This window comes from Clostridium sp. 16K-1-R1, assembly GCF_023921145.1.
Classification (GTDB): Bacteria; Bacillota; Clostridia; order Clostridiales; family Clostridiaceae; genus Sarcina; species Sarcina perfringens.
In genome coordinates this window covers 1,095,756-1,153,426 of record NZ_CP046515.1, presented here as the reverse complement: position 1 = coordinate 1,153,426, position 57,671 = coordinate 1,095,756, and the positions used below count along the sequence as shown (strand labels likewise).

The window sequence follows — 57,671 nt, the reverse complement described above, 5'->3', positions numbered from 1 at the left end:
TAAAATAATTTAAAACTAAATTCTATATTTTAATAATATTTGAATATAATGTTAAATAATGTTAAAATATTTCATATAAAAGAATTCAAAGGAGGGATTTTGTGACTTTATCTAAAAATAAAACACTAGAACTTACGAAAAGTATTTTCTCATTAATATTTATTTATATAGGAATAGAATTTTTAGCTACTATTATTCTTATTCCATTTGCCATAGTATTAAATCTAATATTTAAAGTAAATTTGTTGGGAAATCAGTATGATAGTATTTTAGATCTTATAGTAAATTGCACCGATCAAGTTTTAGGAATATATTTCTTTACTAAAATCTATAGAAAAAAGGAATTCAATGTACCAAAGATTAATAATCATATGTCCTTAAAAACCCTTGGAAAATATGCTTTAATTTCTCTCGGTGTTAGTGGAATATCAAATTTATGGATTTTTCTTATGCAATTTCTATCAACCTACTCCCCTACTATTAAAAGCAGCTTAGAAAGTTTTATTGAGCATGATGAAATATTTAACGCTAATCCTATTCTTGCTTTTATATCAGTGGCAATACTTGCTCCAATTGTTGAGGAAATTATTTTTAGGGGAATAATCTTTAATGAAGCTGCTAAATATAAAGGTGGTTCCTTTCCAATAATTATATCTGCATTATTATTTGGACTAGCTCATATGCAACCAATACAAATTGTATATGCTTTTATAGTTGGACTTATTTTTGGATTTGTATATAGTAAAACTCATTCACTTCCTATTGTAATGTTTTTACATATGCTAAATAATTTACTTACCCTTTTCCCTGAACCATTTTCAACATTTATTTCTATAATACAAATACTTTCAATAATTCCAATGATATATTTATTAAGAAAACTCTACAAAGAAAGTAAAGTCTAAGCCCCTAAAAGACACTATTAATAGATAAATTTTAAATTATTAAAAATCAAAACTACATTCTAAATTATCTTCAAAACAAAATATTCATAAAGATAAGTTTTTATAGGTTAGATTTTTGTAATAATCTCTTACCTATAAAAACCCTTAACTTCCCTAACCTTATATCTTCTTACTATCTACATAAAAATATTTTATTTACTACTATATTTTAAAACCATTAATTAAAAGAAACCCACTCTACCTCAACGTTCATTGACTCATATTTATAAAAAAAGTGATTTAATATAAAATTAAACCACTTCTTTTCTTCATAAACTATATTATAAAATTCCTATTAAATTAATAACTTTCTTCTAAAGAAATTATATGTAATATATCTCTACTTCATATAATTATCTATTAAATAATAGCATCTTTCCTTACTTTCCTTTGCCACCTCTGAATTTACCATAAGAGGAGTAACTGAACCACCTTCATATTGTTTCTTTATTTCAGCTATATTACTTTCTTTTTCTTTAATCCAAGCCATTTCACTCTTTTCAAGTTCCTTAGATTTTTCTTTGCTTAAATTTTGTTTTAAGTAATCATAAATTTGATTTAACTCATTATCATATAATTTAGCTTGTTCACCACTTATACCATTCATTCCTGCTTGTGTTGATCCTCTATTACTATCATACTCTTTATCTAACTTCTCAGACTCACTATCTATCTTTTTCATCTTTTGAAGATACTCTGATTTTGCTTTTGCTAAGCTACTTTCATCCTTTGAATTCTCCTTTTTAGAAGCACTCTTACTCTCTTCCTTCTTAGAAGAATTACTTGATCCTTTACTTTCCTTTTTATTAGAATTATCTACTTTAGCAGTCTCCTTAGTGCTGCTATCATTCTTACTATCCTCTTCTTTCTTTTCACCCTCATCTTTATTTGTAGCTTCTTTATCCTTAGGATCAGCATCCTTAGCCTGTGCTTTATCTGCTTCCCCCTTATCCTTTACCACATCAGCAGAATCTTTTGAACTAGCAGCCTCACTATTTTCTGAGCTATTTACAGAAGCCCACTCATTAGAAGTGTTTGTCTTATCTCCACAGCCAACTAAAACTCCTAAACTAAGTACCACAGCCAATAAACTAATTAAAAAATTTCTCTTCTTCATATCATAACTCCTTTTAAAATGTATTTATTCCTTTTACTTTTTCAATTATATACCAATGACAAAGATTAATTTCTTCCTTTAATTTTCTATTTAACCTTAAATCCCATGTATTTTTTTCTAATTTATAACAATAATTAACATTTACTTAAAAATAGTTATTTTTTATTTATATTTCTTACAATATATTAAAATCCAACTTTACAATAACTGTAATATTAAATATAAAAAGGAATCTTCATAGTTTCTTAGAATTATAATAGCTATAAAGTAGAAATATTCTAGTTTATGAAAAGGGGCAATCTATGGATAATCTAATACTTAAGCATCAATTTTATAAAACTCTCCAATTGCTCTTTTTACGCAATCTATGGATAATCTAATACTTAAGAGATGTAAATACTGTGACAAAACATATGAAGGAACAAGTGAAATCTGTTGCTGCTCTGAGCCTTGCAATATTAAATACCAAAAATATATGAAACAAAGAGAAAAAACTGAAACTCCAGTAAAGATTTTTTCTATAATACTATTATTAATTTTCTTTATTAATATAATGTTTTTACCTAATAATCCTATATCAAAATATTTATTCATAGCTATTTCATTAATAGCACCTACTTTACATGTAATATTTCCCTTTGGAGAAGATAAGGGTTTGCAAAAAAGAGGTGTAAAAAAGACTAAAATACTTTTCAGAACTATTGGTATAGCTATTCTAATTTATATATTAACTTACTACTTTTTAGAACAATTGTAAGTTAATATATTTATATGGAATAAAAGGTTAGGAGAGTGGTAAAATGTCAAAAGTTAAATTTAATAAACTTCCTTTAGTTTATCCTATACCATCAGTATTAATAGGAACAGTTATAAATGATAAGCCTAATTTTGCAACTATAGGAAACTGCGGAATAATAAGCGTTAACCCTGCTGTTATCTATATATCAATGGAAAAGAATCATTATACAAATAAAAGCATAAGAGAAAATCAAGTGTTTAGTATTAATATACCTTCAGCAGATTTAGTTGAAAAAGTTGATTATTGCGGACTTGTTTCAGGAAATAATATTGATAAATCACAGATTTTTAAGTGTTTTTATGAAAGTAATAATAAAATTCCAATGATTGAGGAATATCCAATAAATATGGAATGTAAAGTAACAAAGATAATTGAAATTTATGATATGGAAGTATTTATTGGTGAAATAATAGAAACTTATGTTAACCAAGACCTGCTTACAAATAGTTTTCCAGATACAAAGAAGATAAATCCACTTATTTACTCTATGGACAATAATTATTGGGAAATAGGTAACTTTATTGGCAATGCTTTTAATATAGGAAAAAATATTAAATAGTAATTTACAAAGTTTTTATATAAAAAATTATAGGTGGACAATCCACCTATAATTTCTTTAATGAATCAGGACTAATCAATAAATAAAAAACTACACATTTTTTCTATTGCCATACTTATCAAAATTCTTCCTTAAAGCTCTCTCTGTAGGAAATATTGAGGCAACTAAAACTACACACTGAATCATACAAAGTGCTCCACCTAAGGTTCCTATAGCCTGTTCACCTCTTCCAAGGACAAATAACATAATAATAAAAGTTATAGCAAACATAATCCATCCTATTTTAAGCCATAGCCTTCCACAATATTTATGTGCAAACTCCCAAGTGTCCTTATTTTTCATTGACATTGAGGTTCTGTAACCATAAAAATGATTAATTTCCTTTGGTGCCTTTTTGCTAAATTGCTTACCCAAAATAATCATTATAAGTGGTATTAATAATTCCATAACCATCATAAAAATCCAAAATCCCATTTTCTATCTCCCCTTTTAATCTAATTTATTCTTCAACATACTTTCTAACTATTTTATCTAAGGATTTTAAAGTTTCTTTCTCATTTTCAAGGTTTACTGCATAAACTCTAAGCCTTTTATGCTGATCATCCTCTAAATACCAAGACTCTAAATATTCTCCATCTTCCCCCTCTATTCTTTCATTATAAGGATAAAGAAGTATAACTGTACTTGCATTCTTATATCTAGTAAGATAAGCATACATTTGATAAAGGTCTTCTCTCTTAACTCCATGCCTATTAAACTTACTCTCTACACTCTTCCACTTTGTATCTATTATTACCCTCTCTATTCCATTCTTTTCAATTACTATATCAGGAATAAGTTTAAACACTCCTCTATTGCTTTCTTCCTTTATTAAAAGCTTGTATTTTGAATGCTGAATATGAACAGTTTCTTTATAAAGAAGTTCCTTTAAAAGCTTTCCTATATAAATTTCAAAGATTTCATTCATCTTAAAAAGTATAGAATAAACCTTATTTTCTCCTAAGTTTCCAAGGGCTGACTCTCCTAAAACAATCATCTTTCCTAAGGTAAAAGCATCCTCAAAGGGTTTATTTAACCTGTTAAAACTAAAATTATTCACCTCATTTAAGGTGATACTTCTTTCATCAACTTCTCCTAAAATCATCTCTGAAATTCTTAAAAGCTTTAAAGTTTCTCTGTTTTTTATATTCTTCATGACTTCTTTCACAAAGAAGCTCAATATCTTATTTAATTTATTATCTCTAGAAAACTCCTCAAATCTACAAAAAGCCTTTAAGCTATGAGAAGCCATGTTCTTAATCTGCTCCTGAACCCTTAAGCTTCCCTTTAAGGAATTTATATTCTCCTCAATATAAACATACTCCCCATATACTCCTTTTCTAAGCTCTTTTTGAAGTTTTTTACTAAATAAATATGCCAGTATCTCATTTAGACTTTGCTTATATAACTTTAATGAACTGATTTCTGAATAATTAACTTTCAAAATTCCACACTTAGAAAGCATATTTAACAGGGCTTTTCTTTCAAGCTCTACACTACCATTTAGGCTTATTTTAGGAAGTATTTCTATAGAAACTGTTGAAAGTCTTATATACCCAACATAGTTTATGAATCTTAAGGTATCTCTTTCCCAAAGGATATTATCCATATCTAACTTTTCAGACATAGCATAATTATAAAGTTCATTAGCCTCTCTTCTGCTTATTATCTTTTCACAGCCATAATTCCCATAAAAATCTTCTCCTTCATAATCATAAAAATCCTCTTCTTTATCTCTATAAAAATCATTTTCTCTTTGAAAACTTTTCTCTTTAACCCTCTTCTTAAAATTCTCACCTAAAGACCGTTTCTCTTGAAATTCTTTCTTAAAGTTATCCTTTAAAGAACTTTGCTCTCTAAAAAACTCTCCAACCTTACTAAAACTACCCTTGTTGTTAGTAAAATTTTTGTCAAAATTATTATCAAGAAAGTCACCTTTATTTGTTAAACTCTCTTTTTCATAATTCTTCCCTCTATGATTATAGAAGTCATTAGAATTTTCATCACCTAAATTTAGCCTTTCCAAGTGATCACTATCTTTTTCAGAACCTTTTCTACTCCCTAAATCCCCTTGTTCTCTTATTGTATCTAATATAAAGTCATCTACAATCCTAAGTGATTCATAGCTTTCCTTAATAATTATATACCTCATTGTCTATTCCTCATCTTCATAGATATTTAGAAAGGCCTCTTTTTCTGGATTTTCCACTACGGAATACTTATACTCTTCTCCATAAGAATCCACCCTCATTCCCTTAAAAAGTTTTCTTGTGTCAATTCTACTCTTTTCTATGAATCTATTAGCTCTTCCCTTTTTGCAAGCACCTCCAAGGACTAGCTCTACCTTTTCCCAATCTCCATAGAAATACTCCTGCACTAAAGGAATAATCTTATTTTTCATTATAGAAACAAGCTCCTCAAAAGTAAGGTCTTCTTTTAAAAAGTAAGAATGTCCAATTGTATGTTCCCTATCAAATAAATACTCTATCCTCTCATTAATCACCCTTAAAAACTCTCTTAAATTAATCCCACAAGCATCTTCAGGTAAAAGTTCTTCCTTAGGCATGTATTCAAAAAACTCAAATCTTCTTCTTAAGGCTGTGTCTAGTAAGGCTATGGATCTATCTGCTGTATTCATAGTTCCTAATATGTACAAGTTTTTTGGCACTCCAAAGCTTTCATTTGAATATGGAAGAGTAACCTTAAGCTGATTTTTCTCCCCAAGTCTCTTATCATCCTCTATTAAGGTTATCAGTTCTCCAAAGATTTTAGAAATATTTCCTCTGTTAATTTCATCTATAATAAGCACATGGTTTTTAGGACTTTTTGAAGCTTTTCTACAAAGTTTTTTAAAAATCCCATCCTTAGGAACAAATCCAGCTCCACTTTCATTGCTTCTTAATCCTTCCACAAAATCCTCATATCCATAGCTTTGATGAAATGTACAAAAGGCTATTTGTCCTTCATCTAAAAGTTCATTAAAAACCTTAATTGCCTCTCCTCTCTTCCCTTCATTCCCTATTAACTCTTTATACTTTTTAAAATCAATAATCTCTAAAGCTCTATTTATGGCATTATAAGTTTTCCCTGTTCCTGGCGGACCATATAGAATTTGATTTTTCACCTTAAGAATCTTTGGTTCTTCTAAATACTCTTCTCCATCCTCATTAATTCCTAGCTCTTCCTCACTTGATAAGAAATACTCTCCTTCAACAGCTAAGTCATAATAAGGCTTAAGCTCTCTAACTGCCTCTTCAAAAAACTCTCTTATTTCCTCTTTGCTAATTCTCTTAACCTCTTCATAATATAATGTTCTTCCTATTTGAAGTTTTAACTCTTTTCTTTCCTTAACATCCTGTATTAAAGCCCTTATATCACTTGTTTTTCCTCTCTCTAAATAACTATAATCACTATAATTATCCCAGTACTCAAATTTATCCTCATAAGGATCTAACTCCTCTAAAAATCTAAAATGTCTAACATAGTCACCTTCATCGCTTTTTAAATCTTTAGTTTCTAAAACCACCCTGAATCTAAGCTTATTTCCCTCCTCAATCTTATCTGCAAATATGGATATGCTAGTTGAAAATCCTATCTTCTCTGGCTCCTTAAGCTCAATCCAAAGATAGTTTCTAACCCTTGTAACCCTTGCAGCAACTAACCACTTTGAAGCTCCCTTTTTTTCATAAACTAAGCCCTCTTCTTTAAATAAATCCCCAATAGCTCTAAATTTACTTAAAGTCTCCTGTGCCTCTTCTCTCAAAGCTATATATTTATTCTTTTCCTCAATATTTTCCTCATTTTCAGGGTTACTATATTCTTCCCCTGCATGATTCTTTAAAAATTCCAATATGCTTAAATAATCCTCTTTTGTAAGGTCCTTAACTTCCTTAGTAACTTCATTCTTTATCTTATCCATATAAAAACACCTTCTATATAATTTTCAATTTGTAAATAATCCACCTATGCAACATTCTATCTATGTGTTCCATAATTTTATATCCTATATTTATCTTATAAATAATTTACCCCAAATAAAAATTCTTATCTTATAAATAAATATAACAAAAGAGAATGAAAAATTCAATTCTCTTTTAAAATTATTTTCTGTTTTTAGTACATTCCCTTACCTTGCATTATTAAAATAATAACCAGTATTAAACTATACATTGATTTATCTGAAAAGAAAAAGAATATTAACCTTATTATGGTATATCTTAAAGCCAATTTCTTATTATACTTAAAATAAATTATACTAAGTATAAATATAATTACATTTAAAATCATTAAACAATCTATTATTAAGTTCAAATTCTCATAAAGTGTTGTAAAGTTAAAAAATATAAATGCTGTACAAATAAATTCTATTATTAAGCCTATAAATATTACTCTATCAATATTTATTTCAATGCTACCTTTTCCCATTACTAATTTCTCCATAATAAATATAATTATTTTTCTTTATTTTCAATAAATACAGCTATAACCCCACAAAAAATAGCACCGACTATTGAAATCCAAAGAGCAGTATTCATTTGAAATCCCCCCCATCTATATATTTAATCATATTCTTAAGACAATTTAACCTTTCTATTAATAACCTTCATTCTGTGCGAAACCTCCCACCCTAACTCTATGCTTCCTATTTGCTCTAGAGTATTTTCATCATATATAAATATCTTTGAATCCCTAGTTAATATAAATAAGTAACCATCCAAACTCTCTATATAACTTATATCCTTTACATCATCAACTAATTTTTCAAACTCAAGTGTCTCCTTATTAAAAATAAGAAAACCATTATTCTTATTATGAATTTTTCCATTTAATACATACTCATATTTCTCATTGCCATAAAAGCTACCATTCATATCATAAGGAATCTCTTTTCTCTCCTTGATCTCCCCATGACTGTCCATAACAATAATTTCATTTTTATTTAAATCTCCACTTTCTTTTAAAGTTATATTGGTAAATATTACATTATTCCCTTTAGAATCTCCACATAGAGCATTAACAACATTGCATATTGGTTCTTTACTAATTACTCTTCCTTCTAAAGTTTCTCTATTTATGGCATATAAACTTCTGTCCTGTGCATCTAAAAAACCTAACTTCTTAGCCCCTTCTAGGCTTAGAACTATTTCTTTTTCTCCCACATAATAATCTCTAATATATCCCTTTAAATAAAGTTCTTTAATTACTTCCTTGCTATTTGTATCAATCACCTTTAGCTTTAATCCTTGAGAATCTTCATGTTGAACAGTAATATTCTGCTCAAGGAAAATCCTATTATTTTCCCTATCACTTATTACAGTCTGTGGATTTCTTATATCATCAAACTCTATTTCATCCTCTAACTTTCCCTCATTAAAAATTAAGAGTCTATTTGCATTCTTGGGATTTTCTATATCAGAGGAATAAGGAACATATATCTTTCCACTAGAGTCCTTCTCAATAAATAAAAAGTTAGCTGAATCATACTTTACATTAATATTATCTATCTTCGAGTAATTTATATTTCCCTTCTCAATATTACTAATTTGAATTAATCCTAATCCCTTACCATGAGCTATATAAATATCATATAATGAATCTTTAGAATAACTCTTCTCAATATTTTTACCTTTTGTATAAATCCCCACTTGCTTCTTAATACTTGGTCCTATAGCTATTAAAAACACTATTATAAGCGCAGCTATAAACACTTCTTTTTTATGTTTCATAATTCCCCCTTACTTAAAACATTTTTTAATAATCCCAAACTCTTCTCCCTACAAATATTCCATTAAGTCTATATAAAAGTTTTAAGAAAGTATTTTAAAAATAATTAAGCTTTCTTAATTTCATTTAGCACACCTTCTTATGTATATTCTACCATTTTTTTATAAATTCACCACTCACTTTATCAATACAAATTTTTTATACTAAATAAAAAGCTTCTATCAAAATTTAAATTATAAAACCTCTAAAAACATATTAATAAAGTCTTATACTTACTAAATTTTGATACAAGCTCTTTGATATATTAATCAAATATTCTATTTAATTATGCTAAAAAATACTTCTTCCTTCTTTACCTGCTAGTAGTGTTCCTTGATGAAAAGACATCTTCCACTTTCCATTTTCCTCTGTCCACAAAGAACTACGAAGGGAATATCTTTTTCTCTCATCTAACTCATCATGTTTTATTACCCTGTAAGTGGCTAAAATACAATTCTCTGCAACCTTCTTCACCTTAAAATTTAATATTTCCCAATCTAATGTTCTCTCATCCTCTTCATCTTGAAAAACATCTCCACATTTATAATGATATTCACTTCCTGAACTACTAAATTCAACAAAATCATTTGATAATATTTCATTTATTTTCTCTGCTGACTTTCTCACTTCAGACTTTATTAAATCATTCTCTAGCTGAAATATTTGTTCCTTAATAGAATCCATACTACCACCTCATCTTAAGATCTAATTACTCATAATTATTTTAAAAGCCAATCCCTTTTTATTACTGTTATTAATTAAAAAAACAATTTATCCCTCTAAATATATCTCTATTAATATTTTAGATAGAAAATATTACAAAATTAAGACAACGAAAAAATATAAGCAGTTATAAGAGGAACTTTTAATTCATCCTATAACTGCTTAATTCTCTTTCTGAAAATATTAACTTTTAGTTAGCTCATAAAATTATTATGTCGAGTAATAATTTTGTATGTATTAGGCAGATAATATTAAGCTACCTAAAAATTAAATCTCTCAATAAAATTTACTACTCTTACATTATATACCATAAAACTTTATTTTAAAATAGTAATTATCAATAAATATAAATTATTACAAGTTTTTTCTTCTGAAACAACCATTTTCTTATAACATATTATCAATAAATATATTATAAACAGTAATTATCTTTTCTCTCTAAACCTCCTTGTAAAATCCATTATTCCTAATACCATAAAAATTTTAGCTTTTATAAATAATATGTAACCCTCTTGGTACTATCAGTTATTTCCTAATTAATTCTATAAATAGCTAAGCTATTTTTCCCTAAACATTATGCATATAATTAGTTTATATTCCATATATTATCTCATCTAGGTTCTTTCCCAAGCTAAAAATTATGGAACTTATAGCACTAATCAAAATTTAAATTGAGTATTTATTATAAGAACTTATTAAACTTATTTTCCTACACTTAATATATTAGCATCATTTAAAAGGAAATTTATCATAATATCTTCTTAACATTACTAAATTGATTAGGTATAAGCTTGATTCTCACAAGGAAATTTATCATAATATCTTCTTAACCCTTGCTATGTAAGTTTCTTTAATAAGAAAATTTAAGGAAAGATTTATCACAAAAGCTCATTAGACTATTTTTTATAAATTGAGGTGAATCATGAAAAAAATCATTAAACTATTTCAAGCCATACTAAACATATTTATTTTTTTAGCTCTATATTACATTTTATCCTTTATAGGATCTCTTTTATTTTTATTATTCTGCTGCTTTATAACAAAGACTTCCTTAAGACTATTACCTCCTAATTTTATTGACTCAAATTTCTTTATGATTGATGGATTTGCTTGTTTTTTAACCATGTTAGTTTATCTTCTTATATATAAATGTAAGAAATACAACAAGAACAAAATTATTAATAAACTTCCAAGAAAAGATATTCCTAAATACGCCTTAATTTCAATGGGTATGGGAGGCCTCTCTGCTCTATGGCTCATATTTGCAGACAAAATATTATCCTCTATTACCCTTGTAAAAAATAGCTTACAAAATTTTTCTCAAATATCTGAAAGCTTAAGTAATGAAGCCTATATATTTATATTTTTATCTGTAATTTTATTTGGCCCAATTGTTGAGGAGTTACTTTTTAGAGGATTAATCTTTAACGAAATAGATAAGATAAAAGGAGGAGCAGCACCTATAATTCTCTCTGGTCTTTTATTTGGATTATTCCATAGGGAGCCTGTACAAGTTGTTTATGCCTCTATATTAGGAATTATTTTAGGATTTGTATACAGTAAAACTCGGTCTCTTCCTTTAGTTATATTCATGCATATGCTAAATAACCTAGTTGCAACCCTTCCCCCTCCACTAGCTAAGCATGAAATACTCCAGTTTGTTAATGGCTTTCAAATAATAAGCATAGTTCCAATGGCCTATCTATTGTACAAGCTATACAAAAAAGGCTCTTTAACAAGCTAAGCTTAATCTTAATTTAAGGTTATTTATAATTATAAATTTAAGGATATTTATGATTATTACTTTTAAGATGTTTTTCAAATGTGCATAAAAACATCTTAATTTAATGCTCAATTAAAATTCCTCGATTAATAATAAAAACTTTTTAAATAACATTAATTCTTAAAAGTATAACTCTTAAAAACTTTAAGCACTAGTAATAAAATAATAAGACTTATATATGGCTTCTTAAATTAACACAATAATATATTTACAATAATTCTTTAAGTCCAAACATATTTAAAAGAAATTCCACCTCTAACCCCAAAAGTTTATTTTAGTAAATATTATTAAATACTATTAATTATTAGTTTATAATATATTTATAGTACTTAATTTTGGAGGATAAGAAATGAAATATTTTATTGTTGAAGGTATATTAAAAAATTCAGATAAGATTAATGAAGATATAATGAAAGAACATATGGCCTATACTCAAAAGGCAATGGATGAAGGAATGATATTAGTCTCTGGCCTTAAATCAGACATGAGTGGAGTCATATTTGTTATTAAATCAGAATCTGTAGAAAAATTAGAATCCTATTTATCAAAGGAACCATTTAAACTTTATGGAATACAGGATTATAAATTTGTAGAGTTTAACGCTCACTATTTTAATCCATCACCAAGTGAATGGTTTAAATAACATTTTAAGCAAAACTAAAAATAAAAAGAGTGTTTTAAATTACATAAATATATAACTTAAAATACTCTTTTTTATTATTTAACCTTATATATAGCCACTATTTTAATTTCTCTTTAATTTTTTAGCCCTTTAAAATATCCCAAAACCTTATACAAGATTACAACTTATTAAATAAGTTAAAACTTAAGCAAATTATATTATATGAAATCATTAATAAATTTAAAAAGCCTAAGTTTTTAAAAGCTTAATTTATTTATACCCAAAATTAACTCATTAAACCTGTAGCACTTTTTCAATTAATCATTTTATTAAATATCCTCTTTAATAGAAAAATCATTAAGATTTAAATTGTAACTATTTATAGGTAAGTCAAAAAAACTTTCTTAATTACCTATAGTATTCTTTCCATAAATAATCTAATTGTTATTATCTAAACTTAGAAGTCATTCATTAACATAGGTAGTATTTCATCAACTTCAAATATTTCTTCTGTCTCAAATATTTCTTGTAAATTTTCTATATTTTCATCTGAATGTTCAATATCTTTAGAGTAAATACGGCTAACCTCTACCATATCTTCCTCTGTAAATTCATTATTATTCTCTATAAATCTTACTACAGCAAGTTCTTTAATCATTAATGTACTGATTATAGCTAACTTTATCTTAGCAGAGACATCATAGTCAAAAATAGCTTTCATGAAATATCTAAATATAAAATATACAAGTATGTTTTTAAACTTATATAAATTTTCTTTGTAATACTCATTAAATTCCTTGTGCTTTCTTAAATAAAACTCTTCATTTCCTTCAAAACACTTTAATGCTTTCTCTAGCCCTAAAGGATCATTTGAATTTATATGTTTTATACTCTTATAAACATTTAAATATTCACATAGATTTTTATGTTTTATGCTTTCTTTTCCTTTAAAATCTTCTAGTTCCTCTATAAGTGTATTTATGAAATTTTCATCCCTATACTCTTCCATAAGCTCTGGGATTTCATCCATATCACCTAAATCTATCTTGTTTTGAACCTCTTTAACAAATTCAAGAGCTAAGGCCGCCTTTGTTCCTAAATCTAAATCATTACGCTCTATAATATTAAAAACAATATTCCTACACTCTAAAAACTCTGAAAGAACCTCTTCATCAATGCCTTCATCAAAGTAGTCTTCATCCTCAGTAAAGCTCTCCACTTCACTATTATTACATTCACTATTTTTCAAATGAAAGCACTCTCTATTTTCACTTTCACTTAAGTTAAAAAACTTATTATTTTCACTATCCCTTAAGTTAGAAGATTTACATAAATCACAGTTTGAGGAATTTATATTTTCACAGGATAAACTTAAATCATCTTCCACCTCTTCTTTAATCTCATTTTCACAATTATCCTCTTCACTTAAATTAAAAGTAGTGTTTTCAGCCTTTCTTAAAATAATTCTTGCAGCCTCTGGACATGATAAAGATAGTCCTACTTCTTTTAAATCTAAAAATTCTTCAGTATATCTAGGAAATTGCTGACAAGTATAACAAAGATGATCCTCTCCAAGATTAATATAAATCTCACACATCTTTTTTTCATTTAAGAAGGAACAGTTCCCATTATTTAAAAGGAAAATATTTTCCCCATCACTTTTAACTATCTTACTTCTTAGGATTTCTCTAAATTCACCCTCCACATTTTCATAACGCTTATAGGTTTCATCATCAATAACGATTTCCCATCCAGCACAACAAGTATCTTCGCACTCTGATGCTATACATTTAAACTCATTAAAATAATTTGGTACTCTTACTTTCATCTTTTTCCTCACAGTTTATAATAATTCTAAGTCTCACCTTTTAATTATATCAAAAAATATAATTCCTTTGTTTAATACCTTATATTTTAAAACTTTTAGAGTTCAATCCTTCTACATCATCCTAACTGTTAAAGAAGGCTAATTATCTTTAATAACTTCTCTAGAAATTATTACTTTATTAAAACTTCTCTGAAATATAAAGTTTTTTTACTCCCATTTCCTTTCTTTAAAAACTATTGTTTTATTAAAATCTCCTTAAATTAAAGCTATTAAGCTTAAACCTTCTTAAAGTTATAAAAACTAAAATTTTATAGAAAACTCCAAAAAGAATTATATTTACATTATTCCATAGTAAAGAATTTCAAATACTGTTATAATTTATTTGAAAAACTTCTATATTTTTCAAGATAGGAGTTTTTAATAATTAGGTTTCTACACCTATTTATAAGAAAAATAACTTTTAAATTAATGGGTAAATATGAATTTATGGAGGAGATTATATTTATGTGTAACAAAAACAATACCTTTGAAAAGAATCTAGATATAAGCCATAAACCAGAACCACTAATATTATTTAACAAGGATAATAACATATGGAATTCAAAGTATTTTAGAATTCCTAATATACAATTATTAAATGATGGTACAATTTTAACTTTTTCAGATATTCGTTATAATGGTCCTGATGACCATGCTTATATAGACATAGCTTCTGCACGAAGCACTGATTTTGGAAAGACATGGAGCTATGACATAGCAATGAAAAATAATCGTATTGACTCTACCTACTCTCGTGTAATGGACTCCACAACAGTTATTACAAATACAGGTAGAATAATATTGATTGCAGGCTCATGGAACACAAATGGAAACTGGGCAATGACTACCTCAACAAGAAGAAGTGATTGGTCTGTCCAAATGATTTATTCTGATGATAATGGATTAACTTGGTCTAATAAAATAGATTTAACTAAGGACTCTTCAAAAGTAAAAAATCAACCAAGCAATACAATTGGATGGCTAGGAGGAGTTGGCTCAGGTATTGTAATGGATGATGGAACAATAGTTATGCCAGCACAAATTTCCTTAAGAGAAAATAATGAAAATAACTATTATTCATTAATTATCTATTCAAAGGATAATGGTGAAACATGGACAATGGGAAACAAGGTTCCTAATTCAAATACTTCTGAAAATATGGTCATAGAATTAGATGGAGCTTTAATTATGAGTACAAGATATGATTACTCTGGTTATAGGGCAGCATACATCTCTCACGATTTAGGAAGCACCTGGGAAATATATGAACCTTTAAACGGTAAAGTTTTAACTGGTAAAGGCTCTGGATGCCAAGGCTCATTTATTAAGGCTACTACTTCAAATGGTCATAGAATAGGCTTAATTTCAGCACCTAAAAACACTAAAGGTGAATATATAAGAGACAATATTGCTGTTTATATGATTGACTTTGATGATTTATCTAAAGGAGTTCAGGAAATATGTATTCCTTATCCTGAAGATGGTAACAAATTAGGTGGTGGCTATTCTTGTCTATCCTTTAAAAATGGCCATTTAGGCATTGTTTATGAAGCCAATGGAAATATAGAATACCAAGACTTAACACCTTATTACTCACTAATTAATAAACAATAATAAAATTCTACATTATACTAAAACAAATCAAAGTAATTAATAGAATGCCATAAAATTTGAGACTAGAAGAAAATTTATATAAAAATAAAATTTCTCTAGTCTCATCTCATACTAAAATATTTCTGATTTCTCTAGAACTAATTAAAATAAAAATCTCATATTTGAGTAGGCTATGATTAGGTTTCATATTTAAAATTTTATTATATAACTTAACATTTTAGTCCTTAAAATATTCAGTTACATCAAAATAAATTTTATCAACTACTAACATATTACTTTCAAATTTATAATCTATTTTTATATTAACAAGATAATTCCAAAAGAAAATATCTCCACCTACAATTGCCTTAAGCTTTTCATTGTAAACTTCATATATTAAAAAATCTCTAAAAAATAACGTATCACCAAAGTTCTTTTTATTGTTTTGATCATTATATAATTCATTTAATTTTTTACTGCTAATGACAGACTCTTTTCCATTTATATTAATATAGACCTTAACACTATTTTCATCTTTATATACTTTTGTTTTAACATTTTTAGATATAATATCAAACGGATTCTGTACCTTAATTTCTTCCAAAGTCTCTTCCTTGAATATATGTACTTCTTGAGTATTTTTTCCTGTGCCATGTCCTGTGGTTATTATTATAACTAATTCTTTTTTTCCATCATTATTAATATCAGTTAGTATCAACTCAGGTCTAAAAGATAATCCTGAATCAACAATCCAATTAAATCTTTTCTTTTTACCTTTAACATTAAGAAGTATATCTTCATATACACTCTTTCCCTCATCAGAATCTAAAGCATATAAATATATCTCTTCATTAGGTATTTCTGAAAGTAATACTTGATTTTTTGAATTAGCTATATCTAAGGCATAACTAACTTTACTATGCATAATATTATTTATTAAAAGTAAAATAATAATGCTAATTATTACCATTTTATACCTTCTCATAATAATCACCTCAAAATATTTTTTGTAATACTTAACTAAATTATTCTAAATTTTCTTTAATACAAACACTCTAAAAAAACTTAAACAATTTAATAAAATTAAGCTTTTAATATCTTCCTAAAATTTAAATGTATTTTATTAATTTATAAAAGTCCACCGAGGAAAATATTGTAATTTATGTTATAATATTATTATTAAGCAAATGTAAATTGTGAATTATTAAAAGAGGATGGAATAAATTATAGAATCTCTATATTTTATGCTAAAAAGAACTTTTTTACAAAATATAGATGAAGTTTTAAGAATAAGCGTACCTATATATTTATGTATACTAAAACTTACTTTAAATGATTGGAGAGATTACTTATGCCACAGTTAGGTTGTTTAGCACGATTTTTCAATAGATATAAGGATGAATTTAAATTTGCAAAAGAAAATAATTTTGACTTTATGCAATTATGGTATGACAATAGGGGATTATGCTTACATGAAGATGATAAAGATTTTATTAACACTATAAATAAATATAACTTTCCTACTATTATTCATGCCGTTTTAAACATAAATGAATTTGAAGAGCACATACCCAAACTATTAGATATCCTAAATAAATTAAATCACAAAGAACTAATAATCCATCCAATATGTGAAAATGAAGATATAGACGAAGAAACCTTAAACAAATTAAACCTAAATATTAAATACGCTTTAAATATACTTAAACCACATGGAATTAATCTTTTTCTAGAAAACAATAGTAAACTTGATCCAATTTTTACAACTACTGATGAAATTCAAAAGATATTTAGCCAAAATGCTGATTTAGAATTCTTATTAGATATTGCTCATATAGATAATATTAATCACTTACAAGATCTAATTAATATTAAATATCCTAAAATTCTTCATATTGCAGATAGACATTTTGATGTTATTCATGAGCATTTACCTATAGGACATGGAGAAATAGACTTCCAGCATATATTTAGTAAGCTGTTGCCTCAATATAATGGAAAAATAATATTAGAAATAGTAAATAAAGATTCAGATATAATAAACTCTAAGAATTTAATCCAAAACTTTCTTAATACACCAAATAAATAATAAACCATATTTATCTTATTTAAAACAAGAACATAGTGTACATAATATACACTAAGTTCTTGTTTTAAGTTAAACTTAATTTAATATAACATTAATTCACATTGAAAATATCAACATAAATTCTAGTAAAATCCAATCAAAAATGGAGCAAAAGTTTTTTGCTCCATTTTAATTTATATTACTATATAATTTCAATTTTTTCTTTCAAAATGATTTCCTGTATTTGCATATATTATTGTAAATATTATTGAAACTATTAATATAACAGTTCCGATATTAAATAGTATCTTCATCATAAAAATATCACTTAAGGTAAATAATGTTATACAAAAAGCAATTATAAACATAAGTTTACCCATAAATTTACATAAAGACATAACATCATATTTTGCCTTTTTTTCCTTGGTCATAGTATTAAATCCTGCTATTAAAAATGACCATTTACCTAAGGAGAACATTATTCCTAATAAAATAAATAAAGCAATCATCAATATCTTCATACTCATAAAATCACCTCATAAATTAGATTTCTATCTTCATTCCATCATAAGCAAACTCTATTCCATCTAATCCTTTCTCAAGCTCAACATAGTCATCATAGGATTTTCCCCAATCCTCTTCTAAGTGAGTTATTATCACCCTCTTAATATTATATTTATTTTTCAATTCTTCAATGTCACCTATAGTAAATAATTCATCTCTTAAAGGGTTATCTTCTTTCAAAATAAAACCATCCTTTAATACTTCCCCTACAATGGTATTTCCTATAATTAAACAATCTGCATTCAGAAAGAGTTTGCTTTCTGGAAATGGCTTAACATCGCAAGGTGCATATATTAATTTCTTTCCTTCCTTTTCAAAAACAAATACTGTTGCATGATTTACTTTAATAAAACTCACTTTTATATTTTTAATAAATATATAGTCCTCTACACTTTTTCTCTTAATAAGATTTCTCACATTTTCGTAATAATCTAAATAAGAGCCAAACTTAAATCCTATTGAATTTATATCTTTCATAACATCTTCTAATGCAAATACTTCTATTGGGTTTTCACAATTCTTACCACAAGATAATTCTAACCAATTTAGCCTAAGATGTTCAAAAACTCTCATTCCTAAAGTATGATCTGGATCAACATGACTAAATAAAACTCTATCAATCTCTTTGATATCACAATAATTTATTCCATAAGTAATATCTTCAGGAGTATCAACTAAAAGATTTATATCATCTAAAAACAAGCTACAACCACATCTTGAATAAGATCTTCCCTTACTCCTTGCCTCTTTACATACCTCACAATTACATAATGGCTTAGGTAATGAAACACAGCCTCCGCTTCCAACTATTCTAAATTTCATATTTCTCACTCCATATACTCAAAATAATTAATAAATTTATAACATTAACTTTTTCCATTTTCTTATCTTTGTTCTGAATGTACCAAAAGGAGCTACTGTATTGACATGAATAAACTTATATACTTCCCAGACTGCTGTTTTTGTGGCTTCATCTGCCCATATTCTTTGATGTGGTTTAAATAATTCATCATTTGACATAGAATCTATCATTTTATATATATTTTCTATATTTTCAGCTAAAAGAAGCTTTAATTGTGATAATGAAAGAAATGCATATTCTTCATTAAACCAATTGTATAAATCCCCTAATTGATTCCACTTAAATTTATCCGATGGAGTTTTTACTTTTAAACCAGCTTTTTCATCCTTTTCCCAATTCAAAATTAAAGTTGTCCATCCAATTTGATATGCAAGATTTTCAGCAGGTGTTCTATCAACCTCTTCACACCTTGAATCTTTTAAATCATTTGGTATATTATCAAATTCAGCAATGTATTTTTTATAATACTTATCAATTTCTTTTTTTAATTCTTCTTTACTCTCATATGTTCTCAATGCCAACTCCCCCTTACAAATTTTATTTAATTGATTGGTTGTTTAATACACAAATAACTTTAGTCTTAATAAGATTACTCTAATTTTAATTGATATTATATCCCCCTAAAATTTCATTTAGAAACGATTACTTATATTTGCATAGATTATTACAAACATTATTGAAACTATTAAGTTATTTTCTATAAATCAAAATTTATCTAAAAGGCTCACTTAATATATTATAAATTTCAGTATCAAAATCACCCTTTACTCTTTTTAAAAATTCATCAGTATTTTTAGGAGTTGTTTCATAGGCTAACCTTAATAACTTATTTATTGTATCTAACCCATACCTTTTGTAAATTTTATCAAATAACAAAACTCCTCCAAAGTGTGCTGTTCTAGGTCTTGACCCATCCTCGGGTTTCATTATAGGATATTCTTCAAAGGCTTTTATTGCATATTGAATTTGTTTGTTATATAAATCATTCTTACCAATACTTAATATATATGATAAACTACTCCATTCAGCTCCAGTTTCATTAAGCCAATCATCATATGTTGTAACAGAATATCCCATATGCCATGCATGAGCCAATTCATGTCCTAAAAATGAATATATAAACTTATCATTATCCTCTAAGCAGGGTAATACAATAAATCCCTCTCTAAAATATCCACCACTATTTTCTATACCAGTAGAAATTAATTGTAGCTTATTATTTTCCTTTTCTCCTAATATTCTGCTATAATATTCATTTATCTTATGTAACTCTCCAACTATTTTATTTATATATCCTAATTCGCTTTCCTTTCCAGAATATATTTTTATGAAATCACATTCTGAGGAAAATACTTTATCCTTATTAAAGGCTCTTATATTGCAATCAAAGGGTATTTTATTATTAAATATCCAGAAATCCTTTTCTTTTACTGCATCTAATACTATAAAATTCTCTAAACCTTTTATAATTACTTTAATATCATCAAATAAAAAATCATCTAAAATTGGATACCAAGCACAATAAAATGATAATAAAACTTTTTCATCACTGCATTCAGTACAAAATCCATAGGGTTTTCCCCTGTATCTTAAAGTAAAATTATCAGTTTCTTCCTTTAAAATATATTTATTGCACTTGCCAATAAAATTAGGTTCCATAAGTTCTGTGTCATATTCAGCAGAAGAATATAACATATTAAAAGAGTCTTTTAATGCAAAACTAAGCTTCATTTCTTTTTCTAATGTCACTTTTGCTTCTACTTCAATTGTGTCCCCATCTACAATTAATAACAATTCACATCTATTCATTGTATTTCCCCCTATCTTACACCATAAATTTTCTTACTTTATCCTATAAAACATAACTTATTCTAACATTAATAAAAGTATAAATAAAACTCTTCTCATAATTTTCTTTAAAATAAACTACGGTATAAAACAAGTTATGCCTTACAAACTTTTATTCACCATTAATTAATCAAAATTAAATAATTCTTTAACCTTAATGAAAATATTTGAAATTAAGTAATTAAAAACTATTATATACAACCTACAAAATACTGTAAATAATTAATTTAAATGTTAATTATCTTTTTCACTAATATAAGCAATCATCCCAATTTATGATAAGATAATATTATAGAAATATATATTAGGAGGGTAATATGTATAATTTTCTAATAGCTGGACATACAAAGTATGGTTTAAAGAAAGATACGCTTTGTAAATCTGTATTGAAATGTGACGATGAAGCAATTAAAGAAAATGTTATTATAGCTCCTTGGTGGGAGCCAACTATATTTAAAGACATTGAATCTGAATTAATTGTGGATACTTCTATTAAGATATGGAATTGTAAGTTATTTGATAAAAATATTACATATATAAAAACTGGAATTGGGGCAAGTGTCTGTACTGATGTAATATTAGCCTTAGGAAACTCTAATTGTAAGAAGATTATATTTATTGGTTCTGTTGGTGCTTTAGATGAGAAAATAAATATTGGTGATATTATTATACCTACTTTATCAGTATGTGGTGATGGGGTATGCAGATACCTAGAAAAAGACTTAACAAAAGATTGTTTTGGTGAAAAATACTATCCAGATACTAAGCTTAATAAAATTCTAATTAAGAATACAGAAAAAATATGCAAAGATAATAATATTAGCTATCATATAATACCCAATTTTAGTGTAGATACTATATTTGCTCAATTTGCACATTTAGATTATATAATGAAATTAGGTTGTAAAAGTATTGAAATGGAGACTGCTGCTGCTTTTAAAGCTTGTTCAATTTGCAATATACCAATAGCAGCTATTTTTAATGTCTCTGATAATTCAATAAAAAATAAATCAATATATAATGGGAAAACTGAAAGTGAACTAAAATATAGAAAAAAAGTCAGAAATGAAATTATTCCCAAAATCATATACAGCCTACTTTAAGATTAATTATTCCCTAGTTAAAATCAAAACTCACTTAAAATGAATTCTTATAAACTAAATAAAGATTTAAGCAAAAAAAAAGATTTAAAGCTTACTCTGCTCTAAATCTTTTTCATTCTAACATATACATAATAATTCTCTTTTCTAATCCTATTTATATTGTCCATCTGTCTTTATTATTTTAAGTCCTCTTTTTCGTCATATCCTAAAAATGTTACCTTAACTAATACTCTCACTAAATCCATGGCCTTTTTCATAATGTTATCTCTCCTTTTAATTCTTTATTTTTAAGTTTCTATTTTTTTCTTAAGTTTCAACTATTTTACTAGCTTGTACACTTTTTCTATTATCTTAAATCTTCCTTTTCGTTATATCCTAAAAATGTTACCTTAACTAATATTCTTACTAAATCCATTGCTTTTTTCATAATCTATTCTCTCCTTTTGTATATCTTAATTTATTTTCTTGTTTGTTTCTCTCAACCCTTGACTTAATTATATATTCTTAAGTAAAAATCTCATATTTAATTAGATTACACTTGTATTACATATTTGAAAGGTATGCTGTAAGCAATGTCATACTTTTAATCACTATAAAACTGGCAATATTTGCCCAATTATTCATAAAATATTGCCAGTTTTACACATGTAATTGAAAATTTTAAAAATAAATGCAAGAATATATTTAATAATCTTAAAGAAAAGGAGCTTTGATATGAAAGATGAAAAGATTAATATAAAATACCAAAATAAAGTTAATTTAATTTTTATCATATTAGTAACAATATCATTTTTATTATACCGATTCGGTTTTGATAAAAATGGTAATCTATTATCCTTAAACTACATATTAATATATTTTGTAGTTTTAGTATTAGTTATATCTAGCTTAAAAAATTTCATAAGAGAAAAATCTAAAAATAAAAACAATTAAGAAGCTTATATTTCTATAATATTATAAAAATCTACTAAAAGATTTATTTATAAAATACAAAAAAACTCAGTAATAACTGAGTTTTTATAATATTAAAGTAATTATCTAATCTAAAACTTTCTTTAACTCAATAGTTTCTTCTTTGTCATTCCATTTCATTACTATTATTTCTTTAATATCTTTTGATTTGATGTGGCTAACTTAACATCATATTGAATATTATTATTCACCTTTAATTTTTCATCATACTTTCCAAACTTAAAGTACATGTCTCCTTTTAAACCATATATATCAGGGAATTTTTTCTTAAATTCTTCTTCACTTAGTCCAGAATAAACTATAACCTTAAGTTTTCTCTTCCTTGCCGAATTAATCATTTCCCTTAACTCCTTAGGTTGAAGTGACCATTCAAGTCCTGCAAGTATAATTCCTTCATTAAAAGGATCATTTGTCACTTTATCTAATATATCTTCTGAATCCATCTCTATGTTTGGTAAATCCTTTAAATGTTGATTAAAGCATCCTTTGCAGTTTAAGTTACAATCTACTGCACTTATTAATGCTCCCATAAAAGGCGCATCCTCTACTCTCTCATGAACAATGCCCTTTGTTTTTATAATCATAGGCTTAACTGATTTCTATCCTTAAATTCTGATTTTTTACCATCATTAAAGAATTCAACTTTTCTTAAGTAGCCTGTTATTCTTTGATATAAATCTAGCTTTTTGCCACATATAGGACACTCTTCTACCCTTTCCTTTACATATCCATGCTCTTCACAATATCTATTTAAAGGAGAAATACTTACATAAGGTGTTCTATATTTCTTACAAACTGTCTTTACTATGTGTTTTGCCTTTTCTCCACTTATAGCTCCATCGCAATAAATATGCACCACAGTTCCTCCTGTGAATAACACTTGAAGCTTCTCTTGGTGATCAAATAATTGCTTTAAGTTTTTAACTTCATTAGGTGGCATATGACATGAGTTTGTATAGTATGGATATTCTCTTCCCCCTCTAACTATAATATCCTCAAAGTCCTCTACATCCTTTTTAGCTAATCTATAACAAGTTGATTCAGCTGGAGTAGCCTCAAAATTATAAAGATTTCCTGTTTCTTCTTGAAAATTTATTAATTCTTCTCTTATGAAATTACAAACCTTTATTGAAAACTCCATTCCTTCTTCAGTTAATATATTATTTCCATTAAAGTTTTCACACATCTCATTTAATCCAACTATTCCTATAGTACTAAAATGATTTTTCAAAGTTCCTACATAAGTTGAAAATGCCGGCAACATATCTTTATTTATAATATTGTCATTTAACCATTTTCTCTTCTTTTCTAAGCTATCTTTTGCTATAATCAATATTTCTTTTAAAGCATTAAAAAACTCTTTTTCATTATTTTTATACTTATATGCCAATCTTGGTAAATTTATTGTAACAACACCTATACTTCCTGTACTATCTCCACTTCCAAAAAGACCACCATTTCTCTTTCTAAGCTCTCTTAAATCAAGATTTAATCTACAACACATTGATCTTACATCACTTTGATCCATATCTGAATTAACAAAGTTTGCAAAGTAAGGATACCCAAACTTTCCTGTCATCTCAAATAACATATCATTATTAGGGTTATCAAAATCAAAATTACTGTTTATATTATAAGTTGGTATTGGATAAGAAAATGGTCTTCCATTATAATCTCCCTCATTCATAAGTTCATAAAACGCCTTATTTAACATATCCATTTCTTTTTGACATTCCTTATATGTGAACTCTTGAATTTTATCTCCAATTAAAGCAGGGTCATTTTCTAAGTCTTTTGGTGGAAAAAGATCAAAGGTAATATTAGTGAAAGCTGGTTCAGCTCCTGCCCTACTATTACTATTTATACTAAATATAAAGTTTTGTAGATTTTGTTTAACCTCTTCATATGTTAAATTATCCTTCTTTATATAAGGTGCTAATAATGTATCAAATGAATTAAAAGCAACGGCTCCCATAATCTCATTTTGATATATTGTAACCAAATTAGCTATTTGATTTAATATAGCATCAAAATGTTTTGCAGGACTACTAGTTGGAATATTAGGAATTCCCTGTACTCCCATTAAAATTATGTTTCTTAAGGAATATCCACAACAATAAAGTGTTAATCCTCCTAGATCATGAATATGCATATCTCCATTTTTATAAGCATCTATTATTCTTTTATCCTTATAAACTTCATTAAGCCAGTAATCTTTAGAAACCTCAGCTATTATATGTTTATTGAGACTCCCAAAACTATATGGTGAATTGGAATTTTCATTGACTCTCCAATCTATTTTTTTAATATAATCATCTACTATTTTCTTACTAGATAACATATTTTTCACATCCTTTTTTACATCCCTTTTATTTATACTGACATTATACATCAGTTCAAAGTATTATAATAAATACTCATATACCTATATGTTTATAATCAATTAATTATTTGTTTTTTATGGAAATACTCTTAATGTCTCTTATAATCTAAGTTCTTTAAACCTTTTAACTTTTTTCAAAAAACTCAAAGAAAATTTTAGTTAAACTATTAAAAACATAATGAAACATTGTATTTTCCTACTTTCTAAAAAACATAAATTTTTTAATAATTTCTTTTTTTATTAAAGTTTTATAATCTATTTTTTAACTTTCTATTGTAAAATTCTAAATCTTCACTTAAATGGAAATTACTTTTAAAACTACCTAATAAATTTTCATCTTTGCTTATTAGAACTGTTTTATCGCTATCCCATGAAATTATCTCTATCTCTGAAAGAGGATGTTGAATACAAACTGGATTCTCCCAAATATCTTTATTATCTTCTGCGTAAGGCAAAGTATATTTCATAATTTCTTCTAAAGTAAATTTCTTATTGAACCCACTTAAAACACCCCAAATCAATTGAAAATCCTCTTTTTTAATTATAGTGTCTAGTTCTTCTCCAGATATAAAGCAATATTCTCTTGATAATAGTTCCTCTATATCTTCATTCTCTGGATAAGCACAACAATCTGTAATAAGCCAGTTATACTCAAGATGAATGTTATTAAAAGCTTTAAAAACCTTTCTTAAATTTGTGTAATATTCTTGCCCTTTATCTAAAACTATTCCCCTCAAAATTATCTTCTCCTTATTTTAAAGTACTTAACTCTCATTATTCTTTTATTTACGGTATAGAATCCAAAAAAATATATCTCCTAAATGTGTATTTAATTAATATTGTTATTTTATTTATAAATAAAATAAAGTAAGGTTATATATTAAATAAACCTTACTTTACAAATAAAAACTAAATCCTATAGTCCTTCTATTTCTCTAGCTTTCTCTTCTATCTTTTTAAGTTCCTTATACGTATGTCTAACTTTATCTCCTACTACTTCAACTTTTTCTAAATGTTCCATAGTAGATTCTCTGTAAATATCTCCTAAATCACTTTCATGCCAATTAGTATTTTCAACTTCGTAACTCTTAATCATTTCATCATTTTCTTCATCCATATCATCAATGTAAGCTTTAACCACATCAGATATATGAGTTAACTTAAACATAGCTTCTCCACTATATCCTGGCATTATATTTTTAAGAACAATAGTAGCTCCATCATCTCTTATTTCCACTTCTTGATCAGATAATTCTCCATTTAAAAGAACTGATTGAACCCTTTCAAACTCATCTATAAGTTTTTTTGCTTTTTTAGCTAATCTCATTTCTTTTGATTCCATAATTAGTTCCCCACTTTCTAGTTAAAATCTACATTATAGAAGTATTATTTTTACTTATAAACTTTCTTTTTATGTAATCTAAAACTTTAAGAATACCTTTAAATAAACCATATATTTTGTAATCATTTTCTTAGCTACATTTTATCACATATAAATTATATTATAAAATTAACTAAAGTTAAAATATTTGTATATTTTCTAAATATTGAAATACCAAATCAAGTTAATAAAGAAATAATTGTAATAGTTTCATCATTAAAAAGAATTTTTAGAATAAAGATTTCAAAGAAACATAATAAATCCTGAACATGATTTAAAAATTAGAATATAACTAAATAAAAGTGAAATATATCAAAGATTAAAATTAACTTTGATACATTCCACTTATTTTCTCTCTTAACTAACAGAGTCTATTTATAAAAACTATTTTTAAATCTTCATATTATCTAATAAAATTAGTTCTTTCTCTTTCTTCTAATTCTGGTTTAAGAATATTATTATTCTTACCTAATTCTATACACTTAATAAGCCATGCCATATTTCTTCCTAGCACTCTCATTGTTTGCATACCTTCTAGGTCCTTTTTAACCTCCTCTGGAGTATTTCCATGAACCATATTCCAGTATTGTGAACTTACAACTGGCATATTGCATATTGTAAGATACTTACTTAATTGATCTAAAGTAGAGGTTGTCCCAGCACGTCTTGCGCTACATATAACTGCCCCTGGCTTAAATGCCATATGCTTACCCCCAGAATAAAATGCTCTATCTAAAAATGAAGTTATTGAACCTGAAGCTGCTGCATAATAAACTGGTGAACCAAATACAAATCCATCTGCATCCTTAGCTTTTTCTACAAATTCATTTACACCATCCTTCATAAAACATTCCCCTGTTTTTTTACAAGAACCACATCCTATGCATCCACCTATAGGCTTATTCCCTACTTGAAATATTTCAGTATCTATTCCATTTTCCTCTAGAGTTTTACTTACTTCCTTTAATGCTGTATAAGTACATCCCTCTTTATTGGGACTTCCATTAACTAATAATACTTTCATTTTTTGTACCTCCTAATTATAACCACCTTATTATATTATAAATCCTTCTCATTAATTCTTACTATTTCTATCCTTTAAAAATTAACTATCCTTAAATTTAAAATCCTTTAAAGTCTCAATATCTACTGGCTTTGAATAGAAATATCCCTGAATATATATTTTTTCATATGGAAATGCCTTAACAATGTCAACCTGATACTGTTCCTCTATACCTTCAAATACTATAGTTCTATTAGCTATGATACATATTTCTGATATAAATTCCACTGTTTTTTCATTTATAATAGACTTATCTAAATTATCAGCAAAGTACTTGTCTAGCTTCACTATATCAGAATCAATTTTATTTAATAAATCTAAATTAGAATATTCCACTCCAAAATCATCTATAGCTATTAAAAATCCATATTCCTTTATTATTCTTATTGCACTTTGTATTCTTCCTATATCCTCCATACCAAACTTTTCTACTATCTCTAAACAAATATTACAATCATCAATCTTATAATCTTTTGCAATTTTCATTAAGGATCTTAAAAACTTAGGATTTTCTATTTCTTTAAATGAAACATTTAAGGATATATAAAAATCTCTTCCTTTAACCATATCATAATCTTTTATTATTCTGTAATCTAAAATAACCTTCTTTAAAAGCCATAAAGAAACTTCTAAAGACATATTATTGTCTTCAATTTCCCTTATAAAGCTATAGGGAGTTAAAATTTTTCCATCCTTATTTAATCTCAAAAGAGATTCAAATCCCTTTACTCCATTTGTCTTTGGATCTACTATAGGTTGATAATATAATATATATTTATCATTTTTCATATAGTCTCTAATTTTTCTTTTAGTTCTTATAGCGAATATTTTATTTTTTCTTTTTTTATAAATAAATAATGATATTATAATTAAAAATATTACAACTAATAACTTTTCATTTTTTAATTTATCTAAATGCTCATCAAAATACTTAGAATATAAATTAGTATCTTTTTGTTCCCCATCTTCTTCAAGCTCTCCAAGGACAGAATCTATTCCTTCAATTAATTTTTCATTACCTTTTCTACTAGTTATATAAACTGGTCCAGAAGAAAACTCAAAAATTTTTTTAATATTTTTATTTTCATAATTTATATTGCTTCTTGTATTTTCTACTACAAAATCTACTTTGTTATCATGTAAATATTCTTCATCTTCAGGATAATTAGAAACATCTATAGGTTTCACATTTATGCCTTTATCCTTTAAAAGCCTTAAAATCCACTCATTATTTTCTTCTCCTTTTAAAAATCCCATTTTTAATCCATTTAAAGCTTTTAAATCACCATTTTTTATATTCTTATTAGTATATATAGCAAAGTTATCATTATTTAGATAGTGGTCAGTAAATTCATATTCCTTTTCTCTATCAGGAGTCTTACTTATTCCAAAGACTAAATCTATCTGTCCAGATTTAAGCTTTTCTAAAGCATCTGTTACATTACAATCTACATACTTATAATTTAAATCTAACTTATTACATATTAATTCTAGTATTTCATTATAATAGCCATCTGGCATAGAATTTTTATTAAGATAATAATAAGGATAATATTCATAAAATCCTACTTTAACTGTTTTTCTGTTACAATTAACTTTCTTACCATCAAATTTAATTGTAATACCTAAAACCGTTATAATTATTAAAAATACTATACTTACCCAAAACACCCTTTTTTTCATAAAGTAACACTTCCCTAACCTCTCATATAACCTTATCTCTAAATAAATTTTTACTCTATTTAAATATTAACATAATTTTCTAATAAACTTGATTTAAGCAATTGATATTTTTATCTCTTCTTTTTTGAAATTAAAGCAATTAACTAATTTTTCTTTATCTAAATTAATAAATAAATATAAAACTATATTAAAATTTAAACAATATAAATATTTATAAAAAAGCACTAAATCTATTAAATAAATTTAGTGCTTTTTCTTATAAAACTTTCAACAAAACTCAAAAATATATTTATTATAAGACTCTTAATATAAACTAAAAAATTATTATTTTGTAAACATTATTAATCTGAGCTGGATAAGTTTCTTCTATTTTTCCATCATAAATAATTTCTATTCTATCTCCCTCATTTATACAATCTAGAGTATTTTCTTTTCCATCTCTATCAATTATTTCAGCGTCTTCAGTATCAACTGCAATAAGTCCATCTTCATAATTAACTAAAAGACCATATTGAGATTTTTCAACTACATCAGTAACTATGCTTTCCTCTTCTCTATCAAAAAACAAAAAGACTGAAATAATACAAATTAAAAACACTAAAACTCCAATTAAAACCTTCTTCATATTTCGCTCCTTTGCTATTAGTAATTTATATTAATACTCTAAAATCTACATCTTTTTTATTATAAATAAAAAAAACCTTTTTTTCTAGAAATTTAAAAAGCTTTTATACTAATCCTTCTAAAGTTTTGTTACTCTAAAGTCTATATTGCTATTCTATTATGCTTCTAATTTTTTAGAGTATTATAAAGTTTTATTGCTCTAAAAAACAAAATACAATGGCCTAAATTTAGTACCATTGTATTTTCTACTTAAATCAATTTCTATTTAGTTTATATAAAAATATACTTTAAACTAATTATTTAACCTATCTTTAAATTCAGAATACTTCATAACATCTCTTTTCAACAATATATTGAAAGTATCATAATCCTCTTTAGGCATATTATGATTAAAAGTCATAATCTTTAAACTATGTCTCTTACAGCCTTTTCTGTAGGATGGATGTGTATAATCAAAATCTTGCAATTTAAAACCTAATTTCAAATAAAAATTCAATCTTTTTATTGATATCTCATCTATCGGAGGATCTATCTCTAAAATTACATTTTTATTATGGTCACAAAACTCTTTTAACACTCTAGATCCGTAGTTTTTTCCTCTTAACTTAGAATCTATGGCAAAGTGTTCTATATACTTATACCTACCCATATCCCAATAGAGTAATATTCCTACTATTTCCTCTTTATCATATATAACCTCAAAATGATAGTTTATATCATCTAATGCCTTTATTTGATCATCCATTGTTCTTCTTTCAAATATTGGGAAGCTTCCATTGTATATTTCCATTGCCTTATTAAAGCAATTATCATTTGAATTTATTCTTTTAAGATTCATTTCAAACTCCTCCTAACTTCAAATAAATCACTAAATCTTACATGTATTTTTCATATAAGTTTAATTACACCTATATAAAAGAGAAAGTCTTGCTTTTTTAAAGCTTATCTCTTTCATCCAATGTTAATTATACCCTCTCCCCTAATACTTAAACAATGTCATACTATGTTCTCATTTAAGGATTTATGTGTGATTAAAATTTCTAACCTAAAATCAATATTCTATTAATAGTAACTACTAAAAAGCTGTTAGCACCTAAAAACAAATATTGTTTAAAAGTATCTAGTTTAGATTTTATTTAATATTTGCTCGTAAATAGACCTAAAAGCAAATATTGTTTAAAATCATCTATTGTAATGCCAAAAGAAAAGATGGTTTGTGCACCTAAAAAATAAAGCTTGTTTAAAAGTAATATTAAATTAATATGTAACCTTAAGCTAAAAGTTCCTCAATATCTTTTTCTATTGACTTTGGAGTAGTTTGTGGCGAAAATCTCTTTATTACATTTCCCTCTCTATCCACTAAAAACTTAGTAAAATTCCACTTAATTTTACTTCCAAACATTCCACTTTTCTGTTCTTTTAAGTATGAATATAATAGAGATTCATTTTCTCCATTAACATCAATTTTTTCAAACATAGGGAATGTTACACCAAAATTTAATTTACAAAAGTTCATTATTTCTGAATTGCTTCCTGGATCTTGTTCCTTAAATTGATTACAAGGGAATCCTAAAACCTCGAAGCCTTCATCCTTATATTTTTCATATAACTCCTCTAATCCATCAAACTGTTTTGTAAAACCACATTTACTAGCAGTATTAACTATTAAAAGAACCTTTCCTCTATATCTTTCTAAACTTACATTTTCTCCATTAATATCTTTTACGCTAATATCATAAATTTCCATACTACTCACCCCATATATTCTAAATTATATTTTTTAAAATTTAATTTTATACAATTATTTTAATTCTATATGATTAATATGTCAATATACATTTGCATTAATCTAAAAATAATATTTTTCCATTTTTTAGTAATAATTTTGAAATTCTCTGCATATAAATATCATAGTAGGGGAGTTTTTTGATAATGTACTAATTTGTCTGCTTCTTCATAAATTATGCAAAAAAAACTTCTCACAGCACAATATTCGCCAAACTCTACATCAAATAAAATCTTAATATTTACCTAACCTAATACCAAAATAGAGCTTACTTTTATTAAAAAGTAAGCTCTATGTTTTATACTTCAATCTTATTTTATAATAATTATTACGCTTGGCTTGCCCAATCTGCTGGATAAGTTACATAAATGAATCTAGCATAATCTGGAACTGAGAATTGAATCTTTGATCCTTTAGGTATTAAAATGATTTCACCAGCATCTGCTGAAATCTTTCTTCCATCTATTATTATATCTAAATGACCTTCTATAACATAATCAATTTCATCATAGTTTAAAGTCCAATCAAAAGTAGTCTCTTTCATTTCCATTATTCCAGCGCCTAGTCTTGGACTTTCTTCTAATGTAAATAAATCCTTAGTATAAACTACATCTCTTGGGTTTCCAGTATCTAATCTATTGGATTCATCAACCTTAACTGTTGGAAGCTTAATTGACATTATTCCACTTTTGTCTTTATTTCTTATAAAGTCAACTGAATCATTATTACCTGCTCCAGCAAGCTTTTCTTCAATTATTTGTCTTACTAGTTTTTCTAATAATTCCTTACTTATGTTTTCCATAATTATTTAGCCTCCTCTATTTTTCCTAAAGTTTTCTTTGCTATGAACATTGCAAGAATAACCGCTGTGATACCTCCAACTAATTTAGCAACTATCATAGGGAATATCATTTCTGGATTAAAACCAGCTGTAAATCCTAAGTGGTCTCCTAATACGAAAGAAGCTGATACTGCAAAGGCAACGTTTATTATTTTTCCTCTGTCATCCATGTCTTTTAACATTCCAAACATTGGGATATTGTTTGCTAAACTAGCAATCATACCAGCTGCAGCTATTTCATTGATTCCTAATATTTTTCCAAGTCCCATTAAAGGTTTCTTAAATACTTTAGTGATTATATAAACTAGTGGGAATGCTCCAGCTAAAACTATAGCAATATCTCCAACTATTTCTATACCTTCACTTATAGGATTCATTCCTGGTATTATTACTATTCCTGTTAAAGCTTCTATAATAGCAGCTGCTAAAGCTAAAGTTATAATTATAACAACTATCTTACCAAAATATTAAATCCTTTTATCATAGCTTCTTCTGCAAAGGCTAAGCCTATAGCTATTAAAATTGCAAATATTATTATTGGAACTAAGTTTTTAAGAACCATCATTGCTGGGAATCCTGCTACTAATCCTCCAACAAAAGCTCCTACTGGTATAGTTATTATTCCTGCTAAAATTCCTGTTGCTAAGAATTTATGGTCTTTCTTTTCTATAATTCCTAAAGATACTGGAATTGTAAATACTATAGTAGCTCCCATCATAGCTCCTATGATTAAACCACTAAACATTCCTGCTTGTGGATCTTGTGCTAAGCTAGCTGCAAGTGGTGCTCCCCCCATATCATTTGCAAGTATTGAACCTGCAAACATTGCTGGGTCCGCTCCTAAAGCATTAAATACAGGTGTTACTATTGGTCCTAAAACAGAAGCAAGTACTGGTGCTAAGCATATAACTCCAACCATAGCTAAAGCTAGAGAACCCATTGCCATTATACCTTCTTCAAATTGTTCACCTATTCCAAATTTGTTTCCTAGGCATTTGTCTATAGCTCCTAAAGCCATACATGCAACCATAATATAAACGATAATTTCATTGATAGACATTTCTCTTCCCCCTTATTCTCAAAATATGGACTTAATTATTTTTCATAAATTTATTTAATTAAATTTTTTGCTATCTCACTATGTACAAAAGGAATTATAGAAACATTTATAATGTCCTTTTCTTGTAAAATAGCTTGTCCTTCTCTCATTCCATTTTCTACACTACTTAAATCTCCTGAGACTATATATACAAGCTTTCCACCAATTCCAAAAGCCAGTTGAAGCTTAACTAAATTAACCTCACTGCTTTTTAATGTTTTATCTAGGGCTAATATACCGGAAGAAACCTTTCCCGTTTCCATTATTCCAATTGCTTTATCCTCTATGTTTTTTTGAGAATATTTTCCCTTAAGAGCATTTATTATGTCATGGTGAATAGAGTTTATAATAAAGCTTCCAACTAAATATTTCTCTCCAAGTTTTTCTCCAAATTCTATGGCTTCCTTCACCTCTCCAGCATCTCCATTAACAATTAAAAAGAATTTCCCAGGACAAATACTTTTAAGGTAAGAAACCTCTACAAAAGCTTTCTTTACAACCTCATTTGAAACCTCAATGCCTTTGCTGATACTTCTAAATTCTAAAGCTCCTATACTTTTTTTCATATTAATCCTCTTCAATATCTATAGAATCTACAATACCTACTATGGCAGCATCTATAGGAACTTCTCTATTTCCAATTGATTGTCTTGCAGCACCACCCTTAGTTATAAGAACAATATCTCCAATTCCAGCACCAGCATTATCAGCGGCTACAAACAAGCCCTCTTTTTCCTTATCTTTACTTATAAGAAGCTTAACTATTAAAAACTTTTGTCCATTTAGTTTTTCATCTTTTCTAGTTGCCCACACATTTCCTACTACTCTTCCTATTTCCATAATAATTCACTCCCAATCATCTTATTGCCACTTTCCCTAAATACTTTAACCCTTTTTAAAGGTTGTTTATTTTAAATATGGATGATTCTTAAGTTTAATTAGCTTCATAAACAAAAATCATCCATATTTTAAAGAGTTAAGCTACTCTAAGAAAGCACAACATTTAAATTATTTATGCGAATATAATCCTTTGCTAAGGGAGTAATTATAGCTTTTTTATCAACTATTAAGGTTCTTACTCCATTTATGTGAGGCTTTCTTAGATCACTTTCTGATACTAATTTCTTATTTGAAAGATTTATTGTGAACTCATCTGCAATAGCAGTAGTATCTAAGTCCTTTTTTCCTTCAACCTTATTTTCACTACATAAACAAAGATTTTTACTTATTTCTTCTTTAATTCCACTAAAAGAAACTTTTTCATCCTTGCTTTCTATTGAAATCCTATTTAAATCATCTATAACTTCTATGCCATAAGCTAGAAGCTCTTCCTCAAACTTAATATATTTATTGTATAAAACTTTTGGAGCCGTATTTTTGTATTTTCTATACTCAATACCATCCTCAAGAATATAAACTTTCTTACCTTTTAAAAGCATTTCTAAAGCAAAATTTTCTGCCTTTGTTGTACATGTTCCTTGAGCTATGTTGCTAAGTCCCTTAATACAAAGCTTTGATATAAGTAATATGTCGCAATCTTTGCATTCTGATGTTAATGGATTAATATCAAATCCTTTTAAGGCTTCTCTGTAGAAACTTACATTACTCTCTCCAATTACAACAATGGATTTTCTCTTTTCTAAAGAATTACTTTTACTATTTTCCTCTTGAATTCTCTTGTATATTTCATCTACTAAAAATTCAACTAACTTTTCATAGTCCATATTATCCTTACCCCCTTTCATTTAGAGGCTTCCTCTCACTTACATTAGCTAAAATATTATTTAAATACTCCTAAGATTTTAGGTAGTTAAACTATATAATCCTTTACAAAAGCTTAATATACTAAATTAAGATAACTCTTTAAAACTTCTATATCATTAAATTAGTATAAAGCTTTCTAAAGCATAATTAACTTTTAACTTAATGTATAAGCTTAATATCTTAAATTATTATTTTTCATCTTTTCCAACAATTAAGGCAAAAGTTCCCTTTGAAAATCCGCAGGCATTTGCTTCATCATAATCAATATGCATAAATGTTCTGTAATCTTTGCTAACTCTTACAATTACATCATCAAATATTAAAGGTCTTTTCCCTAAAACCTTAACTTTTACGCTTTCATTGTTACTAACACCAAATTTTATTGCATCCTCTGGTGTCATGTGTATATGTCTTTTAGCAACCATTAGCCCTCTATTTAATGCTATAGAAGCTCTCTCTGTTGAAATTGTTATTTCTGGAGTATTCTCTAAATCTCCACTTAATTTAACTGGAGGTATAGATCCTAGTACTAGAGCATCTGTAAATGAAACTTCCACTTGAGTTTCATTTCTAGGTGGTCCTAAAACCACAACATTATCTATCTTACCTCTAGGCCCTGATATAGTAACTCTTTCTTTACAAGCATACTGACCTGGTTGAGATAAATCTTTTATTCTAGTAAGCTCATGTCCTTCTCCAAATAATATTTCTATATGCTCCCTAGTTAAATGAACATGTCTACCTGAAGCTTCAACTTCTATAAAAGCTTCATCCTTAACTCTTCTGACTACTTCCTCTATAATGTCCTGTAATAGATTGTCCATAGCTTCCTCCTATTTCTCGTACTTTCCTGTTCTAACTTTAAAGATCATAATCCAAAATACTGAGGATAGTCTATTTAAAGCTCTAATTAAATCTTCTCTCTCAACTTGTCCATATTCACCTTTAAAAGCTTCATAAGCTGAAAGCTCTGTTTCTCTAGTTAAAGTTCTTAAAATATTTAGTGCAGCCACTATTTCACCCATTTCATAAGTTGGCATTTCATGTCCTATACCAAAGTATTTTTTAGGGTTATGTGATTTTTCTCTAAGATCCTTTTCTGTCATTCCTTGAAGAGAAAAACCTTCTAAAGGCTCACTTAAAACCTCACATCTCAATATTCTTCCTATAAGATTTAGTATTTCTTGAAGGTCTTCTACAAGTTTATTCATTCCTTGTTTATGACAAAGAACTTGTGTTTCAACAATTCTTGCTTCAAGAGAATCTATCTTACCTCTAAATATTATTCTCTTATGATCTTTAAATACAAGAAGATTGCCTGTTAGATGAGTCATATGCTCTGGCTTTTCATCTAACTTAGCTCCAAAAACAGTTTCATACTTGTATTCTTTTTCCCTAACGACTTCTCTTATTATCTCTTTAGGTTCTGTTTCTTTATTTAATTTTTCTTCTTCAGAATTAACATAAACTAAATTTATATTATGTTCAGCTAAATAAGACTTTGCAGATGGAGTTATTATTTCTCCCTTTACAACCTTAAATTCTTTTAGAGCTTTTAGGTCTTCTCTACTTAATCTTTTTCTTACCTCACCTTCTGTCAAAACAGCCATTTTATCACATCCCCTATTAGATGTATAAAAGGAGTGCATAAAAGACTCTTTATGCAACCCCTAATTACAACTTTTTATTATTCAGCTTTTGGTGCCTTTGGTAATATAGCATCCACTTCAAAGTGTGGTCTTGGGATTACATGTACTGATATTAAATCTCCAACTCTTTCAGCAGCAGCAGCTCCAGCGTCAGTAGCAGCTTTAACAGCTCCAACATCTCCTCTAACCATAACAGTTACTAATCCTCCACCAACTTGTTCTTTTCCTACTAATTGAACATTTGCAGCCTTAACCATTGCGTCAGCAGCTTCTATTGCTCCTACTAATCCTCTAGTTTCGATCATTCCTAATGCATTTGCGTTTGCCATAACAAATTCCTCCTCAAAATATCCTTCTTAATTTTTTAATTTAGACTTTAATTTGTCTTTAATTTAATTTTAAACCTTTTTAGTTAAAATTTCACATAGAGCTTTTAACTCCAAAATCTTAGTATTAATGTATTTTTACATCTCTTTAATTTGAATTATTTAAAAATTTTATATTTATCTATTAGCCTAAAGAACCTGCCTTTAGACTTTTAATATAGTCTTAGTCCTAAGAGTAATTTTCCTAAGACTAAAACATATTAAGCCTTTTTATATCTTTTCATTTCTATGTAATGAAAATTATATTTAATATTAAATAAGTTTTTAATTTATATTAGAATCCAATTATCTTAAAACTTACTTAAGTTCCTCAATAATCTTCTTAACTAATAAGTTTATTAATTCTTCCTTGTCACCTAAGTCTAAACTTGAGGCAACTTCCTTTGTAGCTCCTACAGCTAACTCTCTAATATCTTCAAGTTCTCTAACTCCATAAGCTACATTTCTTGTGTTCATTAAATCTAATGGTCCTATGTTATGTGATGTAGAACTTCCTCCAACTGCACCGCATCCTAATGTTAAGGCAGGTACTAAGTTGATTGTAGCTCCTATTCCACCAAGAGCTCCTGGTGAATTTACTACCATTCTTGAAACTGGCATTTCTAATGCGAATCTCTTAACAAGCTCCTCATTATTTGCATGCATACAGAATGTATGTCCAGCTCCTTCATTTAGTAATATTTCTCTACATCTATTTAATACAGCATCTACATTCTCTTCTACAAAGAAAGTTAAAATAGTTGTTAACTTTTCTCTTGAGAATGGATACTTATGTCCAACATGGCACTCTCTTGGAACTAAAACTCTTGCCCAAGATGGAATTCCTTCTAAACCAGCTAATTTAGCTATGTCTTGTGGAGTTTTTCCAACTATTTGTGGGTTCATAGTTCCATTTGCTCTCATTACAAATTTAGATAGTTGATTTGCTTGTTCTTCAGTTAAGAAGTAAGCTCCTTGTTCTTTTAATTCTCTAACAACTTCATCTTCCATAGCTTTTTCAACTACTATTGATTGTTCTGAAGCACATATTGTTCCATTATCAAAAGTTTTAGAATCTAATATTCTCTTAACTGCTAACTTAACATCTGCACTCTTATCTATGAATGCTGGTCCATTTCCTGGTCCAACACCTATAGCTGGTGTTCCTGATGAATAAGCAGCTCTAACCATTGCTTCTCCACCTGTTGCTAGGATTAATGAAGTATCTTTATTCTTCATAAGTTCATTAGTTCCTTCTATTGAAGGTACTGTAATGCATCCTATAGCTCCTTCTGGACAACCTGCTCTCTCAGCAGCCTTAGCTATTATCTTAGCTGTTTCAATAATACATTTTTTTGCACTTGGATGTGGTGATAAAACAATTGCATTTCTAGCTTTTATTGAAATCATAGCTTTGTAGATTGCTGTTGAAGTTGGATTTGTTGATGGTATAAGTCCTGCAACTACTCCTACTGGCACCATAATTTTAAATGCTCTTTTCTCAACATTTTCCTCTACTATTCCAACAGTTTTTGTATCCTTTATTGATTCATAAACTGTTCTTGCAGCAAAAACATTTTTTAATACTTTATCTTCCCATTTACCAAATCCTGTTTCCTCATTTGCCATCTTAGCAAGTTTTTCAGAATTTTCATAAGCAGCATCAGATATAGCTTTAACTATTCTATCTATGTCTTGTTGACTCATACGGGCTAACTTACTTTGAGCTTCTTTAGCCTTTCTTATAAGTCCCCTAGTTTCCTGTATGGAAACTAAGTCTTTATCTAAAAACTCCATTAACTGTCACCTTCTTCATTATATTTTAGTAATATATCTACTAAATCTTTCTTCTTTAGAGACTTAAGCTTATTAGAAGTTATATTAATATTTAAGGATTTTATTTTCTTTCTTAATTCCTTAACACTCATTTTAGATATTTCTTTTATATCTATAGAATCAGCTTCTTTATTCTCTGTGGTCTTATCCTCTGTCAGTTCAGGTTTTATAATAACTTCTTCTAAAGATTCTTTTGAGCTTTCTTTATTTTGAGAGATTTCAAAAACTTCTATTTCATCTAAGTGAGATTCACCTTCTATTTTTTCAGAAATTTCTTCTACTTCATCATTAACATTTTTAACATATTCAACAACATCTTCTTGTAGGCTTTCTTCTTTAGATTCTGTTTCCTCTATAATAGCTTCTGTAATTTCCTCTCTTATCTCTTCAAAAACCTCTTTAATATCTTCTTCCAACTCTTGAATTTCTTCTTGTATCTCTTCTTCTGAACTTTTACTATTCATTAAAAGATTCTCTACCTCATCATCAAGTCTTGGAATTACATGAGCACTTCTTAAACTTCCAATTCTACTTGCATAATTTTCAGCAGATTCCACTGCAGCTTGTACAGCATCTACATCTCCTGTAATCTTTACAGTTACAATTCCTCCAGTAACCTTTTCTATTCCAATCAAATCAACACTTGCAGCTTTTAAGGCTGTATCTGCAGCACATATGGCTGGTACATATCCTATAAATTCTATTAATCCTAAAGCTTTTCCCATATCTTTAGCCTATTAGAATCCTAATGGATTACTAGCTACTGATTGTACTGCCTCTGCAAAGGCATCACATGCTGCTTTACATGCTGATTGTGATCCTGTAAGTAAGGCTCCTGCAAAGTTTGTTTCTGTTGGAGGTGCAAAGAATTCACACATTTCAACATCTGCAGCCTTTAATGCTGCATCTAAAGCATACATTGCTTCTAATGGAGGAGCTACTAAGTAAGCTAAAGCTTCACCTTCTCTTATTCCTGCTGTTTTTGAAAGATATGATCCAGTTCTTGATACACATTGAGCATAGTAACAAATTGAATCATCTTCATTTGCACTTACAAATCCAACTCCACTATCAATGAAATCTAAAGTAGCATTTAATCCACTTCTAACTTCAGCAGGACTTGGTCCAGCTAAGATACCAATTACTTCTCCAGCTAATTTTGTTGAAGCATTTCCAGCTCCAGCATACATTGATCTAGCATAAACTACATCTACTTCTGCTGCCTTTGTAGCCTCATCTAAAGCTGTATAAGTTACATCATCACAGTCTGCTGTGATTAATCCTAAACTCTTGTGATGTGGTTCTAATTCTAATTTTTTAGCCATTTCTGGACTAACATTTGATATTATCTTAACGCTTAAAACATTAGGACGTATTAAATCATTTTTCATGCTTAATTCCCTCCAAACTTATTATTTAAGATCTATTCCTGAAGCTTTTTTATCTAACATTGTTTTTATTAACTCTGCAATGTGAGCTCCTGCTTCAACGGCAGTTGTTCCACCTTTATGAATGTTTGATATAACAGTTCTTTTAGCTTCTGGCATTCCAACCTTTGGTTTATATGCTATATATGCTGACATTGACTCAGCAGTTACAAGACCTGGTCTTTCTCCAACTAGTAAGCAAACAACATCTGCTCCAGTTGCTTCTCCTACAGCATCCATAGCTGGAACTCTACAATATTTAACAAATAATATAGGTCCAACATTTAAACCATACATTTTTAATCCTTGCTCTATTGAAGGAAGAATATCTTCTACGTTAGCTTCTATTGCAGCTGAACTTAAACCATCTCCAACCATTATTTGAACCTTAGGATTTTTATCACATTTTTCTTTTATGATCTCTGTTGTTTCTGGTGAAAATCTTCTTCCAAGGTCTGGACGAGTTACATATTCATCTTTATCAGTACACATAGTTTTCACAGGTATAAAATTATTTTTCTTTATGAATTCCTCTGAAACATCTGAGAATACTGAGTCTTGTGCAGCAGCATGGTCAGCTCTCATTCTTAAAGCTGTTATAGTTTTATATCTAGCTCCTGCTCTTCCTGATCCTAATCTAGCTGGAGTTTTAGCTTTCATTTCTAAGTAAGCCTCTCTATCAGCTGGATTATCAACTAAAAGTTGTTTCTTTATATCTATCTCTGTAATATCTGGTATAAATTCATCACTTTCCACTTGAGATTGATTTTTTGAAACTTCCTTAACCACTTTTTCTACTGATTGCATATCAACTTGTCCAACCATTTGGCTAACTAATTGCTCAACCATTAGTTTTAAATCTTTTTCGTTCATAACTCTCTTCTCCCTCCTATCCTAAAAGTACAGATGCATCTCCTGCTTTTTTAGTAAGCTTTCCATTTTCGTCTACGAATCCCATTTCAACTAACCAATCTTGGAACTCTTTAATAGCTGTTAATCCAAACATTTCTCTTAAAGCTGCTGTTTCATGGTATCCTGTAGTTTGATAGTTAAGCATTACGTCATCTCCATGTGGAATTCCCATGAAATAAGTACATCCTGCTGTTGTTAATAATACAGCTAAGTTTTCTATATCATTTTGATCTGCTTTCATGTGGTTTGTATAACATGCATCACATCCCATTGGTATTCCTGTTAATTTACCCATGAAGTGGTCTTCAAGACCTGCTCTTATAACTTGTTTTGAATCATATAAATACTCTGGTCCTATGAATCCAACAACTGTGTTAACTAAGAATGGTTGGAATCTCTTAGCGAATCCATAACATCTAGCTTCCATAGTTACTTGGTCAACTCCATGGTGAGCATCTGATGAAAGCTCTGAACCTTGTCCTGTTTCAAAGTACATTACATTTGGTCCTGTAGCCGTTCCTTGTTTTAAAGCTAATTGTCTAGCTTCTTCTATAGTTGCTGCATTAAATCCAAAAGCTTCATTTCCCTTTTCAGAACCTGCTATTGATTGGAATATTAGGTCTGTAGGTGCCCCTTGTCTTATAGCTTCCATTTGAGTTGTTACGTGAGCTAGTACACAAGTTTGAGTTGGTATTTTAAATTTTCTTTTTATTTCATCAAATCTCTTTAATACTTTAGTAACACTCTCAACAGAGTCATCAACTGGGTTTAATCCTAAAACTGCATCTCCAACACCAAAAGTTAATCCTTCTAATAATGAAGCCATTATTCCATCTGGATCATCTGTTGGATGGTTTGGTTGAAGTCTTGCAGATAAAGTTCCTTTTTCACCTATTGTTGTGTTACAGTGAGCTGTTACCTTTATTTTTCTTGCTCCATATATTAAGTCCATATTAGACATTAATTTTGCTACAGCTGCTACCATTTCAGAAGTTAACCCTCTTGAAATTCTTCTTATATCAGCACCTGTTGTATTTTCATCTAATATCCACTCTCTAAATTCAGATACTGTCCAATGTTTTATTTCACTATATATTTTTTCATTTACATCATCTTGAATTATTCTAGTTACCTCATCTATTTCATAAGGAACTGCTGGGTTATTTCTTAAATCCTCTAAAGTTATATTTGATAATACAACCTTTGCTGCTACTCTTTCTTCTGAAGACTCTGCTGCTAATCCAGCTAATCTATCTCCTGATTTCTCTTCGTTTGCCTTAGCCATAACCTCATTTAAAGATTTGAAAGCATAGACTTTTCCAAATAATTTTGTTTTTAAAATCATTTTTTATCCTCCTTCCAACTAGTTGAAAACTAATGTTTTTATAACAACAGGTAATACTTTCCCATCTGCAATTGGTGTTCCAAGGTCTATGTAATCTCCATTTTCAACCTTAATACCATCAATACATATAATTTCTTTTTGAAAATTAAGTAAGGAATATATTGCTTGTCCTAAAACCTTAGCCATATCATTTTCAACAACTACTATTAGTTGTCCCTCTTTCTCAATCAAATCCTTCATTCCATTTACAAGACCTTTTGCATACTCCTGTATCTCTTTAAAGGATGGATTCTTTTTACCATTAATAGCTATTGCTATCTTTTGAAAGTCATTTTCTAACCTGAACCATTCTATTTTTTTCTTAAGAGCTGTTTCTAATTCATAAGAACCTTGACTTTCATCTTCTAAACTAAGCTTTAATATTGGTAAATTTTTTATTGGGAAACTATCCTTTGTGTAAGTAATTGTACTTCCACTTATTTCTGTTGTATGAGAGCCAGCTCCCACAACAGTTGCTCTTATGGTTTCAATAGATCTTACTACTTTAAGCTTCTTACATAAATCTGAATTTTTAATAGCTTGCCCTAGTATTATTCCTATATCTCCATATTTAAAATAGTCTTGGATTTCTCCCTCATAATATATATAATCTGCAACTCCTCCTGAGAAGGATATGCATTTTATCTCATTTTCTAAAGCTATACTTTTATTAGTTACTATGTAATCAAAGTATTCATCCTTAGGTCTTAAACCAACACTTTCCTCTAACCAAGAAACCATCATATTGACTACTGGTTTAATGTTTTCTACGGTTGCCTTAGTTCCTATTTGTAGACCTAAATTCTTTTCTTTTATTATTCTTTCTATTTTAGGTGAAATATATATTATCTCTTTTGTATTTGGATTAATCTTTATAAGTCTTCCACCTACATCTAGACAGCCAGTCTCCTTAACTTCACCTCTTAAAAAAAGTGCAAGGTTACTTGTACCTCCTCCAATGTCCATATTGACAACACTGGTTGAATGTTCCTTAGAATAAATATGTGCTCCAGCACCCTTTCCAGCTATTATACTTTCTAAATCTGGTCCAGCTGTTGCCACAACAAAGTCTCCAGCAAATCCACTCAATGTGTGTAATACATCGTTTGCATTTTCTTTTCTAGCTGTCTCCCCTGTTATTATTACAGCACCTGTTTGAATATCATCCTTATTTATTCCAGCCTTTTTATATTCTTCTTCAATAATTTCTTTTATTTTTCTTCCATCTATTTCAGTATTTGAAATAAGTGGTGTAAAGTAAACATCACTTCTATAGATAATTTCCTTATCTACAATACTTATTCTTGGAACGGTAAAAGCTGATGCTTCATTTTCAACTATTAACTTAGAAAATATAAGCTGAGTTGTACTTGTGCCTATATCTATTCCAACACTTAAAAGTTCCTCTCTCATCCTTTCACCCCCTTAATATTTTTTAAAATTCATAAGCTGTTATTTTTCATATCAACTTATAATACTCTAATTAAATTTCTTAACTTAAATAATTATTTTAAAGAACTAAAAAGGCTTAAAGCTACAGAAATAAACCTGATTTAAAAATCTAAGTTTTATTTTCTATAACCTTAAGCCTCATTGCTCAATTCAAACCACTACTTCGCAGTTCATAGTTATTTAAATTCTTCATTTTCTTCAATTTTAAAATTTAATAGTACCTTGGTTCCTTCTTTGTTAGAAGTTATATTCATACTTCCTTTTAGCTGATCCTTTATGTAACTATTAACTATGAATAATCCTAAATTATTATTGTTAATCAAACCTAAGTCAAATCCACATCCATCATCCACAACAGCTATGGCTTTATCTTCTCCATCACTTTGTATTAGAATCTGTATTGTACCTTCATCTTTATTAATAAATGCATGATCAAAACAATTTTGTATAAGTTCATTCATTATTAAGAGTAATCCAGTTAGCTTTTCTCCATCTATATAAAAATTATTTCCTGTTATATAGATGTTTATGTTAGATCCATACCAACTTTTCTTTATGTTTTCTGTTAGTACCTCAAGTGCATCTCTAACCTTAATATTATTTCCTTGAGATTTAGATAATAAATCGTGAGTAGTAGCAATGGCAAGTATTCTGTTTACACTTTCCTGTAAATATTCCTTAGCCTCTTCACTTTTGCATCTTCTACTTTGACTTCTAAGTAATGCGGCTGCTGTTTGCAAACTATTTTTAACCCTATGATGAGCTTCTCTTAGTGCCACTGATTTTAAAACTAACTCAGCCTCTTTATTTTTAACATCACTTATGTCCTTTATTATCTCAATTATTCTTAAATTTTCTTTATCTATAAAGGTTCTACTTAATTCAAAATAAGAATTTTTCACTTGAACCTCTATTATTTGTTTTAAGTCACTCTTTTCTCCAATAACATTTGAAAGATCTTCAAACTTGGAATTATCTAAAGACAATTTATTAAAATCATCTCCATAGTCTATACTTTTATATCCTAAACTACTATATATATTATCTGCTTTAGTATTTTTTATAACAAGCTTTCCTTTTTTATCAAAAACAAGTATTCCATCATGAAGATTATTTGTTATTAAAGTACCTTCTCTTAAAAGATTTAAAAAACCTTTTGATTCTGAACTTTCATTTGCAGAACTTATGTCAATTTTGAAATCACTTTCAAGCTCATTACTAATATCTTTTTCTACTATAACAACTCCTACAACCTTTTCTTCATTAAGAATTGGATGTATTCTTTGTTTTACAAACTTATTTTCTTGAGTCAGTGCTTTTATATCCTTATTAACTGTTCCATTTTTTAATGTTTCTATAACACCTGGCTCATTTTCCTTTAAAGCTTTTTTTCCAACTACTTTTTCTTTATATAATGAAGGCTTATCTTTTGGAATAGCATGCTCTACCACAATAGCAAAGTTTCCCTCTTTATCTAAAACATCTATAAATGCATCACTTTCATAAAAGTCAGCCATAATCTGTAGAGATTTTGAAACTTCTCTTATTTTATTTATCTCCTCTTCACTTAAAAGAGTATATTCTTTACATAGTGTTCCAATCATTAATTATCCCTCATAACCAACAATTATTATTTTTGCTATTTCAGCCATGGTAGTTCTTCTATCCATACTTAATTTTCTTATTCTGTTATAAGCATCATTCTCATTTGAGTTTAATTGCTTAACAAGTATTCCTTTTGCCTTCTCTATTAACTTTCTATCATTTAATTTATTGTTTATTTTATCATAATCTTTTTTTAGTTCATCAAATTCTTCTGCCTTTGATAAGCACATTTCTACAGTAGGAATAAATACCTTCTCATTTACAGGCTTAATCATATATCCAAAGGCTCCTACTTCTTTAGCCATTTCAATATACTTTTTGTCTTCAAATGCTGTTAATAATATTACGCCCCCAACTAATTTTTCCTTAGTTAATACCTTACTAGCTTTTATTCCATCTAATAAAGGCATATCTATGTCCATTAAAACTAAGCTAGGATTATATTTCTTACAAACTTCAATTGCTTCAAAACCATCAGAAGCCTCTCCTACAACATCGTATCCATTAGCCTCTAAAATTTCTCTTGTATCCATTCTTGTAATAGGCTCATCATCGACTATTACTATAGTTCTTTTCATTAACAGTTCACCTCAAATTAAAATTTGTTTAGATAATTAAATAACTCTTTAATTCCTACATCATCTACTGTATCAACTTTAAATATTTTACTTACTCCAGCTAAATTTAATCTCTCTTCTGCTACTTCTATTTCTGACTCGTCCTTAGCTAGATTTATCTTTGTGATAATACCTATAACATCTTTACAAAACATACTTGCAAACCCCGGAGCAATATAATTTTCCTCTGAGGTACAATCATATACTAAAGCTATAATATCAGCATCTGCTGCTGTAACTATTAAAGCAGTATAGTATCCCCTGTTTTCCATATATTCTCCTGGAGTATCTATGGCATTATCATAAAGTTCTATGGCTTGAGTTTTCTTATATTTTATTTCTAGATTGTTTAAGGCTTGACATAAGGTTGTTTTTCCACATCCTGTCTTACCCATAAATATTACTCTTCCCATATATTAAGTCCTCGTGATCTTAGTTGATGAGAAATTTAAAATGTTACCTAAAACATCTAAAACTTCATTTAAGGCTGACTCAACGGAACTTATATCACCAGTTACTACTAAAGATCCACTAAATCTATCTATAAAACCTAATGAAACTCCTGAAGCCTTTGTAGCAACATCTGCCGCAATAATAGAGGCTTCACTTGGTGTTATAGTTAATATTCCTATGGCATCCTTTTTATCCACTATAAGACCTAATTTTTTATATATGTCCTCATTAGGATTTGCTATTATATGAGCAAGTGTAACTTGTTTCCCTGGTACATATTCTTGTATAATTCTCTGTTTTGACTCTTCTCCCATATGCTTCTCACCTTACTTTCCCACGTTAAATTATTGACTAGTTAAATCCTTTTCATAACTATTTAATAAAAAAGCTCCTTAAAGTTTCATTCCTATCTTTAAGTAAATGAAATACCTTTAAGAAGCTACATTGCTCGAAAACTTAATCACACCTTTGTGATATCTTTATTATAAATTTTAATAGGCCCTTTGTCAATATATTCACATATTTTTCATATTATTTTGTCATATTAATAAATTTATTGTCTTTTATCTGATTCTTTATTAAGTATATATCTATGCCTATCTAAAATAAGCTCCAAAAAAGGATAATTTCTAAGCATATCAATCCTATTTTGAAGCTTATAAAAAAACTATTTAATTTTGTTTAAAATAGATATTATATCATTTTCATCTGGCACTCTTGGATTACTTTCTGTACATGCATCCTTTAATGCTAATTGAGCTATTTCATTTTCTAAACTCTTTAGTTCATCACAATTAACTTTACACTCTCTTAAAGTTGTAGGCATATTCATTGCCTTTTGCATCTTTTTAATTTCATTTATAAGATTTTTTACTAATCCTCTAGTATTTGATCCTTGTAATCCAACCATTTTAGCTATTTTAGCATATTTTTCTGCAGCTTCACTAAATTCCTTAGAATTATAGCTTGTTATGTTTGCATTATATTCTATTACATGTGGTAATAATATTGAGTTAGTTCTTCCATGAGGAACATGGAATTTTCCTCCTAAAACATGGGCAATACCATGGTTTACTCCTAAAGAAGCCTCATTAAAGGCTAAACCAGCTAAACATGAGGCATTATGCATTTTTTCTCTAGCTTCTATATCATTTCCATTTTCATAAGCTTTTAATAAATATTTAAAAACTAAAGTAGCTGCTTTTTCAGCTAAAGCATCTGAAAAGTCTGTTGCATTTTTAGAAACATATGCTTCTAATGCATGAGTAAGTACATCCATTCCTGTATCAGCAGTTATAAAATTTGGAACTGTTTTAACAAGTTCTGGATCTAAAATTGCTATGTCTGGTAATAATTCATCTGATACTAAAGGATATTTAACTCCTTTTTGCTTATCTGTTATTACGGAAAATGAAGTTACTTCTGAGCCTGTACCACTTGTTGTTGGTATAGCTATAAACTTAATATCATTTAATTTAACTAATTTTTTAGAAAAATCTATTATTGCCTTAGTTGCATCTATAGCAGACCCTCCCCCTAAAGCAATAACAACATCAGGATTAAAATCTTTAAGCATTTCTATTCCACTTACAACTAACTCAATAGGTGGATCTGGAACTATTTCACTAAATACAAAAACCTCAGATGATGTAAGGTTATTAGTTAATTTTTCTATAGTCCCTGACTTAACCATAAAAGGATCTGTTACTATAAAAACTTTTTTATTCTTAAGTTCCTTTAGGTAATCTAAGGCTCCTTCTCCAAAAAGTATTTCTGTCTTAATCTTAAACCTTTTCATTTTTAGCTCCCCTCTTTTTATTAATTATGGGTAAGAGCTTATTTATAAGTATATTTTTAGTTTACGGGTAGTTTTTTTGTTGATCTTTCTTGTTTAATATAATTAAGGTGAATTTTTAATTATAAATAAAAATTGGCTATTTCCAAAAATATACTTATAAAAAAAATAAGAAGCTCCATAGGGATTTCCTATGGAGCTTCTTTGCTCTCTAAACACCACATCGTGTTATTTTTAATATACTCTTTTTAAAAAAACTTGTCAATAAAACTTAATTCTCTTTTTTAAGTTTCTTTAATTTTAGATTTTTATAAATATAATATGAAAAAATAGCTATTACTATTATAATTATTAATGCTATTGAATAATGTCTTAAAGCTTTTTCTATAAATGATTTATTATCATATGCAAAATATCCTAATAGAAGATAGAAACTATCCATTATTGTTATACCTAAAGCTGAAAATATAACAAACATAATTTTATTAACCTTCTCAGCTCCTGCAAAAAGTGATATATATGTTCTTGTAAATGGTAATAATCTAGCTAGGAAAACTGTTATTTTGCCATACCTAGAAAATAACCTATCTATTTTTTCAAATATAGATTTACTTTTTTTATGCTTTCTCTTAGCAAATGAAATTACTTTTTCTCCTGCATACATTCCCACTGAATAGCTTATTAGGGGCCAACTACGCCTCCTATAACGGATATTGGCAAAGCATATATCATGCTATATTTACCACTTGCTACACTAGCACCTATTGCAGGTAATACAATTTCACTTGGAAATGGCAAACAAGCATATTCAAGCATGTTTAATATAAATATTCCTACGTATCCACAAGTGCTAGCCAAATAAACTATAAAGCTAACAAAGCTCTCTAAAAACCCCATAAACTATTTTCCTTCCCATCTGTTGTATTAATTTATAAACTAATTCTTAAATATGTATTTTTACATATAAATAATCAATATTTTTTAAGTTATTATTTATGATCATACTACATAAATAATAATAACAAATTATTCTTTTTAATTTATTACTAAAAAGTTTCTTATTTCTGAAAACATTTTCTTGCATTTTTAAAAACATTGTATTATAATTAATGTAAAGGTTTTATCGATGAAACCCTCTTTTCTTACTTTATCATCGATAAAAGCAATTGTTTTTTCATTTTTAATGCACTTTTGTGTTATTTACGTATTATTGAATGTGATTAAAAAAGACAAATACTAAAAGTATTTGTCTTTTTTATTTTAGTTATATTTTTCTCCAATCATAAACCTCATTTTTAACATCTATTTTATGTCCATTTATTGAGACTATATTATCATTAATCCATTTTACATCAATTAATTTTATCTTATAATCCCAATATATATTTCTTACTTCTCCACTTATATTATTAACCACTTCACATCTTACGGCCCAATCAGGTACTCCTCCAGAACTACATATATAAGAATTAATAGTATATTTTTTGTTTGGAGATTTATACTCTTCTTGAAAGCTTCCTATGGGTAATTTCTCCATAGTAACATTATTGCATTTAATTTCATTGTAATAATACTTAAATGTAGAAATCCAAATTGCTATTAATGTAGCAATTGTAAGTAAAAATGTAAATAGAATAACCCTTTTATTGAACTTACACTTTTTCTCTAAACTTCTTTGGTCCACTTAATCGCTCCTTTAAAATGTCTATATATTTATAAAATTTAACAAAAACCTGTTTTAATACAAGTTTTAGTTTATTTTTAAATTACTATATTAAATATTTTTATTATAATGCTCCTTATATACATTTAAGAAATTTTCTAATATTCTAGCTGTCATTCCCCAAATCACAAAATTATTATATTTGTAGAACATAACTTTGTATCTTCCATCTCTAAATTTATAATCTTTACCACCTATTATATTATGAAAAGGAAAATCCTCCTTTGGCATATTTATAATTTTGCTGTAGGTAATTTCAGGTTCATAATTTAATAAATATTTTAAAGGAACTAATAATATATGAGATACTTCTTCTTTGTTAATTGAAATGAGATTTTTTATATCTTCTTTTTGATTTTTTTCAACTCCTAAAAAAGGATAAATTAATATGTTGTTAGGTGAAACATAAAAATCTAATTGGCTTATGATTTCCAAATTTTCTTCTCCTAAACCAATTTCCTCAAAGCATTCTCTTAAAGCAGCTTCTTTAGGAGTCTCTCCTTCTTCTATGGCACCACCTGGGAAACATATTTCTCCTGGATTACTATTTAATTTATTGTTTCTTATTTCAAAAATAATATTATCTTCTCCATCTATATTTACAACTGGGATTAAAACAGAACATCTTTTCATGTCCTCTTCCCCATTTATTCCTATTCTATAATCTCTAAAGATATCTTTTATATTCTCAATATTATTCATAATATAATTCACCTCTTAATACCACTAATGTATTTTCAATACTTATTATCAATATTATAAAATTAAATTTATTTTTATTACATTGAGTTTTGTTATTTTATTTATTGGTTTAAGAAACTTCATAATAAACTTAACTATAAAATTAACTCTATTAATCTAACTTCAATTATTTTATCATAATATGATAAAATCACAATATGATTTTAATGTTTACATTAAAATATATAAATTTTATTTTACATAATATTATAAATAATAAGATTTAACTACTTTGATAATAATATAAAGTATATAAATCTTATAAGAAAGGTATAAACATTATGAGTGAAAAATTTAATCCTGATAACTTAGAAAAACTTAACAATCCAGAAAGATTAAACTTAATAGATTTAAGAGAACTTTTAAAAATTTTAGACTTAAATAATTGTCCAAAAATTGCTGATGTGGGAGCAGGCACTGGACTATTTTCACGTGCATTTTTAGAAAAGATTCCTAATTGCACCTTGTATGCCCTTGATATTTCAGATGAGTTTCTAAACTATATGGATATAAATCTTCAAGACTATTATGGTGATAGATTAAAAATTGGAAAGATGCAAGAAACTCATATTCCATTAAAAGATAACTCTATTGACTTAATAGTAATGATAAACCTTCACCATGAGTTATTATCTCCTAAGGATCTTTTAAAAGATGCTTATAGAGTATTAAAAGAAGAGGGAAAAATTTTCATTGCTGATTGGAAAGAAGGTATGCATAAAGAAGCCTTAAGTAAGGATTCTATTATATCAGATATGAAAGAAGCTGCCTTTTCTCCTATTGAAGAGGTATTACTTTCAAATGAACTTATTTGTCTAATAGGAGAAAGATAAAAAAAAAGAGCCTTCCTTTAACCGCTCTGGAAGGCTAAAAATAAATTATATAACTAAATCTATACATATATAAACCAATATCTTAATACGTTTACATTATAATTCTAATTTTAGACCAAATCAAGCTTTTTTCAAAAAATAGTTATTTTTATCCATAATAAAGAGGAAAACTTTAAATATAATATTTCTCCCCCTCTTAAATTTATTGATTATAAAGAATCTTAGAAATAATATTTAATATTTTTTTAAGATTCTTTTTTATGTATATTTTTCTTATTACTGTCAATAATCTCAGTATAAATTCATATTAGGAGGGCTATTAAATGAATAAAAAAAATATTTTAGTACTTGTAGGATCATTGACATGTGTAGCTTTATTAGGTTATTTTACATATTCAACTGTTTCTACATTAATGAAATCTAAATCCGTTTCTCAAGAGGTTACTGTTACTGAAGATACCTCCTCTGAGAATAAAGATAAAAACTCACAAGATGACTTAAGTGAAAGATTAAAAGAAACTGACCAAAAGAAGGAAGAAAATAAAAACAATACTGATGAAAAGAAATCAGAAAAAACTTCTAATAGTTCAGAAAATAAATCTGCTAATGATAAATCAAATAATTCTACTAATGAAAACAAAAAAAATACTTCTGATAAAAATACTAATTCAAAAGAAACATTAAATAATGATAAAAACAAATCTGAAAACTCTAAATCAGAAAGTAAAAATACAATAAGCTACTCTTCTTACTTAAAAGATTTAGAAACAGAAAAATATACTCTTAAAGAGGATGAAAAATTAAGTGACGTGGCTAAAAAGTTTAAGGATACTTGTACTGTTAATTCTAGTTTGAATATTATAAAATCTCTCAATCAAATAAGCAATACTTCATCACTAGAATCAGGGGATACAGTATTAGTTCCTGTTAACGCCTTTCAAGATGGGAAAAAATACTCTGTAAAAGAAGGGGATACTTGGTATAGCATAGCTAGAAAACACTACCCTAAATATAATCATGAGGTAGTTATAGATTTCCTTATGGATATAAACCCATTTAAAAATGATATTCTTCCATTAGGTGAAGATATATTCTTACCTAATATTTAAATATCTTACCACTTAAATATATAATAAAAATCTTAACCTTCTTAAAAATAAGGTTAAGATTTTTAAATTTATTTTTATATATAAAGTTAAGGTTAATTTTATTTAACTCTAGCTTATATATTCTATAACTATTAAACTCTAATTTGTTTTTATTTAATTAATTTTATGATATTTGCTCTTACTTATTATTGTCCATAAAATTCCTATTAATATTAACTCTATAAGGATAAAGATATATACTCCATAATTAAGTCTATTAATTATATAATGAACTACTCCAAATATTGCACTTAGCATAAAAATAAATAAGGTTATTCCTAAATCATCCATCTTTTCACCATCTTTAAAACTAACTGAAAATGGAAGGTGTTTATCCATCAACTTAACTGTTATTAGGTTTAGAATAATTATTACAAATAATATTGCTATAATTTGAGGAATAATTCTTAATCCAAATACCCATAAATATACTAAAGCCAATACTATATATACAGGCAGAATCATTTTATAAAACACACCCTTATATGTCCCTTTAAATATTGAAGCCATATCATCTATAGGAACAGCTTTATAAATCCAAGAGGCTTTAAACTGATCTGAATATTTAACCATAAGGATTACAGGAGTCAACATAAATATACATATATACAATGTGAAAAACTCATTTGAACTAGCCATATGATTTTTCCAATCTGCAAAACTTTCATAACTTCTAATAAAGTTAAATAAGAATATGAAAGGGAAAACTAAGGACATAGCTATATTGGGATATGTTTTTAACTTAAAGTTTCTCTCACTTTTTATTATATTTACAGTAAAATTAAAGAAACTTTTCTCAGTACTACTTCTACACACCAAATTTCCAATCTTAAAGGAAAATGGAATTCTATCTTTACCTTTATAAGTATTATCATTTAACTTTTGAATGTAATCTTCAAACTTTTTAGCTATTTTAAAATAAATAAGTATTGATAATATTGGTGCTAAAATTGCTAACACTGTAAATATTATTAATGTCTTATCTATTACTCCACTTTCTATTATTTCAAGAGGGGCAGCAAACCATAAAGGAGCTATAAATCCTTGCCACCAACTTGTTATGGTAAATCTACTACCTACATCTAGAAAATCAAAAAGTCTTCCTACAAGTTGATACATAATCATTATCCCAACAGTTAAAACTATTTGAACTCCATTTATTATGTCTTTAAGCTTTTCTCCATTAAAAAACTTAAGAACTAAATAATAAATAAATGCTGTTATAAGTATCATAAATAAATTAATAAGTATAATCTCAAGTATAAAAACAAGAGTAAATAATATACCATATCTTAAAGAAACAAGTATTCCTACTCCCCCATAAGCTAAACTTAGCTTGGTCATATAAATCAAAATATTAGTAATCTTAGCTGCATTTATAGTTTTAGAACTTACACCAGTAATTCCAAGTAGATTTTTATCCCTAACATCTAAAAGAACATAAGCAAAATCAGCTATAAAGCTACTACCTATTACAAACATAAAAAATCCAAAATAAACAGCCATTTGAAGCATTATATTATGCTTCACAATTATAAGCATAGACATAAAAGCTCCCATTACTCCATAAAGAATTAATGCCTTGCCAAAACTATTATCTTTCTCATCATTATTTTTATTATTCATAGTTATTGTAGGTTCTCTTCTTCTGTCCATTGTAAGCTTAGTCTCTAATATTAATCTCATCATTTCATAATCAACACCAAGCTTTTCATAAAATCCTCTTAATCTATGAACTACAGCTAAAGACTTATCCTTTTTCATAAACTACACCCCTTTATAAGTGCAGTAAATTCCTCTGCTAATCTTTTATGATCATTAAAACCAGTTAAATCATTGAATATTTCTTCTAAGGATTCTTCATTAGAATTTTTCTTAAGCTCTTCAAAACTACCATCAGCAGCAACTACTCCATTATTTAAAAGAATTATTCTATGACTTATTTTCTCAACAACATCAATTATATGTGATGAATAAAATATAGTTTTTCCATTTCTAGCTAGCTCAGATAAGATTTCTTTTATAACCATAACACTATTTGCATCTAAGCCATTTAATGGTTCATCTAAAAACAATATATCTGGATTATGTATAAGACTTGATATTAAAAGAACTTTCTGTCTCATTCCCTTAGAAAAGCTTGAAATTCTTGAATTATAAACATCTCCTATGCCCAATATCTTCATAAGTTGCTTACTCTTATATAAAACATCTTTATACTCCATACCATATAATTGTCCCATAAAAGTTAAATATTCCTTAGCAGTTAAAGTATCATATATGTCTGCCATTTCCGGCACATATCCTATCTTCCTTTTATAACTTCCATCACTCTTTAGAATATCTTCTCCAAAAATTTCAACTTTTCCTGTATAGCCACTTATAAGGCCTAACATTATTTTTAATGTTGTACTTTTCCCAGCACCATTTGTTCCAATATATCCTATTATTTCTCCCTTATGTATATCTAAATTTATTCCTTTTAAAACCTCTTTTGTTCCAAAATTCATCTTCAAATCTCTTATTTTTATAATTAACTCATTAGAATTTTCTAAAGCCACTAATAATTCCCCCATTTTTTTAATTTTTGTCCCTAAAACCCTTACTAATTATCCACCTTATTTTAAAATTATTTTTCTTCTAGCTCTCTCATATAGTTAGCTAACTTTTCAGAAGTTTCTTTTATACCTTCTTCTCTTTTCTTCTCATCATCTTGTTCTTGTAACTTTCTCATTTCATCTGCAACAATTTCAGAAGATTCTTTAAGAATCTTATTTCTAGCTTCTTTGTTACTTGTGTAATTATCAATATTTTTCATCTTTTTATCCTCTTTTCTAAGATTATTTAACGTAAAACCAAACCTATTAAGTAATTTATTAATGAAGTTTTTTAAAAGAAATTTTAAAATTCTTTTTCGATTTCAAGGCCTATTTAAATACACCAAAACCCTATCAAACAAATAACTTTTCAAGTAAAATTTTACATTATAGCATTATTTTACACTACCATTCTTATTCACACAATATTAATATTACATTAAATTATTTACAAATTTTAGTAATATATAAACTTATAGTTATCTTCTAATAAGTTCTTTAATACTATATATTGAATTGTACTTTAACTTATGATATGATTTATCTAACAATTTAGTTGGTTGATTTTTCAATTTATTATTTTATTAACTAAGTTTATATTTAGAATATATTTTAATTTAAAATATAAATATAAAAATACTTTCAGGAGGTATAAATTATGTTAGTATTAACAACTGAAACAATACCAGGTAAAGGAATAAAAGAAGTTAAAGGACTTGTTAAAGGAAGTACTGTAAGATGTAAAAATATAGGTAAGGATATCGCTTCAAGTTTTAAAAACTTAGTTGGTGGTGAAATGAATTCTTACACAGAAATGCTTACAGAAGCTAGACAAATTGCTATAGGAAGAATGGTAGATGAAGCTGAATCTTTAGGTGCAAATGCTATTATAGGAATGAGACTTGTTTCTTCTTCTCTTGCTGCAGGGGCTGCTGAAATGGTTGCTTATGGTACAGCAGTTATTTATGAAGATGCCTAGATAGGAAGTGTTTTTATGATTATATTAGGAATTATTGCCTTGTTTTATGGCTCTATAATCCTAGGCTCTATAATTTTAATTATTTGGACAATTAGAAGTAGAATTAAAGAAAAAAAACGTGAAAAAATTGATCACGAAAAATATAAAAAATATTAATTTTAATTTAGTGTATAATTATATTTTTGTTTAATACTGATTTTATATGTTTCTTAAGAGCATATTTAATATAATAAAAATTTCTATTAATAAGTAGCTGTATCAAAATTAAAACTTATTTTGATACAGCTACTATATTATAAAATAAT

At 27.5% G+C, this 57,671-nt stretch carries 60 protein-coding genes and 1 pseudogene; 13 read left to right on the top strand and 48 right to left on the bottom strand.

Translation table 11 applies throughout. The features are described 5' to 3' along the window. Nucleotides 1-101: 101 nt before the first annotated feature. Nucleotides 102-905 (top strand): CPBP family intramembrane glutamic endopeptidase, encoded by an 804-nt coding sequence (locus GOM42_RS05015; RefSeq protein ID WP_110077335.1) that lies wholly within the window; start codon nt 102-104, stop codon nt 903-905. Between the two features lie 379 nt (nt 906-1,284). On the opposite strand, the gene GOM42_RS05010 is transcribed toward GOM42_RS05015, so the two are convergent. Further along, the gene (locus GOM42_RS05010) at nt 1,285-2,061 is read right to left on the bottom strand and encodes a lysozyme inhibitor LprI family protein (RefSeq protein WP_110077334.1); all 777 of its coding nucleotides are present in this window, start codon (nt 2,059-2,061) and stop codon (nt 1,285-1,287) included. Nucleotides 2,062-2,428: 367 nt separating this feature from the next. Here GOM42_RS05010 and GOM42_RS05005 point away from each other — a divergent pair, with 367 nt between their 5' ends. Both GOM42_RS05005 and GOM42_RS05000 read left to right on the top strand, forming a co-directional pair. Beyond that, on the top strand, nt 2,429-2,818 hold the full coding sequence (locus GOM42_RS05005) for a hypothetical protein (protein WP_110077333.1): 390 nt from the start codon (nt 2,429-2,431) through the stop codon (nt 2,816-2,818). A gap of 43 nt (nt 2,819-2,861) precedes the next feature. Next, nucleotides 2,862-3,419, top strand: a complete 558-nt coding sequence (locus tag GOM42_RS05000; protein ID WP_070956581.1) for a flavin reductase family protein — start codon at nt 2,862-2,864, stop codon at nt 3,417-3,419. Nucleotides 3,420-3,509: 90 nt separating this feature from the next. Here the strand turns inward: GOM42_RS05000 and GOM42_RS04995 are convergent, their stop codons facing one another. The 6 genes from GOM42_RS04995 to GOM42_RS04970 all read right to left on the bottom strand — a co-directional run bounded on the left by GOM42_RS04995 (nt 3,510) and on the right by GOM42_RS04970 (nt 9,905). Next, a complete protein-coding gene (locus GOM42_RS04995) occupies nt 3,510-3,893 on the bottom strand; it encodes an SdpI family protein (RefSeq protein WP_070956580.1) in 384 nt (127 codons plus the stop codon). 25 nt (nt 3,894-3,918) lie between these two features. Further along, a complete protein-coding gene (locus GOM42_RS04990) occupies nt 3,919-5,610 on the bottom strand; it encodes an McrC family protein (RefSeq protein ID WP_110077332.1) in 1,692 nt (563 codons plus the stop codon). Between the two features lie 3 nt (nt 5,611-5,613). Then, on the bottom strand, nt 5,614-7,377 hold the full coding sequence (locus GOM42_RS04985) for an AAA family ATPase (RefSeq protein WP_110077331.1): 1,764 nt from the start codon (nt 7,375-7,377) through the stop codon (nt 5,614-5,616). A 194-nt stretch (nt 7,378-7,571) separates the two neighbouring features. Continuing rightward, complete coding sequence (locus tag GOM42_RS04980) at nt 7,572-7,883, bottom strand: hypothetical protein (RefSeq protein WP_110077330.1); 312 nt, start codon at nt 7,881-7,883, stop codon at nt 7,572-7,574. 146 nt (nt 7,884-8,029) lie between these two features. Next, nucleotides 8,030-9,184 (bottom strand): hypothetical protein, encoded by a 1,155-nt coding sequence (locus tag GOM42_RS04975; RefSeq protein ID WP_110077329.1) that lies wholly within the window; start codon nt 9,182-9,184, stop codon nt 8,030-8,032. 328 nt (nt 9,185-9,512) lie between these two features. After that, a complete protein-coding gene (locus GOM42_RS04970) occupies nt 9,513-9,905 on the bottom strand; it encodes a DUF4440 domain-containing protein (RefSeq protein WP_003454100.1) in 393 nt (130 codons plus the stop codon). A 961-nt stretch (nt 9,906-10,866) separates the two neighbouring features. Between GOM42_RS04970 and GOM42_RS04965 the strand changes: the two genes are divergently transcribed. Both GOM42_RS04965 and GOM42_RS04960 read left to right on the top strand, forming a co-directional pair. Next, entirely contained in the window at nt 10,867-11,688 is an 822-nt protein-coding gene (locus tag GOM42_RS04965; protein ID WP_242975668.1) for a type II CAAX endopeptidase family protein, read from the top strand. A 388-nt stretch (nt 11,689-12,076) separates the two neighbouring features. Next, nucleotides 12,077-12,370 carry a YciI family protein gene (locus GOM42_RS04960; protein WP_110077328.1) on the top strand — a complete coding sequence of 98 codons (294 nt, stop codon included), beginning with the start codon at nt 12,077-12,079 and terminating at the stop codon, nt 12,368-12,370. 436 nt (nt 12,371-12,806) lie between these two features. On the opposite strand, the gene fliB is transcribed toward GOM42_RS04960, so the two are convergent. Then, nucleotides 12,807-14,177, bottom strand: a complete 1,371-nt coding sequence (gene fliB, locus GOM42_RS04955) for a flagellin lysine-N-methylase (RefSeq protein ID WP_003459848.1) — start codon at nt 14,175-14,177, stop codon at nt 12,807-12,809. A 504-nt stretch (nt 14,178-14,681) separates the two neighbouring features. On the opposite strand from fliB, the gene nanH reads away from it, so the two are divergent. Then, the gene (gene nanH / locus GOM42_RS04950) at nt 14,682-15,830 is read left to right on the top strand and encodes an exo-alpha-sialidase NanH (protein ID WP_070956573.1); all 1,149 of its coding nucleotides are present in this window, start codon (nt 14,682-14,684) and stop codon (nt 15,828-15,830) included. A 217-nt stretch (nt 15,831-16,047) separates the two neighbouring features. Here nanH and GOM42_RS04945 read toward each other — a convergent pair whose 3' ends face one another. Further along, complete coding sequence (locus tag GOM42_RS04945; protein ID WP_078233490.1) at nt 16,048-16,794, bottom strand: hypothetical protein; 747 nt, start codon at nt 16,792-16,794, stop codon at nt 16,048-16,050. A gap of 366 nt (nt 16,795-17,160) precedes the next feature. Here GOM42_RS04945 and GOM42_RS04940 point away from each other — a divergent pair, with 366 nt between their 5' ends. Beyond that, nucleotides 17,161-17,898, top strand: coding sequence for a TIM barrel protein (locus GOM42_RS04940; RefSeq protein ID WP_004457215.1), 738 nt, complete (start codon nt 17,161-17,163; stop codon nt 17,896-17,898). A gap of 191 nt (nt 17,899-18,089) precedes the next feature. Here the strand turns inward: GOM42_RS04940 and GOM42_RS04935 are convergent, their stop codons facing one another. From GOM42_RS04935 to GOM42_RS04920, 4 genes are all read right to left on the bottom strand, one after another. Continuing rightward, nucleotides 18,090-18,404: a DUF3784 domain-containing protein gene (locus tag GOM42_RS04935; RefSeq protein WP_011590491.1), complete on the bottom strand. Its 315-nt coding sequence runs from the start codon at nt 18,402-18,404 to the stop codon at nt 18,090-18,092. Nucleotides 18,405-18,420: 16 nt separating this feature from the next. Then, nucleotides 18,421-19,263, bottom strand: coding sequence for a hypothetical protein (locus GOM42_RS04930; RefSeq protein ID WP_004457245.1), 843 nt, complete (start codon nt 19,261-19,263; stop codon nt 18,421-18,423). Nucleotides 19,264-19,299: 36 nt separating this feature from the next. Beyond that, a complete protein-coding gene (locus GOM42_RS04925) occupies nt 19,300-19,818 on the bottom strand; it encodes a ClbS/DfsB family four-helix bundle protein (RefSeq protein WP_011590490.1) in 519 nt (172 codons plus the stop codon). A gap of 196 nt (nt 19,819-20,014) precedes the next feature. Next, on the bottom strand, nt 20,015-21,112 hold the full coding sequence (locus tag GOM42_RS04920) for a hypothetical protein (protein ID WP_011590489.1): 1,098 nt from the start codon (nt 21,110-21,112) through the stop codon (nt 20,015-20,017). Nucleotides 21,113-21,468: 356 nt separating this feature from the next. On the opposite strand from GOM42_RS04920, the gene GOM42_RS04915 reads away from it, so the two are divergent. Both GOM42_RS04915 and GOM42_RS04910 read left to right on the top strand, forming a co-directional pair. After that, a complete protein-coding gene (locus GOM42_RS04915) occupies nt 21,469-22,254 on the top strand; it encodes a phosphorylase (protein WP_110077327.1) in 786 nt (261 codons plus the stop codon). 714 nt (nt 22,255-22,968) lie between these two features. Next, nucleotides 22,969-23,187, top strand: coding sequence for a hypothetical protein (locus GOM42_RS04910; RefSeq protein WP_003459849.1), 219 nt, complete (start codon nt 22,969-22,971; stop codon nt 23,185-23,187). A 164-nt stretch (nt 23,188-23,351) separates the two neighbouring features. On the opposite strand, the gene GOM42_RS04905 is transcribed toward GOM42_RS04910, so the two are convergent. From GOM42_RS04905 to GOM42_RS04750, 32 genes and pseudogenes are all read right to left on the bottom strand, one after another. Further along, on the bottom strand, nt 23,352-23,810 hold the full coding sequence (locus GOM42_RS04905; protein WP_078233488.1) for a 4Fe-4S cluster-binding domain-containing protein: 459 nt from the start codon (nt 23,808-23,810) through the stop codon (nt 23,352-23,354). Continuing rightward, nucleotides 23,807-25,618 (bottom strand): ribonucleoside triphosphate reductase, encoded by a 1,812-nt coding sequence (locus GOM42_RS04900; protein WP_078233487.1) that lies wholly within the window; start codon nt 25,616-25,618, stop codon nt 23,807-23,809. Before GOM42_RS04900 ends, GOM42_RS04905 begins: the two co-directional genes overlap by 4 nt. 239 nt (nt 25,619-25,857) lie before the next feature. Continuing rightward, nucleotides 25,858-26,346, bottom strand: a complete 489-nt coding sequence (locus GOM42_RS04895) for a DUF2691 family protein (protein WP_078233486.1) — start codon at nt 26,344-26,346, stop codon at nt 25,858-25,860. A 179-nt stretch (nt 26,347-26,525) separates the two neighbouring features. After that, nucleotides 26,526-26,951, bottom strand: coding sequence for a hypothetical protein (locus tag GOM42_RS04890; RefSeq protein WP_078233485.1), 426 nt, complete (start codon nt 26,949-26,951; stop codon nt 26,526-26,528). Nucleotides 26,952-27,393: 442 nt separating this feature from the next. Then, a complete protein-coding gene (locus GOM42_RS04885) occupies nt 27,394-28,014 on the bottom strand; it encodes a flavodoxin family protein (protein ID WP_003453853.1) in 621 nt (206 codons plus the stop codon). 81 nt (nt 28,015-28,095) lie between these two features. Further along, a complete protein-coding gene (locus tag GOM42_RS04880) occupies nt 28,096-29,736 on the bottom strand; it encodes an EAL domain-containing protein (protein WP_110077326.1) in 1,641 nt (546 codons plus the stop codon). A 313-nt stretch (nt 29,737-30,049) separates the two neighbouring features. Then, nucleotides 30,050-30,361, bottom strand: coding sequence for a hypothetical protein (locus GOM42_RS04875; protein ID WP_003459816.1), 312 nt, complete (start codon nt 30,359-30,361; stop codon nt 30,050-30,052). A 291-nt stretch (nt 30,362-30,652) separates the two neighbouring features. After that, nucleotides 30,653-31,198 carry a GNAT family N-acetyltransferase gene (locus GOM42_RS04870; protein WP_003459864.1) on the bottom strand — a complete coding sequence of 182 codons (546 nt, stop codon included), beginning with the start codon at nt 31,196-31,198 and terminating at the stop codon, nt 30,653-30,655. 432 nt (nt 31,199-31,630) lie between these two features. Further along, a complete protein-coding gene (locus GOM42_RS04865) occupies nt 31,631-32,107 on the bottom strand; it encodes a glutathione peroxidase (protein ID WP_003454005.1) in 477 nt (158 codons plus the stop codon). Between the two features lie 367 nt (nt 32,108-32,474). After that, the gene (locus GOM42_RS04860) at nt 32,475-32,948 is read right to left on the bottom strand and encodes a cupin domain-containing protein (RefSeq protein ID WP_003453912.1); all 474 of its coding nucleotides are present in this window, start codon (nt 32,946-32,948) and stop codon (nt 32,475-32,477) included. 2 nt (nt 32,949-32,950) lie between these two features. Then, nucleotides 32,951-34,047: pseudogene (gene eutH, locus GOM42_RS04855) on the bottom strand (ethanolamine utilization protein EutH). A gap of 50 nt (nt 34,048-34,097) precedes the next feature. Continuing rightward, entirely contained in the window at nt 34,098-34,652 is a 555-nt protein-coding gene (locus GOM42_RS04850) for an ethanolamine utilization microcompartment shell protein (protein WP_003477263.1), read from the bottom strand. A gap of 1 nt (nt 34,653) precedes the next feature. Continuing rightward, complete coding sequence (locus tag GOM42_RS04845) at nt 34,654-34,926, bottom strand: EutN/CcmL family microcompartment protein (protein ID WP_003474302.1); 273 nt, start codon at nt 34,924-34,926, stop codon at nt 34,654-34,656. Nucleotides 34,927-35,072: 146 nt separating this feature from the next. Then, nucleotides 35,073-35,831: a TIGR02536 family ethanolamine utilization protein gene (locus tag GOM42_RS04840; protein ID WP_003455851.1), complete on the bottom strand. Its 759-nt coding sequence runs from the start codon at nt 35,829-35,831 to the stop codon at nt 35,073-35,075. A gap of 207 nt (nt 35,832-36,038) precedes the next feature. Continuing rightward, nucleotides 36,039-36,674, bottom strand: coding sequence for an ethanolamine utilization phosphate acetyltransferase EutD (gene eutD, locus GOM42_RS04835; RefSeq protein ID WP_003455694.1), 636 nt, complete (start codon nt 36,672-36,674; stop codon nt 36,039-36,041). A 9-nt stretch (nt 36,675-36,683) separates the two neighbouring features. Then, nucleotides 36,684-37,460, bottom strand: coding sequence for an ethanolamine utilization cobalamin adenosyltransferase (locus GOM42_RS04830; protein WP_003453880.1), 777 nt, complete (start codon nt 37,458-37,460; stop codon nt 36,684-36,686). 77 nt (nt 37,461-37,537) lie between these two features. Further along, nucleotides 37,538-37,828 carry an ethanolamine utilization microcompartment protein EutM gene (gene eutM, locus GOM42_RS04825; protein WP_003453976.1) on the bottom strand — a complete coding sequence of 97 codons (291 nt, stop codon included), beginning with the start codon at nt 37,826-37,828 and terminating at the stop codon, nt 37,538-37,540. 354 nt (nt 37,829-38,182) lie between these two features. Then, nucleotides 38,183-39,661, bottom strand: coding sequence for an acetaldehyde dehydrogenase (acetylating) (locus tag GOM42_RS04820; protein WP_025649037.1), 1,479 nt, complete (start codon nt 39,659-39,661; stop codon nt 38,183-38,185). Continuing rightward, nucleotides 39,661-40,425 carry a BMC domain-containing protein gene (locus GOM42_RS04815; protein WP_004456186.1) on the bottom strand — a complete coding sequence of 255 codons (765 nt, stop codon included), beginning with the start codon at nt 40,423-40,425 and terminating at the stop codon, nt 39,661-39,663. Before GOM42_RS04815 ends, GOM42_RS04820 begins: the two co-directional genes overlap by 1 nt. A gap of 12 nt (nt 40,426-40,437) precedes the next feature. Further along, a complete protein-coding gene (gene eutL, locus GOM42_RS04810; protein WP_003461990.1) occupies nt 40,438-41,091 on the bottom strand; it encodes an ethanolamine utilization microcompartment protein EutL in 654 nt (217 codons plus the stop codon). Between the two features lie 21 nt (nt 41,092-41,112). Further along, nucleotides 41,113-42,000 (bottom strand): ethanolamine ammonia-lyase subunit EutC, encoded by an 888-nt coding sequence (gene eutC, locus GOM42_RS04805; RefSeq protein WP_003454028.1) that lies wholly within the window; start codon nt 41,998-42,000, stop codon nt 41,113-41,115. Nucleotides 42,001-42,016: 16 nt separating this feature from the next. Further along, entirely contained in the window at nt 42,017-43,384 is a 1,368-nt protein-coding gene (locus GOM42_RS04800; protein ID WP_003454054.1) for an ethanolamine ammonia-lyase subunit EutB, read from the bottom strand. Nucleotides 43,385-43,402: 18 nt separating this feature from the next. Then, on the bottom strand, nt 43,403-44,836 hold the full coding sequence (gene eutA / locus GOM42_RS04795; protein ID WP_003480633.1) for an ethanolamine ammonia-lyase reactivating factor EutA: 1,434 nt from the start codon (nt 44,834-44,836) through the stop codon (nt 43,403-43,405). A 215-nt stretch (nt 44,837-45,051) separates the two neighbouring features. After that, nucleotides 45,052-46,479, bottom strand: a complete 1,428-nt coding sequence (locus GOM42_RS04790) for a sensor histidine kinase (RefSeq protein ID WP_003455831.1) — start codon at nt 46,477-46,479, stop codon at nt 45,052-45,054. Nucleotides 46,480-46,482: 3 nt separating this feature from the next. Next, complete coding sequence (locus GOM42_RS04785) at nt 46,483-47,058, bottom strand: response regulator (protein WP_003453802.1); 576 nt, start codon at nt 47,056-47,058, stop codon at nt 46,483-46,485. A 17-nt stretch (nt 47,059-47,075) separates the two neighbouring features. Beyond that, nucleotides 47,076-47,510 carry a EutP/PduV family microcompartment system protein gene (locus tag GOM42_RS04780; RefSeq protein WP_011590423.1) on the bottom strand — a complete coding sequence of 145 codons (435 nt, stop codon included), beginning with the start codon at nt 47,508-47,510 and terminating at the stop codon, nt 47,076-47,078. 3 nt (nt 47,511-47,513) lie between these two features. Further along, the gene (locus GOM42_RS04775) at nt 47,514-47,864 is read right to left on the bottom strand and encodes a BMC domain-containing protein (protein WP_003453843.1); all 351 of its coding nucleotides are present in this window, start codon (nt 47,862-47,864) and stop codon (nt 47,514-47,516) included. Nucleotides 47,865-48,217: 353 nt separating this feature from the next. Next, nucleotides 48,218-49,348 (bottom strand): 1-propanol dehydrogenase PduQ, encoded by a 1,131-nt coding sequence (locus GOM42_RS04770; protein ID WP_003455712.1) that lies wholly within the window; start codon nt 49,346-49,348, stop codon nt 48,218-48,220. Between the two features lie 268 nt (nt 49,349-49,616). Next, complete coding sequence (locus GOM42_RS04765; RefSeq protein WP_236906619.1) at nt 49,617-50,009, bottom strand: VTT domain-containing protein; 393 nt, start codon at nt 50,007-50,009, stop codon at nt 49,617-49,619. Nucleotides 50,010-50,026: 17 nt separating this feature from the next. Then, a complete protein-coding gene (locus GOM42_RS04760; RefSeq protein WP_223932433.1) occupies nt 50,027-50,242 on the bottom strand; it encodes a hypothetical protein in 216 nt (71 codons plus the stop codon). Nucleotides 50,243-50,609: 367 nt separating this feature from the next. Beyond that, nucleotides 50,610-51,029 (bottom strand): DUF5412 family protein, encoded by a 420-nt coding sequence (locus GOM42_RS04755; protein ID WP_003462194.1) that lies wholly within the window; start codon nt 51,027-51,029, stop codon nt 50,610-50,612. Nucleotides 51,030-51,119: 90 nt separating this feature from the next. Further along, nucleotides 51,120-51,770 (bottom strand): CoA pyrophosphatase, encoded by a 651-nt coding sequence (locus GOM42_RS04750; protein WP_003454037.1) that lies wholly within the window; start codon nt 51,768-51,770, stop codon nt 51,120-51,122. A 320-nt stretch (nt 51,771-52,090) separates the two neighbouring features. Between GOM42_RS04750 and GOM42_RS04745 the strand changes: the two genes are divergently transcribed. Together GOM42_RS04745 and GOM42_RS04740 are read left to right on the top strand one after the other, a co-directional pair. Continuing rightward, nucleotides 52,091-52,642 carry a class I SAM-dependent methyltransferase gene (locus GOM42_RS04745; RefSeq protein ID WP_078233482.1) on the top strand — a complete coding sequence of 184 codons (552 nt, stop codon included), beginning with the start codon at nt 52,091-52,093 and terminating at the stop codon, nt 52,640-52,642. Nucleotides 52,643-52,965: 323 nt separating this feature from the next. Next, a complete protein-coding gene (locus GOM42_RS04740) occupies nt 52,966-53,751 on the top strand; it encodes a LysM domain-containing protein (RefSeq protein WP_060669941.1) in 786 nt (261 codons plus the stop codon). 153 nt (nt 53,752-53,904) lie between these two features. On the opposite strand, the gene GOM42_RS04735 is transcribed toward GOM42_RS04740, so the two are convergent. The 3 genes from GOM42_RS04735 to GOM42_RS04725 are packed head-to-tail and all read right to left on the bottom strand — an operon-like array spanning nt 53,905 to nt 56,608. After that, complete coding sequence (locus GOM42_RS04735) at nt 53,905-55,554, bottom strand: hypothetical protein (protein ID WP_060669937.1); 1,650 nt, start codon at nt 55,552-55,554, stop codon at nt 53,905-53,907. Then, nucleotides 55,551-56,366: an ABC transporter ATP-binding protein gene (locus tag GOM42_RS04730; RefSeq protein ID WP_060669935.1), complete on the bottom strand. Its 816-nt coding sequence runs from the start codon at nt 56,364-56,366 to the stop codon at nt 55,551-55,553. The genes GOM42_RS04735 and GOM42_RS04730 overlap by 4 nt, the downstream gene beginning before the upstream one ends. A gap of 53 nt (nt 56,367-56,419) precedes the next feature. Continuing rightward, nucleotides 56,420-56,608 (bottom strand): hypothetical protein, encoded by a 189-nt coding sequence (locus GOM42_RS04725; RefSeq protein WP_003474405.1) that lies wholly within the window; start codon nt 56,606-56,608, stop codon nt 56,420-56,422. A 437-nt stretch (nt 56,609-57,045) separates the two neighbouring features. Between GOM42_RS04725 and GOM42_RS04720 the strand changes: the two genes are divergently transcribed. Both GOM42_RS04720 and GOM42_RS04715 read left to right on the top strand, forming a co-directional pair. After that, on the top strand, nt 57,046-57,366 hold the full coding sequence (locus GOM42_RS04720; protein ID WP_003453892.1) for a heavy metal-binding domain-containing protein: 321 nt from the start codon (nt 57,046-57,048) through the stop codon (nt 57,364-57,366). Between the two features lie 15 nt (nt 57,367-57,381). Continuing rightward, nucleotides 57,382-57,522: a hypothetical protein gene (locus GOM42_RS04715; RefSeq protein WP_003461987.1), complete on the top strand. Its 141-nt coding sequence runs from the start codon at nt 57,382-57,384 to the stop codon at nt 57,520-57,522. Nucleotides 57,523-57,671 lie beyond the last annotated feature (149 nt).

Coding starts and splice junctions, on each gene's coding strand:
- GOM42_RS05010 (WP_110077334.1), bottom strand. CDS start 2,061: ATGAAGAAGAGAAATTTTTTAATTAGTTTATTGGCTGTGGTACTTAGT.
- GOM42_RS05005 (WP_110077333.1), top strand. CDS start 2,429: ATGGATAATCTAATACTTAAGAGATGTAAATACTGTGACAAAACATAT.
- GOM42_RS05000 (WP_070956581.1), top strand. CDS start 2,862: ATGTCAAAAGTTAAATTTAATAAACTTCCTTTAGTTTATCCTATACCA.
- GOM42_RS04995 (WP_070956580.1), bottom strand. CDS start 3,893: ATGGGATTTTGGATTTTTATGATGGTTATGGAATTATTAATACCACTT.
- GOM42_RS04990 (WP_110077332.1), bottom strand. CDS start 5,610: ATGAGGTATATAATTATTAAGGAAAGCTATGAATCACTTAGGATTGTA.
- GOM42_RS04985 (WP_110077331.1), bottom strand. CDS start 7,377: ATGGATAAGATAAAGAATGAAGTTACTAAGGAAGTTAAGGACCTTACA.
- GOM42_RS04980 (WP_110077330.1), bottom strand. CDS start 7,883: ATGGGAAAAGGTAGCATTGAAATAAATATTGATAGAGTAATATTTATA.
- GOM42_RS04975 (WP_110077329.1), bottom strand. CDS start 9,184: ATGAAACATAAAAAAGAAGTGTTTATAGCTGCGCTTATAATAGTGTTT.
- GOM42_RS04970 (WP_003454100.1), bottom strand. CDS start 9,905: ATGGATTCTATTAAGGAACAAATATTTCAGCTAGAGAATGATTTAATA.
- GOM42_RS04965 (WP_242975668.1), top strand. CDS start 10,867: ATGAAAAAAATCATTAAACTATTTCAAGCCATACTAAACATATTTATT.
- GOM42_RS04960 (WP_110077328.1), top strand. CDS start 12,077: ATGAAATATTTTATTGTTGAAGGTATATTAAAAAATTCAGATAAGATT.
- fliB (WP_003459848.1), bottom strand. CDS start 14,177: ATGAAAGTAAGAGTACCAAATTATTTTAATGAGTTTAAATGTATAGCA.
- nanH (WP_070956573.1), top strand. CDS start 14,682: ATGTGTAACAAAAACAATACCTTTGAAAAGAATCTAGATATAAGCCAT.
- GOM42_RS04945 (WP_078233490.1), bottom strand. CDS start 16,794: ATGAGAAGGTATAAAATGGTAATAATTAGCATTATTATTTTACTTTTA.
- GOM42_RS04940 (WP_004457215.1), top strand. CDS start 17,161: ATGCCACAGTTAGGTTGTTTAGCACGATTTTTCAATAGATATAAGGAT.
- GOM42_RS04935 (WP_011590491.1), bottom strand. CDS start 18,404: ATGAGTATGAAGATATTGATGATTGCTTTATTTATTTTATTAGGAATA.
- GOM42_RS04930 (WP_004457245.1), bottom strand. CDS start 19,263: ATGAAATTTAGAATAGTTGGAAGCGGAGGCTGTGTTTCATTACCTAAG.
- GOM42_RS04920 (WP_011590489.1), bottom strand. CDS start 21,112: ATGAATAGATGTGAATTGTTATTAATTGTAGATGGGGACACAATTGAA.
- GOM42_RS04915 (WP_110077327.1), top strand. CDS start 21,469: ATGTATAATTTTCTAATAGCTGGACATACAAAGTATGGTTTAAAGAAA.
- GOM42_RS04910 (WP_003459849.1), top strand. CDS start 22,969: ATGAAAGATGAAAAGATTAATATAAAATACCAAAATAAAGTTAATTTA.
- GOM42_RS04905 (WP_078233488.1), bottom strand. CDS start 23,810: ATGATTATAAAAACAAAGGGCATTGTTCATGAGAGAGTAGAGGATGCG.
- GOM42_RS04900 (WP_078233487.1), bottom strand. CDS start 25,618: ATGTATAATGTCAGTATAAATAAAAGGGATGTAAAAAAGGATGTGAAA.
- GOM42_RS04890 (WP_078233485.1), bottom strand. CDS start 26,951: ATGGAATCAAAAGAAATGAGATTAGCTAAAAAAGCAAAAAAACTTATA.
- GOM42_RS04885 (WP_003453853.1), bottom strand. CDS start 28,014: ATGAAAGTATTATTAGTTAATGGAAGTCCCAATAAAGAGGGATGTACT.
- GOM42_RS04880 (WP_110077326.1), bottom strand. CDS start 29,736: ATGAAAAAAAGGGTGTTTTGGGTAAGTATAGTATTTTTAATAATTATA.
- GOM42_RS04875 (WP_003459816.1), bottom strand. CDS start 30,361: ATGAAGAAGGTTTTAATTGGAGTTTTAGTGTTTTTAATTTGTATTATT.
- GOM42_RS04870 (WP_003459864.1), bottom strand. CDS start 31,198: ATGAATCTTAAAAGAATAAATTCAAATGATAATTGCTTTAATAAGGCA.
- GOM42_RS04865 (WP_003454005.1), bottom strand. CDS start 32,107: ATGGAAATTTATGATATTAGCGTAAAAGATATTAATGGAGAAAATGTA.
- GOM42_RS04860 (WP_003453912.1), bottom strand. CDS start 32,948: ATGGAAAACATAAGTAAGGAATTATTAGAAAAACTAGTAAGACAAATA.
- GOM42_RS04850 (WP_003477263.1), bottom strand. CDS start 34,652: ATGAAAAAAAGTATAGGAGCTTTAGAATTTAGAAGTATCAGCAAAGGC.
- GOM42_RS04845 (WP_003474302.1), bottom strand. CDS start 34,926: ATGGAAATAGGAAGAGTAGTAGGAAATGTGTGGGCAACTAGAAAAGAT.
- GOM42_RS04840 (WP_003455851.1), bottom strand. CDS start 35,831: ATGAAAGGGGGTAAGGATAATATGGACTATGAAAAGTTAGTTGAATTT.
- eutD (WP_003455694.1), bottom strand. CDS start 36,674: ATGGACAATCTATTACAGGACATTATAGAGGAAGTAGTCAGAAGAGTT.
- GOM42_RS04830 (WP_003453880.1), bottom strand. CDS start 37,460: ATGGCTGTTTTGACAGAAGGTGAGGTAAGAAAAAGATTAAGTAGAGAA.
- eutM (WP_003453976.1), bottom strand. CDS start 37,828: ATGGCAAACGCAAATGCATTAGGAATGATCGAAACTAGAGGATTAGTA.
- GOM42_RS04820 (WP_025649037.1), bottom strand. CDS start 39,661: ATGGAGTTTTTAGATAAAGACTTAGTTTCCATACAGGAAACTAGGGGA.
- GOM42_RS04815 (WP_004456186.1), bottom strand. CDS start 40,425: ATGGGAAAAGCTTTAGGATTAATAGAATTTATAGGATATGTACCAGCC.
- eutL (WP_003461990.1), bottom strand. CDS start 41,091: ATGAAAAATGATTTAATACGTCCTAATGTTTTAAGCGTTAAGATAATA.
- eutC (WP_003454028.1), bottom strand. CDS start 42,000: ATGAACGAAAAAGATTTAAAACTAATGGTTGAGCAATTAGTTAGCCAA.
- GOM42_RS04800 (WP_003454054.1), bottom strand. CDS start 43,384: ATGATTTTAAAAACAAAATTATTTGGAAAAGTCTATGCTTTCAAATCT.
- eutA (WP_003480633.1), bottom strand. CDS start 44,836: ATGAGAGAGGAACTTTTAAGTGTTGGAATAGATATAGGCACAAGTACA.
- GOM42_RS04790 (WP_003455831.1), bottom strand. CDS start 46,479: ATGATTGGAACACTATGTAAAGAATATACTCTTTTAAGTGAAGAGGAG.
- GOM42_RS04785 (WP_003453802.1), bottom strand. CDS start 47,058: ATGAAAAGAACTATAGTAATAGTCGATGATGAGCCTATTACAAGAATG.
- GOM42_RS04780 (WP_011590423.1), bottom strand. CDS start 47,510: ATGGGAAGAGTAATATTTATGGGTAAGACAGGATGTGGAAAAACAACC.
- GOM42_RS04775 (WP_003453843.1), bottom strand. CDS start 47,864: ATGGGAGAAGAGTCAAAACAGAGAATTATACAAGAATATGTACCAGGG.
- GOM42_RS04770 (WP_003455712.1), bottom strand. CDS start 49,348: ATGAAAAGGTTTAAGATTAAGACAGAAATACTTTTTGGAGAAGGAGCC.
- GOM42_RS04765 (WP_236906619.1), bottom strand. CDS start 50,009: ATGTATGCAGGAGAAAAAGTAATTTCATTTGCTAAGAGAAAGCATAAA.
- GOM42_RS04760 (WP_223932433.1), bottom strand. CDS start 50,242: ATGGGGTTTTTAGAGAGCTTTGTTAGCTTTATAGTTTATTTGGCTAGC.
- GOM42_RS04750 (WP_003454037.1), bottom strand. CDS start 51,770: ATGAATAATATTGAGAATATAAAAGATATCTTTAGAGATTATAGAATA.
- GOM42_RS04745 (WP_078233482.1), top strand. CDS start 52,091: ATGAGTGAAAAATTTAATCCTGATAACTTAGAAAAACTTAACAATCCA.
- GOM42_RS04740 (WP_060669941.1), top strand. CDS start 52,966: ATGAATAAAAAAAATATTTTAGTACTTGTAGGATCATTGACATGTGTA.
- GOM42_RS04735 (WP_060669937.1), bottom strand. CDS start 55,554: ATGAAAAAGGATAAGTCTTTAGCTGTAGTTCATAGATTAAGAGGATTT.
- GOM42_RS04730 (WP_060669935.1), bottom strand. CDS start 56,366: ATGGGGGAATTATTAGTGGCTTTAGAAAATTCTAATGAGTTAATTATA.
- GOM42_RS04725 (WP_003474405.1), bottom strand. CDS start 56,608: ATGAAAAATATTGATAATTACACAAGTAACAAAGAAGCTAGAAATAAG.
- GOM42_RS04720 (WP_003453892.1), top strand. CDS start 57,046: ATGTTAGTATTAACAACTGAAACAATACCAGGTAAAGGAATAAAAGAA.
- GOM42_RS04715 (WP_003461987.1), top strand. CDS start 57,382: ATGATTATATTAGGAATTATTGCCTTGTTTTATGGCTCTATAATCCTA.